Annotated in this window: 56 protein-coding genes, 6 pseudogenes and 1 other annotated feature (1 of these 63 running past the window's edge); of the genes and pseudogenes, 29 read left to right on the forward strand and 33 right to left on the reverse strand. The window is 56.6% G+C overall.

The genetic code is table 11. The features are described from left to right. Positions 1-25: 25 nt before the first annotated feature. From AC5SSZ_RS12335 to AC5SSZ_RS12345, 3 genes are read right to left on the reverse strand one after another with little or no spacing between them, the layout of a single operon-like run. Positions 26-1,435, reverse strand: coding sequence for an exonuclease domain-containing protein (locus tag AC5SSZ_RS12335; RefSeq protein WP_027246201.1), 1,410 nt, complete (start codon positions 1,433-1,435; stop codon positions 26-28). 13 nt (positions 1,436-1,448) lie between these two features. Then, positions 1,449-1,970, reverse strand: a complete 522-nt coding sequence (locus tag AC5SSZ_RS12340; protein ID WP_027246202.1) for an ImmA/IrrE family metallo-endopeptidase — start codon at positions 1,968-1,970, stop codon at positions 1,449-1,451. Then, positions 1,967-2,347, reverse strand: a complete 381-nt coding sequence (locus AC5SSZ_RS12345) for a helix-turn-helix domain-containing protein (RefSeq protein ID WP_200796230.1) — start codon at positions 2,345-2,347, stop codon at positions 1,967-1,969. Before AC5SSZ_RS12345 ends, AC5SSZ_RS12340 begins: the two co-directional genes overlap by 4 nt. A 445-nt stretch (positions 2,348-2,792) precedes the next feature. Here AC5SSZ_RS12345 and AC5SSZ_RS12350 point away from each other — a divergent pair, with 445 nt between their 5' ends. From AC5SSZ_RS12350 to AC5SSZ_RS12365, 4 genes are read left to right on the forward strand one after another with little or no spacing between them, the layout of a single operon-like run. Next, entirely contained in the window at positions 2,793-3,035 is a 243-nt protein-coding gene (locus AC5SSZ_RS12350) for a hypothetical protein (RefSeq protein WP_027246204.1), read from the forward strand. Between the two features lie 60 nt (positions 3,036-3,095). After that, positions 3,096-4,424 carry an SMODS domain-containing nucleotidyltransferase gene (locus AC5SSZ_RS12355; protein WP_495438344.1) on the forward strand — a complete coding sequence of 443 codons (1,329 nt, stop codon included), beginning with the start codon at positions 3,096-3,098 and terminating at the stop codon, positions 4,422-4,424. Next, entirely contained in the window at positions 4,414-5,013 is a 600-nt protein-coding gene (locus AC5SSZ_RS12360) for an SLATT domain-containing protein (RefSeq protein WP_027246206.1), read from the forward strand. The genes AC5SSZ_RS12355 and AC5SSZ_RS12360 overlap by 11 nt, the downstream gene beginning before the upstream one ends. Before the next feature lie 3 nt (positions 5,014-5,016). After that, the gene (locus AC5SSZ_RS12365; RefSeq protein ID WP_495438345.1) at positions 5,017-5,487 is read left to right on the forward strand and encodes a phospholipase effector Tle1 domain-containing protein; all 471 of its coding nucleotides are present in this window, start codon (positions 5,017-5,019) and stop codon (positions 5,485-5,487) included. Here AC5SSZ_RS12365 and AC5SSZ_RS12370 read toward each other — a convergent pair. From AC5SSZ_RS12370 to AC5SSZ_RS12380, 3 genes are all read right to left on the reverse strand, one after another. After that, positions 5,408-6,118 (reverse strand): IS6 family transposase, encoded by a 711-nt coding sequence (locus tag AC5SSZ_RS12370; protein WP_008335478.1) that lies wholly within the window; start codon positions 6,116-6,118, stop codon positions 5,408-5,410. The two genes, AC5SSZ_RS12365 and AC5SSZ_RS12370, sit on opposite strands and share 80 nt — an antisense overlap. 9 nt (positions 6,119-6,127) lie before the next feature. Next, positions 6,128-6,289: an IS3 family transposase gene (locus tag AC5SSZ_RS12375; protein WP_368999755.1), complete on the reverse strand. Its 162-nt coding sequence runs from the start codon at positions 6,287-6,289 to the stop codon at positions 6,128-6,130. A gap of 69 nt (positions 6,290-6,358) precedes the next feature. Continuing rightward, positions 6,359-6,475, reverse strand: a sequence feature (AL1L pseudoknot). Next, a complete protein-coding gene (locus tag AC5SSZ_RS12380) occupies positions 6,430-6,660 on the reverse strand; it encodes a transposase (RefSeq protein ID WP_495438387.1) in 231 nt (76 codons plus the stop codon). Its footprint overlaps the feature before it by 46 nt. A 572-nt stretch (positions 6,661-7,232) precedes the next feature. Here AC5SSZ_RS12380 and AC5SSZ_RS12385 point away from each other — a divergent pair. The 9 genes from AC5SSZ_RS12385 to AC5SSZ_RS12425 all read left to right on the forward strand — a co-directional run bounded on the left by AC5SSZ_RS12385 (position 7,233) and on the right by AC5SSZ_RS12425 (position 15,262). Continuing rightward, a complete protein-coding gene (locus AC5SSZ_RS12385; protein ID WP_368999756.1) occupies positions 7,233-8,231 on the forward strand; it encodes a TAXI family TRAP transporter solute-binding subunit in 999 nt (332 codons plus the stop codon). Positions 8,232-8,302: 71 nt separating this feature from the next. Continuing rightward, positions 8,303-10,249, forward strand: a complete 1,947-nt coding sequence (locus AC5SSZ_RS12390; protein WP_368999757.1) for a TRAP transporter permease — start codon at positions 8,303-8,305, stop codon at positions 10,247-10,249. Then, entirely contained in the window at positions 10,246-11,622 is a 1,377-nt protein-coding gene (locus AC5SSZ_RS12395) for an aromatic ring-hydroxylating oxygenase subunit alpha (protein ID WP_243614859.1), read from the forward strand. Before AC5SSZ_RS12390 ends, AC5SSZ_RS12395 begins: the two co-directional genes overlap by 4 nt. Beyond that, the gene (locus AC5SSZ_RS12400; RefSeq protein WP_368999758.1) at positions 11,619-12,440 is read left to right on the forward strand and encodes an SDR family NAD(P)-dependent oxidoreductase; all 822 of its coding nucleotides are present in this window, start codon (positions 11,619-11,621) and stop codon (positions 12,438-12,440) included. Before AC5SSZ_RS12395 ends, AC5SSZ_RS12400 begins: the two co-directional genes overlap by 4 nt. Continuing rightward, complete coding sequence (locus AC5SSZ_RS12405) at positions 12,433-13,002, forward strand: 3-phenylpropionate/cinnamic acid dioxygenase subunit beta (RefSeq protein ID WP_243614721.1); 570 nt, start codon at positions 12,433-12,435, stop codon at positions 13,000-13,002. Before AC5SSZ_RS12400 ends, AC5SSZ_RS12405 begins: the two co-directional genes overlap by 8 nt. Positions 13,003-13,021: 19 nt before the next feature. Then, on the forward strand, positions 13,022-13,219 hold the full coding sequence (locus tag AC5SSZ_RS12410) for a hypothetical protein (RefSeq protein ID WP_243614722.1): 198 nt from the start codon (positions 13,022-13,024) through the stop codon (positions 13,217-13,219). Positions 13,220-13,238: 19 nt separating this feature from the next. Then, complete coding sequence (locus AC5SSZ_RS12415) at positions 13,239-13,658, forward strand: hypothetical protein (RefSeq protein ID WP_243614723.1); 420 nt, start codon at positions 13,239-13,241, stop codon at positions 13,656-13,658. 5 nt (positions 13,659-13,663) lie between these two features. After that, positions 13,664-14,899, forward strand: a complete 1,236-nt coding sequence (locus AC5SSZ_RS12420) for an NAD(P)/FAD-dependent oxidoreductase (protein ID WP_279391860.1) — start codon at positions 13,664-13,666, stop codon at positions 14,897-14,899. 42 nt (positions 14,900-14,941) lie between these two features. After that, positions 14,942-15,262 (forward strand): 2Fe-2S iron-sulfur cluster-binding protein, encoded by a 321-nt coding sequence (locus AC5SSZ_RS12425; protein ID WP_243614725.1) that lies wholly within the window; start codon positions 14,942-14,944, stop codon positions 15,260-15,262. Here the strand turns inward: AC5SSZ_RS12425 and AC5SSZ_RS12430 are convergent. The 4 genes and pseudogenes from AC5SSZ_RS12430 to AC5SSZ_RS12445 all read right to left on the reverse strand — a co-directional run bounded on the left by AC5SSZ_RS12430 (position 15,259) and on the right by AC5SSZ_RS12445 (position 18,398). After that, positions 15,259-15,735, reverse strand: a complete 477-nt coding sequence (locus AC5SSZ_RS12430; protein WP_243614726.1) for a MarR family transcriptional regulator — start codon at positions 15,733-15,735, stop codon at positions 15,259-15,261. The two genes, AC5SSZ_RS12425 and AC5SSZ_RS12430, sit on opposite strands and share 4 nt — an antisense overlap. Positions 15,736-15,923: 188 nt before the next feature. Continuing rightward, a pseudogene (locus AC5SSZ_RS12435) lies at positions 15,924-17,082 on the reverse strand (IS3 family transposase). Positions 17,083-17,150: 68 nt separating this feature from the next. Beyond that, positions 17,151-17,308: pseudogene (locus AC5SSZ_RS12440) on the reverse strand (integrase core domain-containing protein); the annotation flags it as partial. A 265-nt stretch (positions 17,309-17,573) separates the two neighbouring features. After that, positions 17,574-18,398: a universal stress protein gene (locus AC5SSZ_RS12445; protein WP_008335508.1), complete on the reverse strand. Its 825-nt coding sequence runs from the start codon at positions 18,396-18,398 to the stop codon at positions 17,574-17,576. A 292-nt stretch (positions 18,399-18,690) separates the two neighbouring features. On the opposite strand from AC5SSZ_RS12445, the pseudogene AC5SSZ_RS12450 reads away from it, so the two are divergent. Then, positions 18,691-18,795: pseudogene (locus AC5SSZ_RS12450) on the forward strand (transposase); the annotation flags it as partial. A 34-nt stretch (positions 18,796-18,829) separates the two neighbouring features. Here the strand turns inward: AC5SSZ_RS12450 and AC5SSZ_RS12455 are convergent. From AC5SSZ_RS12455 to AC5SSZ_RS12535, 17 genes and pseudogenes are all read right to left on the reverse strand, one after another. Continuing rightward, positions 18,830-19,930, reverse strand: a pseudogene (locus AC5SSZ_RS12455) (IS3 family transposase). 184 nt (positions 19,931-20,114) lie between these two features. Continuing rightward, complete coding sequence (locus tag AC5SSZ_RS12460) at positions 20,115-21,050, reverse strand: EamA family transporter (protein ID WP_027246166.1); 936 nt, start codon at positions 21,048-21,050, stop codon at positions 20,115-20,117. A 27-nt stretch (positions 21,051-21,077) separates the two neighbouring features. After that, positions 21,078-21,518, reverse strand: coding sequence for a hypothetical protein (locus AC5SSZ_RS12465; RefSeq protein WP_008335528.1), 441 nt, complete (start codon positions 21,516-21,518; stop codon positions 21,078-21,080). A gap of 14 nt (positions 21,519-21,532) precedes the next feature. Then, positions 21,533-22,525 (reverse strand): ABC transporter substrate-binding protein, encoded by a 993-nt coding sequence (locus AC5SSZ_RS12470; protein ID WP_027246167.1) that lies wholly within the window; start codon positions 22,523-22,525, stop codon positions 21,533-21,535. A gap of 11 nt (positions 22,526-22,536) precedes the next feature. Further along, a complete protein-coding gene (locus tag AC5SSZ_RS12475; protein WP_027246168.1) occupies positions 22,537-23,709 on the reverse strand; it encodes a Gfo/Idh/MocA family protein in 1,173 nt (390 codons plus the stop codon). Beyond that, positions 23,699-24,637 carry a PDR/VanB family oxidoreductase gene (locus tag AC5SSZ_RS12480; protein ID WP_027246169.1) on the reverse strand — a complete coding sequence of 313 codons (939 nt, stop codon included), beginning with the start codon at positions 24,635-24,637 and terminating at the stop codon, positions 23,699-23,701. The genes AC5SSZ_RS12475 and AC5SSZ_RS12480 overlap by 11 nt, the downstream gene beginning before the upstream one ends. A gap of 101 nt (positions 24,638-24,738) precedes the next feature. Further along, positions 24,739-25,923, reverse strand: a pseudogene (locus tag AC5SSZ_RS12485) (alpha-hydroxy acid oxidase). A gap of 118 nt (positions 25,924-26,041) precedes the next feature. Next, complete coding sequence (locus AC5SSZ_RS12490) at positions 26,042-27,322, reverse strand: Rieske 2Fe-2S domain-containing protein (RefSeq protein WP_008335543.1); 1,281 nt, start codon at positions 27,320-27,322, stop codon at positions 26,042-26,044. Between the two features lie 482 nt (positions 27,323-27,804). Further along, positions 27,805-29,649 (reverse strand): TRAP transporter permease, encoded by a 1,845-nt coding sequence (locus tag AC5SSZ_RS12495; RefSeq protein WP_008335545.1) that lies wholly within the window; start codon positions 29,647-29,649, stop codon positions 27,805-27,807. A gap of 210 nt (positions 29,650-29,859) precedes the next feature. Further along, positions 29,860-30,849 (reverse strand): TAXI family TRAP transporter solute-binding subunit, encoded by a 990-nt coding sequence (locus AC5SSZ_RS12500; protein ID WP_008335546.1) that lies wholly within the window; start codon positions 30,847-30,849, stop codon positions 29,860-29,862. Positions 30,850-31,176: 327 nt separating this feature from the next. Beyond that, positions 31,177-31,704 carry a MarR family winged helix-turn-helix transcriptional regulator gene (locus AC5SSZ_RS12505; RefSeq protein WP_232237206.1) on the reverse strand — a complete coding sequence of 176 codons (528 nt, stop codon included), beginning with the start codon at positions 31,702-31,704 and terminating at the stop codon, positions 31,177-31,179. Positions 31,705-32,014: 310 nt separating this feature from the next. Next, positions 32,015-32,521 (reverse strand): NAD(P)-dependent oxidoreductase, encoded by a 507-nt coding sequence (locus AC5SSZ_RS12510; protein ID WP_243614727.1) that lies wholly within the window; start codon positions 32,519-32,521, stop codon positions 32,015-32,017. Next, entirely contained in the window at positions 32,487-33,053 is a 567-nt protein-coding gene (locus tag AC5SSZ_RS12515) for a hypothetical protein (RefSeq protein WP_234994837.1), read from the reverse strand. The genes AC5SSZ_RS12510 and AC5SSZ_RS12515 overlap by 35 nt, the downstream gene beginning before the upstream one ends. Beyond that, the gene (locus AC5SSZ_RS12520) at positions 33,023-33,223 is read right to left on the reverse strand and encodes a hypothetical protein (RefSeq protein WP_008335562.1); all 201 of its coding nucleotides are present in this window, start codon (positions 33,221-33,223) and stop codon (positions 33,023-33,025) included. The genes AC5SSZ_RS12515 and AC5SSZ_RS12520 overlap by 31 nt, the downstream gene beginning before the upstream one ends. Before the next feature lie 89 nt (positions 33,224-33,312). Continuing rightward, the gene (locus AC5SSZ_RS12525) at positions 33,313-33,816 is read right to left on the reverse strand and encodes a thiamine pyrophosphate-binding protein (protein ID WP_170848853.1); all 504 of its coding nucleotides are present in this window, start codon (positions 33,814-33,816) and stop codon (positions 33,313-33,315) included. A 238-nt stretch (positions 33,817-34,054) separates the two neighbouring features. Then, positions 34,055-34,906: a carboxylating nicotinate-nucleotide diphosphorylase gene (gene nadC / locus AC5SSZ_RS12530; protein WP_008335572.1), complete on the reverse strand. Its 852-nt coding sequence runs from the start codon at positions 34,904-34,906 to the stop codon at positions 34,055-34,057. Between the two features lie 126 nt (positions 34,907-35,032). Then, positions 35,033-36,499, reverse strand: a pseudogene (locus AC5SSZ_RS12535) (aldehyde dehydrogenase family protein). Between the two features lie 316 nt (positions 36,500-36,815). Here AC5SSZ_RS12535 and AC5SSZ_RS12540 point away from each other — a divergent pair. Continuing rightward, positions 36,816-37,040, forward strand: a complete 225-nt coding sequence (locus AC5SSZ_RS12540) for a hypothetical protein (RefSeq protein ID WP_239368556.1) — start codon at positions 36,816-36,818, stop codon at positions 37,038-37,040. On the opposite strand, the gene AC5SSZ_RS12545 is transcribed toward AC5SSZ_RS12540, so the two are convergent. Beyond that, the gene (locus tag AC5SSZ_RS12545) at positions 37,034-37,612 is read right to left on the reverse strand and encodes a hypothetical protein (protein ID WP_040885919.1); all 579 of its coding nucleotides are present in this window, start codon (positions 37,610-37,612) and stop codon (positions 37,034-37,036) included. The two genes, AC5SSZ_RS12540 and AC5SSZ_RS12545, sit on opposite strands and share 7 nt — an antisense overlap. A 132-nt stretch (positions 37,613-37,744) precedes the next feature. Here AC5SSZ_RS12545 and AC5SSZ_RS12550 point away from each other — a divergent pair, with 132 nt between their 5' ends. The 14 genes from AC5SSZ_RS12550 (at position 37,745) to AC5SSZ_RS12615 (ending at position 49,112) form a co-directional block, all read left to right on the forward strand. Beyond that, positions 37,745-38,059: a hypothetical protein gene (locus AC5SSZ_RS12550; RefSeq protein ID WP_008335576.1), complete on the forward strand. Its 315-nt coding sequence runs from the start codon at positions 37,745-37,747 to the stop codon at positions 38,057-38,059. Further along, on the forward strand, positions 38,019-38,696 hold the full coding sequence (locus AC5SSZ_RS12555; RefSeq protein ID WP_274840878.1) for a lytic transglycosylase domain-containing protein: 678 nt from the start codon (positions 38,019-38,021) through the stop codon (positions 38,694-38,696). Before AC5SSZ_RS12550 ends, AC5SSZ_RS12555 begins: the two co-directional genes overlap by 41 nt. Positions 38,697-38,712: 16 nt before the next feature. Continuing rightward, a complete protein-coding gene (locus AC5SSZ_RS12560) occupies positions 38,713-38,994 on the forward strand; it encodes a TrbC/VirB2 family protein (protein ID WP_036761582.1) in 282 nt (93 codons plus the stop codon). Positions 38,995-39,105: 111 nt separating this feature from the next. Beyond that, entirely contained in the window at positions 39,106-39,384 is a 279-nt protein-coding gene (locus AC5SSZ_RS12565) for a VirB3 family type IV secretion system protein (protein WP_008335580.1), read from the forward strand. Then, entirely contained in the window at positions 39,359-41,752 is a 2,394-nt protein-coding gene (locus tag AC5SSZ_RS12570; protein ID WP_187432416.1) for a VirB4 family type IV secretion/conjugal transfer ATPase, read from the forward strand. Before AC5SSZ_RS12565 ends, AC5SSZ_RS12570 begins: the two co-directional genes overlap by 26 nt. Then, on the forward strand, positions 41,749-41,958 hold the full coding sequence (locus AC5SSZ_RS12575) for a hypothetical protein (protein WP_008335582.1): 210 nt from the start codon (positions 41,749-41,751) through the stop codon (positions 41,956-41,958). The genes AC5SSZ_RS12570 and AC5SSZ_RS12575 overlap by 4 nt, the downstream gene beginning before the upstream one ends. Continuing rightward, entirely contained in the window at positions 41,955-43,067 is a 1,113-nt protein-coding gene (locus AC5SSZ_RS12580) for a lytic transglycosylase domain-containing protein (RefSeq protein WP_495438346.1), read from the forward strand. The genes AC5SSZ_RS12575 and AC5SSZ_RS12580 overlap by 4 nt, the downstream gene beginning before the upstream one ends. Beyond that, on the forward strand, positions 43,064-43,831 hold the full coding sequence (locus AC5SSZ_RS12585; protein ID WP_495438347.1) for a type IV secretion system protein: 768 nt from the start codon (positions 43,064-43,066) through the stop codon (positions 43,829-43,831). Before AC5SSZ_RS12580 ends, AC5SSZ_RS12585 begins: the two co-directional genes overlap by 4 nt. A gap of 8 nt (positions 43,832-43,839) precedes the next feature. Beyond that, positions 43,840-44,265 carry a hypothetical protein gene (locus tag AC5SSZ_RS12590; protein ID WP_103911910.1) on the forward strand — a complete coding sequence of 142 codons (426 nt, stop codon included), beginning with the start codon at positions 43,840-43,842 and terminating at the stop codon, positions 44,263-44,265. Then, entirely contained in the window at positions 44,266-45,279 is a 1,014-nt protein-coding gene (locus AC5SSZ_RS12595; RefSeq protein WP_027246180.1) for a TrbL/VirB6 family protein, read from the forward strand. It begins immediately after the preceding gene. A gap of 17 nt (positions 45,280-45,296) precedes the next feature. Next, the gene (locus tag AC5SSZ_RS12600; protein WP_495438348.1) at positions 45,297-45,977 is read left to right on the forward strand and encodes a VirB8 family type IV secretion system protein; all 681 of its coding nucleotides are present in this window, start codon (positions 45,297-45,299) and stop codon (positions 45,975-45,977) included. A 5-nt stretch (positions 45,978-45,982) separates the two neighbouring features. Beyond that, positions 45,983-46,705 carry a TrbG/VirB9 family P-type conjugative transfer protein gene (locus tag AC5SSZ_RS12605; protein ID WP_495438349.1) on the forward strand — a complete coding sequence of 241 codons (723 nt, stop codon included), beginning with the start codon at positions 45,983-45,985 and terminating at the stop codon, positions 46,703-46,705. 2 nt (positions 46,706-46,707) lie between these two features. Next, entirely contained in the window at positions 46,708-48,132 is a 1,425-nt protein-coding gene (locus AC5SSZ_RS12610) for a TrbI/VirB10 family protein (RefSeq protein ID WP_495438350.1), read from the forward strand. Further along, complete coding sequence (locus tag AC5SSZ_RS12615; RefSeq protein WP_495438351.1) at positions 48,132-49,112, forward strand: ATPase, T2SS/T4P/T4SS family; 981 nt, start codon at positions 48,132-48,134, stop codon at positions 49,110-49,112. Before AC5SSZ_RS12610 ends, AC5SSZ_RS12615 begins: the two co-directional genes overlap by 1 nt. A gap of 228 nt (positions 49,113-49,340) precedes the next feature. Here the strand turns inward: AC5SSZ_RS12615 and AC5SSZ_RS12620 are convergent. The 5 genes from AC5SSZ_RS12620 to AC5SSZ_RS12640 all read right to left on the reverse strand — a co-directional run. Further along, positions 49,341-50,098 (reverse strand): IS5 family transposase gene (locus tag AC5SSZ_RS12620; protein WP_495437918.1). Its coding sequence is split into 2 segments (ribosomal slippage): positions 49,341-49,777 and positions 49,777-50,098, totalling 759 coding nucleotides; the frame shifts between segments, so codons are not numbered across the junction. 366 nt (positions 50,099-50,464) lie between these two features. Then, complete coding sequence (locus AC5SSZ_RS12625; protein ID WP_083783485.1) at positions 50,465-52,354, reverse strand: hypothetical protein; 1,890 nt, start codon at positions 52,352-52,354, stop codon at positions 50,465-50,467. 10 nt (positions 52,355-52,364) lie between these two features. Continuing rightward, positions 52,365-54,362 carry a hypothetical protein gene (locus AC5SSZ_RS12630; RefSeq protein WP_036761585.1) on the reverse strand — a complete coding sequence of 666 codons (1,998 nt, stop codon included), beginning with the start codon at positions 54,360-54,362 and terminating at the stop codon, positions 52,365-52,367. Further along, the gene (locus tag AC5SSZ_RS12635) at positions 54,359-55,054 is read right to left on the reverse strand and encodes a hypothetical protein (RefSeq protein ID WP_175480281.1); all 696 of its coding nucleotides are present in this window, start codon (positions 55,052-55,054) and stop codon (positions 54,359-54,361) included. Before AC5SSZ_RS12635 ends, AC5SSZ_RS12630 begins: the two co-directional genes overlap by 4 nt. 401 nt (positions 55,055-55,455) lie before the next feature. Next, positions 55,456-56,612 carry the 3' portion of a type IV secretory system conjugative DNA transfer family protein gene (locus AC5SSZ_RS12640; RefSeq protein ID WP_027246185.1) on the reverse strand. It continues 757 nt past the right edge of the window, so 1,157 of the gene's 1,914 nt are visible here — the last part of the coding sequence; its start codon lies off the right edge, out of view; its stop codon occupies positions 55,456-55,458.

Below are 56,612 nucleotides of genomic sequence, written 5' to 3' on the forward strand. Positions count from 1 at the left end.
CATCCCAACGAACCGGTACAGCCTCCTATTGCGCCTCAAGAAACCTCATAATTTTTATCCGACGCTCAGAAAGAAAGGCCCCATAGCCTTCCAGCAGCCCGATATCGCTCACTTCACACTCGGAACTCGGGCGCCCCTCTTCGACTTTCTTTAGGGCCCGCTCAACCGACGGAGGCCGAGCGTCGGTAGACATAAGTCGATGCGCGAGATCGACATCCATCGCCTGCACCAACTCGGGTGCGAGTGCAGAACGGCATTCAAAGTGGCAAATGCGCAGCGCTAGTTCTTTGAGTCGGTCATCTTCGAAGGACTGTGCGATTGCGTGCCGTTCGCTCCAAGGAGCGCTGTGGAACCGATCACACAGCGTAGCGTCGTTCCGACTTGAAAACTTGGTGTACAACATCTCTTCAACATGACCTGGCTCAGGATACTGCGCACGGTTTTCTGAGAAGACTCGCTCGATTCGAGTTTTGAGCCCCTCGTCTTCCACAATTCGCGCGGCCCGATCCTCTAATTCTTCGCATGAGGTGCCCACGAAAAATTCCTCGGATGCTTCCCAAAGTGGCATCATTGTCGGACCTGCGTTTGATCGAACTCTCCGGATTGGGCGTGGTGGGCTCAATAACCAGCTTGCCAACTGCTCATCTGACATTGATGCGAGCTCTTCGATTGGCTCGACCAAGCTCAAGCAAAGCATGCCATTTGGTTGGTCGGGTTCATTTGCAACGAAAACTACAGGAGTGTGATATGCTCTGTTTCCATAAAACTCCGTAAGTACGAAGGGTTCGTCCGACGTAACAAAATCGGCAACCGAAGCTTTGTTGGAGAAACGCACAAACCTTCGCCAAAGATCCGGGCTCAGCTTCTTCACAAGACGGCAGAGCTCAAGCGTTGTTTGTGTGTCGAACATTGCATCGTGTGCCTTGAGCACTGCAATTCCGTTGGCCGCTGCAATATCATGCAAGCGGAAGCTTGGATCACCTGAGTCCTTGAGCGGCACGCGTAGGGCGTTGTCACCAGACGCCGAGCAGGACAAAGCGAGTGACATAACGTCATTCCGAGCGTTCCCATGAAGGCTCGTAAGGTAGGGAGGGTGCAATGTTCGATACAACGCATGGCGAAGAAACTCTTCGTCAAATCTTATGGAATTGTATCCTAAAAAAATGGCTGGAGACCAAGACAGCAGCCGCTCATTCAAATCCCGCATCATTTGATAATGGGTGGAAAGATGCTGGTCTGTCAGTGCTTCAATTGACAAACCGTTGGCAAGCATCGCCTGAACGTCCGGAACAACATTCGGATCGATTCTTGATCTCAATTCGAACCGATCGGTTTCGTTGAGGTCATTGTCTGTTCTGACGGCTGCAAATTGAACGATCTGATCGAAACCAGCGTGCAAACCAGTAGTTTCAGTGTCAAAAAATATGAACGACATGTGGCCACCAAAATCACATGAGGTTGGCCAGCCGGTATTTCATTGCAGACACGCTGACCCGAAATTTCTTGGCGAGCTTCTCGACCTTGGCCTCATCATCCAAATCCAAGCCCTCTTTGCCACAAGCATCCAGCAGTAGTTGGTGAGGCATTAGAAGTTCCGACGCGAATGTATTCGCTTCGACCTCCAACGGGTCTGTGCCTTGCGAAGATACTTGATCGCGCCTCAATGCCCGCAACCCCTTGGAAAGGTGAACTTCGCCATGCAGTCTTTCCTCATGCAATACGTGATGAGCCAGCTCATGCGCCGCCGAAAACCTTTGTCGATTGGGATGGTGCAAAGCGTTTACCCCGATCATCGAAACGCCGTCTTGGCTATAGGCCATACCCGATAAGTCCTCATCCAGAGGCGCGTAATCAAGCACTATGTTCCGGCTCTTGATAATGCGCTCTACGGGAACTGGCGCTCGTTGAATATTGTGCTCTTCAAGTATTCTGCGCGCCGCCGTGATTGCTCGTTCTTTGTCCGCACTCATCGTCCGGTACTCTGCTTCGCGCCCTGTTTCAAAGCGTTGCGGATGAGTTGCTCTACACCTGCCTTGCTGGCCTCAGACAGTTTCTCGCTAGTACGCATTTGCGGTTCTTCCTCCCTATTCTGACCAATACTCAGAGGAGGTAGCAGGTCAGATAACGAAGACACTTCGAGTGCGTTGGCTATCGAATAAAGGTGATGGAGGCCAACATTCTGCTGACCGCGCTCTATGTTCGCAATCGACGCACGCGAGAGCCCCGTTTTCTGAGCGAGCTCCAATTGGGTCATGTTGCCTTGCTGCTTCCTTCTGGTCGCCACTGCACGACCGAACGCCCTGTGTATCAGTTCCCTTGACATGCGCTCCGTTACCATTTTTGTCATTGCCGTGTCAATATCTCAAACATCATGTTTGTATTTTAAACATTTCATTCTGTCGTTGTGCTTGTATTGACAACACGCGGTTAACCATCCATCCTAAGTATGACCAACAAGAATCGGGCACTGGAAACGAAAGGGGCAGATCATGGCAAACCAGGGAAAAGGTGGCGGCGGATACCGCAGCGCGAAGTCGGGTCGCTACGTCACGAAGACATACGGGAAATCGCATCCACGGACGACTATCCTAGAGGCGCCCGGAAAGAGTGGGTCCACGGGCGGGAGCTACCGAAGCGCTGTAAGTGGTCGTTTTGTGACGGCGAAGTACGGGAAGGCCAACCCGAAAACTACTGTGCGCGAAAGATAGCAATCTCGCCTTGGAAACCTCCTCGCGGAGTAGATGGGCAGAAGCACATACAGGAGAAGACATGGGAACTAGGGAGTTGAGCAGATGCTAGAATTCAGACGCAACGGGCGCAAAATGTCGAGCCAACAGTTCTTTGACGGCATCAAGAAGGATATGCTTGCCAAGGCCGAAGGCGAGGTGGAGCGACGCCTGCGAACCCTTTGTGATCCCGAAACAGGTCAACCAGTTAAGGTCACCAAGCAGGTTCGAAATGGCAAGGCGACTTGGAATGTCGAAGGTTCGCCAAAAGCCATCGCAGAAGCAAAGAAAATCATGGGCGCAAGCTGAGGCCAAGCCCTGCGATCGGGCGGTCTTGGTGTGTGTTTCCAGAAGAGAAGTTGAGGTCAAATGAGCATTTCCGACGATTTCAAAGCGTTTTTGGAAAACATCCAGGTCGATAACGCCGAAACTATTTCGCTACGGTACGGCGAGGTTACAGCTGCCCTTAACAAGCAGTTCCGAGATACCGAATCCAAGACAGCAAACAGCCTCCAAGTTGGATCCTACGGACGGTGGACCGCCATCAAGGGTGTGTCTGACTTGGACATGATTTACATCATGCCCGCCGGAAAATGGGACGACTATAAGAACAGTGGTCAGACCAAGCTGCTCCAAGACACCAAAGAAGCTATCAAGCGTCGCTATCCGTCTACAACGGTACGTGTGGACCGTTTGGTTGTTCGCGTCCTTTACAAGGACTTCCACATAGAAGTGATGCCAGCGTTCAAGCAGGATGATGGTAGTTACAAATACCCAGATACCGCGAATGGCGGATCGTGGAAGATCACTAAGCCGCAGGCAGAAATTGATGAAATGCGCGAGGCCAACAAGCGCAAGAACCGCAACCTTCGTCGACTTTGTAAAATGGCGAGGGCGTGGAAAAACAAACACGGTGTCGCCATGGGCGGACTATTGATCGATACCTTGGCGTACAATTTCCTAGAATCGACAGACGAATACGACGATCGAAGCTATTACTATTATGACTGGATGTGCCGGGATTTTTTCAAGTTTCTGGCCGATCAACCGAAGCAATCCGAATACGCCGCATTGGGTAGTCGGCAACGAGTGCGGGTCAAGAAGCGCTTCGAGACGAAGGCCAAGAAGGCCTATGACTTGTGCGTTAAGGCAATCGAGGCCAGCGGTGAAAAGAATGAGCGCCAAAAGTGGCGTGACGTATTCGGCAATGCCTATCCGGCACCTGTGACGAAGAGCGCAGCGGGAGAGTCCGCAGCGTATTCCCATGTCTTTAGAGACACTGAACAGTTTGTTGAAGACAGGTTCCGTGTCGATATTCGCCATCATCTTCGAATCAACTGCGAGGTTACTCAGAATGGGTTCCGCCCTACGATGCTCCGTGAGCTACTAGAAGGGTACGGTATCCTCCGACCGCAGAAAGAACTTCGGTTTTTTCTTTCCGACACATCGGACCTGCCAGATGATATTGAGCTGTACTGGAAAGTCCTGAACCGAGGTGACGAAGCCGAGCGCCGCGATATGATCCGGGGTCAGATCGTGCGCGACGACGGACGCGGCGAGCGTCGAGAAACGACAAATTTCCGCGGCGATCACCTCGTCGAGTGCTACGCCGTCAGCCGTGGCGTTGTCATAGCAAGGGACATGATCCGTGTACCGATCCGTGTGCGAGACGCCGAGGACGAAGACTATGCAGCCTGACTACGATGTCGCATTTGAAGACCAAGTCAGGGAATGCTTCGGACGTGTGGTCTATACCCACAAGACCCATGAACGTATGGCCGATCATTGCGCGGCTACTTTGCGCAGATACAAGATGGCCCAGATCGCGCTCTCAGCACTTACCAGTGCCGGCGCAGTCGGGGTCATAGCAAGTGACCAGAAATGGGTAGAGATCGCGACCGTCGTGGTCTCTTTCCTGACGCTGTTCGTAGCCGCTTACCTAAAAAACTTCGACCCAGGCGCCATCGCCCAAAAGCACCGCGACGCAGCTGCAAAGCTCTGGAATGTCCGTGAGTGTTATCTTTCGCTTCTGACGGACCTCGTAAGGCTTGAGCACGAAGCAGCAATCGAGCGTCGTGACGAACTGCAGGCGGCTCTCGCAGCCCTTTATGCAAGCGCACCACAGACTGACGGTAAGGCATACCGGGAAGCGCAACATCGACTGAAAAAGCTAGAAGATATGACCTTTTCCGACGATGAAATCGACTGCTTTCTTCCTTTCTCCCTAAAACGGTCAGGCGGACGTCCCAAGCCAATCGAAATTCGTCCGAGCGAAGGCAAAAGCTAAATCATGGCGAAGAACATATGCATATTCTCGGACGGAACCGGCCAGATGGGTGGCGCCAGGCCGGACCAACGGCTATCGAATGTCTACAAAATGTATCGAGCCATGCGTCCCGGCCCAGATTCACCAATTGGCCCGAAGGACCAAGTGGCCTTTTACGACCCCGGCCTGGGAACGGGAGAGCGGGGCGGATTTTTCGGCCGGATCAAGCCGATTCTTGAAAGCGCCGTCGGAACTGGCATCGACCACAACATCATCGATTGCTACGAGCAGATCATTGCCCATTACGAGCCCGGTGATCGCGTGCTGCTGTTTGGGTTCTCTCGCGGAGCCTATACGGTCAGAGGGCATTGCCAACTTATTTGCACCCGGCTGAATGCGGCCTGCTCCGCGCCCGTCATGCGGTCATCTCGAGTGCGTAGCCGTTCCAAAGATCAAAGGCATCGGATCGGGCGTGGCGGTACGATGTGGCGGTAAGACGATAGCGGCGGGGACGGAAGAACATGTTGATCTGGTCATGTGCGTCCAGAAATCTCTGAGCCTGTCCGGGTGACTTGAACCGCCCCATGAGTTTCTCTCGCTTGCGGGTTGGCCGATGGGATCCTTCGATCCGGTTGTTCAAGCCCTTGTGCGCCCGATGATCAGCATTCGCCACGAGGTTGCGGATCGGCCTGATGTAACTGCGCAGCTTGTCGGTGATCACGACCCGCGGCGCGCCAAACCGGTCGATCAGCCGCTTCAAGAACCGGCTGGCGGCCTTTGCATTACGTTGCTTTTGCACGAGAATGTCGAGCACATTCCCATTCGCGTCGACTGCCCGCCAAAGCCAGAACTTCACGCCATTGATCGGAACAACGACTTCATCCAAGTGCCATTTGTCACTGGCGCCCGGCCTGTCGCGCTTGATGCAATCGGCGAAATGGCGGCCAAACCGGTTCACCCAGTTCCGGACGGTTTCCCGGCTGACCATCACGCCGCGTTCGGCCAGCAGATCCTCGACATCTGCCGTGCTCAGCGCAAACCGATGGTAAGCCCAGACGGCATAGGAGATGATCTCGCGGGGAAAACGAAAGCCCTTCAGGCGTCGAATTGTCGGCACGGTTTTCATGATGACCGCCTATCCCGACGGAACCCCGTGATCAACTTGGCAATGCCGCCACGCTACCGTGCATCTGGCTACATCGAAACCGTCCCGGCGCAGCTGGTGCCAAACCTTTCGAACGCCGTAGACCTTGTAGTTCTGTTCCCGGACACACTCGATCTCGAGCTTCAAGTCCATTTCCCGCTTCGCCCGAGCCGGCAGCAGATCTGCGTTCGGCCTCTTGGCCGTGCGGTCGTAGAACGTGGACTAGGCAATCGGCAGGGGCTTGTAGATCGGCCCGACCCCGATGGTGTCACATTGCTCTTCGATAAAGGCGATCATGTCTTGGACCGGCGGTCGAGCTCCGCCTGTGCAAAATATGCTGACGCCTTCGGCAGGATCTCGTTGACTTGCTTCAGTTCGCGATTCTCGCGTTCCAAGGCCTTCAATTTCACGGCCATTTCGGTCGTGATACCGGCGCGGTCTCCGCGATCAACTTCGGCCTTCTTGACCCGCTCGTTCAGCATCTGGGCTGCGCAACCGATCTTCGAGGAAATCGATAGGATCACCGCCAGCGGCTCTCATGCTGCCCTGCGATGTCCAAAACCATGCGAACAGCGCGTTCGCGTACTTCCGGTGAATATTTGTACGTCGTCTTGCTCATGATGCTCCATCCTACTCAGGACTTGGAGCCTCCGGCAAACCCGGTTCGGTTCAATCCTCAAACATGTGATGTGGCTCCTTAGAGCTGGCTTAAAGGCCAAATCATTGTACACTAAGCTGGCGCAGGGGCCGCCCACAGCATCAGGTCAGTTCGGAGGTTGTGGAGTTGCAAACCGGCCTGTTTGCAATTCCCACTTTAGATGGCCGATCCGAATCGCCCCACAATCCAGCACGTAGTCTCATCTGTGGCTAGAAGCCAACCGATGCTTGGGCTTCTTGATGCACTTACGCTCGACCCACCCGCACCTTCACGTAGCTTTATGTTTTTAAGCTATTTTTGAGACTTTCTCTACGTCGCAGTGCCCGGCCTTCTCAAATTTTTAGTCAACTTGTTGACTACTTGTCCAATAATCGACTAGTCCTCAAAGGGAGGACAATGTTTTGAAAATTTGCTCAAGCATTCTAAGGGAGGAAACGCATGAAAACTCTGAGAAACACCGTGGCAGCACTGTCGCTTCTTGCTTCTATCGCGGCAGCACCTGCAAACGCCGAACTTCGAAGCATCACCATTGGCACCAATCCTGCAGGTTCCACTTTTTTCCTGATCGGGGGCGGTTTCGCCAAGATGTTCCAGGAAGAGCTTGGCATTCGATCAACGGCGCAACCCCAAGTGGGTTCGTCAGTCTACCTGCCATATATCAACAATGGAGAAATGACACTGGGTCTTTCTTCGTCCATGGATGCAGGCTTAGCCTACACGGGCGAGGGGTTCCCGGCTTCAAACCCCAATCTTCGTACACTCGGCCGTATTTGGATTCTGCCCTACGCGTATATTGCGGCTCGAGATTCCGGAATTACGCGAATGGAAGACCTGGCCGGAAAGAGGGTCATGGGAAACATGCCGACCAACGTGGCCCTGACCTTAGTGAACAAGGCCATGCTGGAAAGTGCCGGCCTGACAACGGACGATGTTGTTTTTGCAAATTCCGGTGGATTACTTGATGGTATCAATGCCGTCGTGGAAGGACGCGCTGATGCAGCACCCGTCGCCGTCACGATGCCTGACCTGATTGAAGCCAATAGTGCTGCGAAAGGTGGAATCGTAGTTATCACGAATGGCGCAAAGGCCAGCGAAGGTTTCTATGAACAGCTTGTCCCTGGAACACGTCTGGGCGTCACCAAGCCCGTTCCCGCCCGTCCATTTGTGACCGAAGAAACCAGTATCGTAAATTATGACACGCTGCTTGTCACAAGCACATCATTGTCAGACGAGGACGCCTATACGCTCACTCGCACGCTTCATGAAAACTGGGAGCAATTGAAGAAAGACTACCCGCCCCTCCGAGGCGTTGCCCTGAATGATCTGGCTCTCGCCGAGTCAACCATTCCTTACCATCCCGGTGCGGTTCGATATTATCAAGAAATCGGTTTGTGGACCGACCAACATGATGCGAACCAGGCGCGCGTGTCGCGCTGATTATCCTGAGAAATCACTGAAACCTTTGACCCCGCCGTGACATTGGCGGCGGGGATTTGGAAACGCGCGCGATGAAAAAAATTAACAACCATCTGCTCAACATCTACGTCGCGCTGCTCTGCGTGATAGCGATAGGCTGGGTAATGAACGTGCAGGACTACTTGGGCCTGTCACTTGTCACGCAGCAGGTGATTGCCATAGCTGCAGGACTTGCCATTGGTATCGCCTTTCTTAAACACCCATATTCCAAACGCAGTGCGGGTATCGATTTTACACTTGCCCTGATTTCTAGTGGAAGCTGGCTCTGGTATGCACTGAACTTCGAAAGCTGGATGCTTTTGCTAGCTTATCGCACGCCAGATATGTGGATTCCAGGCATTGTGGCCATAGTACTAATGATGGAGGCTCTACGCAAGTCCGGCGGTATGATTATCGCGTCATTGGTAATCTGTATCGTCGCCTATGGTTTTGTCGGACATTTTCTGCCTGGCGTCCTGCGTGCCGAGGTGTATCCGCCAACTAAGACGGTGCTTTATCTTTATGCGGATAGTAGCGGCATTCCGGGAATTGTGCTGAGAATTATCATCAATCTAGTAATTCCTTTCATTCTATTTGGAAAAATGATGGAAATTGCTGGAGGAATGACTTTCTTCACGAATTCGGCAATGCGAATGCTAGGACGGTGGCGTGGCGGGCCGGCAAAGGGTGCATCGTTTGCATCCGCCGCGTTTGGCATGCTGTCAGGATCGACAGTAGCAAATATCTTGTCCACAGGCATCGTAACCATACCACTTATGAAGAAGACAGGCTTCCGACCTTATCAGGCGGGCGCGATCGAAGCTGTCGCATCAAATGGCGGGCAGATCATGCCACCGGTAATGGGGGCAACCGCTTTCATTATCGCGGAGTTCCTACAACTGCCCTACAGTTCCGTAGTGCTCGCGGCAATTACACCCGCTCTACTCTACTATATTGTCCTGTTCGTGAAGATTGATGCGATTGCCGCTTGTGAAAACATCCGCGGACTATCGTCGGAGGATCTACCGCGTAAAGAGGATGTCTATAACGGTAGCTGGGTTTTCGTTCTGCCGCTACTCCTAATGATCGTGCTGATGTTCGGAATGGGTTATGATCCAGGAAAATCTGCGGTAATTGTTTCTGGGGCCGTGCTGGTCGCATATGCTATTCGCAACCGTTTCCGAATTAAGGCAACTGATCTCTGGGCCGTCATCAAAGGCACAGGAAGCGATTCTATTCCTGTCATCCTTATCGGTGCGGGAGCAGGTGCTGTAATCGGCGTGATGAACTCTTCCGGTTTCGCTTTCCAACTGACTCTCATGCTTACACATTTGGCAGAACAGTATGGTATGTTTGCGATGCTATTGATGGCCGCTCTGGTGTCCATCGTGCTTGGAATGGGAATGCCGACCGTTGCTGTTTATGTAGTACTTGTAACAATCGTGGCACCTTCCGTTATTGAGCTTGGCGTTGACCCTTTGGGAGCACACCTGTTTCTATTTTACTTCGGGTTGATGAGCATGATTACGCCACCCATTGCAATGGGTAGCATCGTGGCGGCGCAAGTAGCGGGCGCAAGCATCTGGACAACCGGGTTCTACGGACTGAGGCTTGGGATCAGCGCCTATTTGTTGCCGTTTCTTTGGATTTACAATCCCGCGCTCCTACTAAACGGCTCTACGATTGAAATCATCATCGTCCTTGCCAACTGTGCCGCTGCGGTAATGCTACTCCGGTCTTCCATGTTGCCGAGTCCATTTAGCAGACTTCCAAACTGGGTGTTCGCGGTGCTTGCGGTTGCACTGGCAATTTTCTGCGGCGGCGCGACGGTTTGGTTTGGATCCACAAGTCTGACTGCGCTTGGAGTTTCCGTCTTCGGCCTTGCGCCACTGCTCCCAGGTCTTCGGCTCTCAGATGTGGCCGACTCCATGAATTCATCAACTCCCGAAACGCTAGACACCCATCGCGGTGCCCGTCTTGAAAAAGAGGATAACCAATGAAACACAATCTCGAAATTTCCGGCCAAACAAACCTCGAAGAGGGAGTAGTTGACCGGGAGGTTTTTGTTAGCGAAGACATCTACCAGCAAGAAATTGAAACGCTTTTCACACGAGCCTGGCTCTTCGTCGGCCATGAAAGCCAAATTCCTAATCCCGGAGATTTCTTTACTTCACGAATGGGTGAAGAATCTGTGATCCTTGTGCGGGACAAGGCTGGCGTGATTCATGTCTTTCTTAACTCCTGCCGCCACAGAGGAATGAAGGTTTGCCGTTATGATCAAGGCAACACCTCTCTTTTCACATGTCCGTATCATGCTTGGACGTATGCAACCGACGGAAAAGTACGCGGTATTCCGCAGTACCAAGAACTTTATGCCGGGGTATTGGATCGAGAAAAATGGTCCTTGATCGAAGTTCCGAGAATGGTCAACTACAAAGGCACAATCTGGGCATCGTGGGATGAAAACGCGCCGGAATTCGAGACCTATCTAGGCGATGCGAAGGTTCATTTGGATCAAGCATTGGATTGCCGTGACGGACGCCCTGGCGGATCAGAAGTCATTGGTGTGCACAAATGGGTGTTCCCTTCGAATTGGAAACTTGCCTCCGAAAATTTCCTTGGCGACTCGTATCATAACCCAAGCCACCGATCGGTTGACCTCATTGGAATTGGACCTTCGGCACGGACGGGAGCAAAGGGTCGACGCGACAACGAGTTAGAGTTGGCTAAGCACGTTTGGATTAGTTTCGCGGCCGGTCACGGTGTTCATTCGGCGGTGCAGGCGGCTGGGGCTGAATATATTGCGCAATTTGCGAATGATCCCGAAATTGAGGAGTACTTCCGGCATTGTCACAACGAACGCAACGCGCGGCTTGGCGATAATGCTCGGTTGTTGCCGTTTACCGGCACGATATTTCCAAACACCTCATATCATGGTCGGCAACCACGGAACCTATGCGTATGGCACCCGCATGGCACCACCGAGACCGAGGGCTGGCGCTTCTTCCTTGTTGATGCAGACGCGCCAGCTAAGGTAAAGGATTTTCTGAGGCGTTTCTACATGCGCTATTCCGGTCCTGCTGGGATGACCGAGCAAGACGATATGGAAAACTGGCTTTACGCAACACGCGCCAGTGTCGGCACGATCGCGCGGCGCTATCCATTCAACTACCAACTGGCGCGGAATCAAGCGGAGCTTCACCCGGAAGTTAATGGGCTGACAGTGCGCGGACGCGTGACGACAAAGATGACCGAACACATGGCGCGTGGTTATTACCGGCGTTGGCGTTCTTATCTGGATGGTGCTGATTGGGACGAGTTACTGGGGCAGAACGATCCTCGCTTCTCGAACGCAAAAGAGGCTGAAGAATGAGTTCTGGCGCGGTTATCGTTTCCGGCGGCACCTTCGGCTTGGGGCGTGAAATCTCGTTGCGCTTGGCCGAGGCGGGCTACCCAGTGACGGCTTTCGGCCTCGAAACGCCGCAGATCTCTAGCATTGCAGGAAATTCCATTCCTGCTCTGCGCAGTGAGGCAGAAAGCCGGGGACTGGACCTGCATGCAGTGGAGGCTGATGTCACTTCCGAGGCAGATGTTGCGCGGATCGTTGAAACCACCATCGCAAGGCACGGAAGGATTCACGGAATAGTCAACAATGCCGCCATAGGACCTTTGGGCACCGTCATGGATACCGACCCAGGAATTTGGGACAAAATCATGGCAGTGAACCTGAGAGGGCCATTCCTGATGTCTCGTGCGGTGATCCCTCATTTCGTTAGCAATGGTGGCGGCTGTATTGTCAATGTTGGATCTGGAGCGGGTTGGGGCAAAGCTAACATGGCAGCTTATGCCACATCTAAAGGCGGCATTATCGCAATGTCCGCGTCAATGGCTCTAGACCATTTTTACGACCGGGTCCGGGTTAACACCGTCATCCCGGGTGGCGGAGGTATCGTTGCTGGAATGAGTCTAGGGCGGGTTGGGGGCGACATATCCCGGCTTGGCCCCGGCGCGGTCGGGACCGTGGCGGGGCGAGTGACGACGGGCACAGATTTGGGCAATGCGATCGCCTGGCTTATGTCGCCGGAAGCTGAAGCCATAAGCGGAACTATCATAGATGTTGGCTGCTTTGCCCATCAAGGATCATCAGTCCCGCTCAAACGCACTAAAATTGAGGAGAAATCCAATGGATAATGTTGCCATTAGCTCGCCAACCCTTGACCGAAACGATGCCTATTTTCGGCTCCGTGGGGAAGTAGAAGAGCTTTTCTATGACGAAGCATCAATGCTTGACGAACGCCGTTTCGATGAATGGTTGGAGCTCATGCATGAAGACGTAGTCTATTTCATGCCGATGCGTCGGAACGTAAAGTTTGGCATGCACGATGAGCGAGAAAATACCCGGGTTGATGAGGGTATCAGTTGGTTCAATGAAGACAAATGGACGCTTCGCAAACGGGTGGAACAGATCTTGACCGGTGTTCATTATGCCGAAGAACCGCTTTCACGGATCGCCCATTTGATCACGAATGTTCAGATTCGATCCACTGTTCCAGAGATCGAAAACGCCTCTGAGATCAGGACGAGTTGTCGTTTTCATGTCTATCAGAATCGAGTCGAGCACGAACACTACAGCTTTGTCGGTCGTCGTTACGATACTTTAGTTCGTGTGAACGGGGCACTGAAGATTCGCGAACGCAAGATCATCCTTGATCAGAACGTACTACTTGCGAAGTGCCTGACAGCGTTCTTCTAATACATAAGGAAACTAATCAATGAGCAATAAAGGCAATGTCGATATCGGGATCGGCGTAAACCTTATGGACGTAACCGAAGCCCAGACACTGCGCTTGAAAGACGGGCGGATTGGCACGGTGACTGAAAACATGGGTGACGGTCAGTGGGTGGAAATGCGTTTTCAAGACGACGATGTTGAGCTCATCCATAGCCAAGAAATAGACGCGATCATATGACGCGCCATAGGATTGAACCATGCTGAGAATGCGTTATATGCCGTGCGATTTTCACCCCTTGTTACTTATCTTGGGGGCCGCTGATGAGTTGCAGAGATTCTCCGAATTGCTGTTACGCTTCGCTGAGAGTGGACAATCCGTAGAACTGACATCTGAAGGCGTATTTTCAGAAGATACGCAGGTTGTTCTACATGAACTCGGCACAGCGAGAAACGAACGGCAAGGTCTATGGGTGGCAGAATTCGGAGTGCGTCCGGTACTCGAGTGGTGCCTAACACGGGAAACCGCAAAGAATTTTGCAAGTGAGGTTTTAAAGACAGCGAACGGGCAAAGCCTGGCTGGGTCATCGACGCTTGAATGCGAGGTTTTGAACGAGATTCGTGTAAAGGTGTCATTTGGAGAGTTTGAGGAGCAATTCCTTCTTGGGGATATTTGGTAACGACAATGCAAAATGATGGATGCGGTAAAAAGGTCGTAATCGTCGGCGCTGGCCAGGCGGGAGTGTCTATGGCATTTCGCCTGCGTCAAAAAGGATATCGCGGCTCTATTACAATGATCGGCGACGAAGTCTGGCCGCCATATCAGCGCCCTCCGCTCTCTAAGAAATATCTAACCGGAGAACTTGCACGTGATCGGCTTTCTCTGAAGCCGGCTGAAACTTATGAAGAGAACGGTATTGAGCTTTTGCTTGATCGACGTGTTGCTAGGGTCGATCGTGCGGCCAGGAGAGTTTTTTTTGACGGGAACGATGACAATAGCCTTGACTATGAAACGTTGATATTTGCCACTGGAGGAAGACCCCGGCAACCTGACGATCTAGGCGATACTTTGCCGGAGAATATATTCACATTGCGGGCTATCAGCGATGCGGACGCAATGCGCGAGCGCCTTGCGCCTGGTAAGCATCTGCTGGTTGTTGGTGGTGGGTATATTGGTCTGGAACTCGCAGCTGTGGCACGGAAGCGTGGGCTGAAGGTGACTTTACTGGAACAAGCGCCGCGTATTTTGGGCCGCGTCGCGTGTTCACAAACAGCTGACTATTTCCGACACTTGCACACTGAAAATGGTGTCACCCTCCGCGAGGGGGTTTCGATTGAAAGCTTCGAAGGACCGGAACAGCGACCATCATTCGTAAAATTGACTGAGGGCGACGAAGTTTCCTTTGATGTTGCCGTGTTCGGTATCGGTTTGCTGCCCAATGATACAATTGCACGTGAAGCAGGCCTTGAGTGTGCCGGTGGTATTATCGTCGACGGTTGGGGACGAACCTCAGATCCCGATATTCGCGCCGCTGGTGATTGTGCCCGGTTACCGTACCGGGGCGACATGATTCGCCTAGAATCCGTTCACAACGCCATCGCTCAAGCCGAACACATTGCTGATGACATCGTGTGCCCTGGTGGGCCCAGCTATGCGCCCGTGCCATGGTTCTGGTCAGATCAATACGACTGCAAGCTCCAGATCGCGGGCCTCAACCTTGGATATACCAAAGTTGTGACTCGACCGGGGACTAAACCTGGAGCTTTCTCCAATTGGTATTTCAAGGGTGAAGAAATGATCGCGTGTGATGCAATAAACGACGCCCGATCCTTTATGATGGCAAAGCGTTGGTTGGCCGTTGCTCACCGTCCCTGCCCCGAGTTGATCTGCGATCCCTCGTGGGACCTCGCCAAATTCTGAGCCTAGCCGGAGGCTAGGAACCTATTCGACCGAGGAGAAAAGATGGTCAAAATTATCTATGTTGAAGCCGATGGAACCGAACGTGCGGTAGATGTGGCTGAGGGGCATTCCGTCATGGAAGGTGCCGTGTCTAATGGTGTCCACGGGATCGTAGCAGAATGCGGAGGGGCCTGTTCCTGTGCGACTTGTCATGCCTACATTGACGTCAGTTGGCTTGAAAAAACAGGTTTGGCCGAAGGTGACGAAGCAGACATGCTTGAATTCGCACACGAACCAAAACCAACCTCTCGCTTGATTTGTCAGATTGAAGTAACTAGCGACTTAGAAGGACTACGAATTGAGATTCCGGATGAACAGGCTTAACGACCATTGTCATTGAGCTGTGAAAGCATGTTCAACAAATGCAGAAGCTGCGTCGCATTCTCTTCGCCAAAGTGCCCAATAATCCCCTGCGCGATCTTTTCAGATTTTGGGCGAAGATTTTCGACAAAATCTTTTCCGGAAGGCGTCAAGCTAGCTTTGAAAGACCGCAAGTCATCTGGATCTTTCTCAGTGTAGATTAGTTCGCGCTCCGTAAGGGCGCGGACTATCCTTGTCATGCTCACTTTATGGATACACGACTTTTGCGATAGTTCGTTCAATGACAAGGGAGCAAAATCCGATATGATGCGTATAACGCGCCACTGCTGCTCTGTCAAACCAGCATCCTTTAGTAGGTCTGTGAAGTGGCTGACAACAGCATGACGTCCCCTAGTACATGCAATTGCCAAGGATCTTTCTGAATATGGAATATCGAAAGGGAATGTTTCTCTTGCCACCGTTTTTGCCTCTGTCACGCCAGTTTCCAACATTATCACCACGAATGATATTTCTCAAACTGAAGATACGAACCGAATACTTTTATCAACACACAAAGTATATGAGGCATCAAGACACACTTGGTGTGACCTTCCCCCTGCTGGTCCTCGTTCATGACGAGAGTCTGTGGGTTTGATTTTTGACCTGCCCCCTGCCGGTCCCTCATTCATAACAAGAGTCTGCAGGTCGGATTTGGGTAAACGGCTTCGCCGTCTGGCGCAAGCGCGCCGGGCGCGGAGCCCTCAAATTGCTCAAGCGTCCGGCGCGCTTGCTGCGGTGTCTGGTTGGCCAGGGACGAGTGTGGTCTGACCGTATTGTAGTCGTAGCGCCAGAGGGCCAGCTTACGCCGCGCATCTTCCAGGGTGTCGAATATTTCCTCGTTCAGCAGCTCGTCCCTGAGGCTGCCGTTAAAGCTTTCGATGAACGCATTCTGCTGCGGCTTGCCCGGATCGATGTAATGCCACGGCACCTCGTTCTGATCTGCCCACTTCAGCATGGCCCGACTGGTGAACTCCGTCCCATTGTCACTGACAATGCAGCCGGGCTTACCGTAGATCCGGATCAGAGCGCTGAGCTCCCGGGCGCCCCGTGCGCCGGACAGGCTCGTGTCTGCTACATGGCACAAACACTCGCGCGTGCAGTCGTCGATCACCGCCAGAATCCGGAACTTCCGCGAGGTGCCGAAGCTGTCGGACACGAAGTCCAGGGACCACCGCGCATTGGGTTGTCCCGCGATCGGCATCGGCGTCCTCGTCCCACGTGCGCGCTTGCGACCGCGCCGCCTTTTCACGGACAGCCCTTCCTCGCGGTAGATGCGATACAGCTCTTGTGGTTCATGGTCATGCCCTTGCGCTCCAGCAGCAAGCCGATCCGGCGGTAACCGAACCTGCGCCGCTTACCGGCGATCTCCTGCATCTCCTTGCGTATCTCGGCATAGTCCGGCGGGCGTTCACGCCGAACTGTTTTGGGATCGACACCGACCAGCCGACACGCCCGGCGCTGCGAGATCTCATGATCCCGCATCACCCGGAGCGCTGCCTCTCACCGCTTGATCAATGTCGTCAGTTCTTTCCCAAAAGATCTTTCAACACGACATTATCCAGCATGGTGTCCGCCAGCAGGCGTTTGAGCTTGGCGTTCTCATCCTCAAGCGCTTTCAGCCTTGCAGCCTCGGACACTTCCATCCCGCCATACTTGGCCTTCAGTTTGTAGAACGTAGCGGTGCTCAGGCCATGCCTGCGGCATACCTCGACCGTCGGCATTCCGGCCTCCTGCTCTTTGATCATCCCAATGATTTGCGCCTCGGTGAAACGGCTCTTTCGCATGTGTCTGCTCCTTCAGAGTTGGCGCAGACTCTACATCACGGTGAGGGATTTCGCGGGGGGCAGGTCATGTCGAATATCTCCTCATTCAGAAGTTCGTCACGCAGGCTGCCGTTGAATGACTTGATGAACGCATTCTGTCGTGGCTTGCCGGGGTCAATGTAGTGCAGGGAATGGCATTGTGGTCGGCCCATCTCAGGATGGCCCGGCTGGTGAACTCCGTTCCGTTACACCTTCGGAATAGCGCTGATTGAAGGCTATGATTGCCTGCGGAGCCCACAGATTGCGCAGTAGGCGATCATAGCCGGGTTTCAGGTCCCTACAGTGGTTTTGCACAAACTACACCGCAAGGCAGACCGACCATGGCCGGTAACAGTATTGCACAGGCCGAGCCCGTTTTGGCGGTGATTGATATTGCCATGCCCCGCCACGAAGTTTTGACAACTATTCCCGGCAGGAAGCGACACCAATCCTCAACATACCTCGCCAGGGTACTAGTGAGACATAAAAACCGGAACTTTACTGGTCCTCGTTACCTCATGCGTGACACCACCAAAAAGGTCTTGAGAGAACTTGCTATGTTCGTACGCCCCCATCACGATTAACTTTGCGTCCAGTTCTCTGGCCGTCTCTTGAATAACCTCGGCGATACCGCCCTTGCTTTTTGGACGGATAACATGCTCTGCGTCGACATTATGACGCTTCAGATGCGTCAAGATATCCGCCCCCTCCGGCATTTTCGGAAAGCTAGACCCAACACTTAGTATTGTCACCCGACGCGGCTTTTCCTCGAGGATCGTCATTGCATCGTTGAGCGCCCGGGCCGCAGAACGCTTTCCGTCCCATGCGACAAGTGCATGCGATGCAAGCTGATCCGTAGAATATCCATTCGGAACCACAAGAACGGGTCGGCCGCTCTGCAATGAGATCATATCCGGGCTGACGACCCGAAACTCATCTGTTGGTAGGTTGGAATGATAGCCGGTAACGACAAAATCGAAATTTCGCGCCAGCTCTGGCAAGTTCATTTTGCCAATCTCATTCGGCATAATAAAGCGGGACCGCTCTGCAAGGCCTGCCTCGGCAGCCGCCTGTTGGAACAGATCACGTGCTGCTGCAATTTTCTCGTTTCTTGCACTGCCAAGCTTGTCGAGAAGATCTTCTGTCAAACCAAGAACATGCTCGAAATACGAGGATGCGTTCCCATAGACACAAGTCAGCCATGCATCGTGCTTTGCGGCGATTTTTGCCGCGTGCTTAACGCTGCTTGGGAAGCCTGCGCTACCGGAATGTGCAATAAGGATGTTCTTGATGCTCATTTTATCCTCACAATTCGAACTTCATAGGCAAACTAGCAATCACAATCTTAGAAGTCTATGATTTTATGAGGAACAGTACACGCCCTGCATCCCGACAAAGAAAAGACTGGGCAAGCAAGCTGCCCAGTCCCCTGGTGATACAAGCCCTACATTCCGCTTCATGAGGAGTGCAGGATGCTTGATCACCCTTTCTTGTTCGCTTCAATCTCGTCGAGGAACGGAATGTCTGACCTGAGACCCGTTTCCTCCTCCGTTTTGAGGTAGAATCCGTCCCAACGAAGGAGACGGAAGAATGAAGCGATCACGGTTCAACGAAGAACAGATCATCGCGATCCTGAAGAAGCAGGAGAGCGACATTTCGAAGGCGGTTGTGTGCCGAGAGCATGGGATCAGTTCATGATCAGCCCCACCTGCGTGGTCCGGTTTGATTGTTAGTGCATGACCGGTCTCGGGTCCATCAGAGCGATGGTTTCCGGGGCGGGTGGGCGATATCAAGGCACTATGTGGTCGTTTGGTATTGTAGTGTTTCCTCCATTGCTCGATCAGGATTTCCGCTTCCCGAAAGCCGTAGAAGACTTCTCCCGTGAGCAGTTCATCGCGGAACCTGGCATTGAAGCTTTCGCAGTAGCCGTTCTCCCAAGGTGACCCGGGCGCGATGTAGGCAGTCTTGGCGTCGGCGGCCCTGATCCAATCCTGAACGGCCTGAGCCACGAACCCCGGGCCGTTGTCAGACCGGATGTAAGACGGCACACCCCGCATGATGAACAGGTCGCTCAAGGCATCGATCACGTCATCCGAGTTCAGCTTGCGCTTCACCTTGATCGCTAGGCATTCCCGGCTATGCTCGTCCAGGATGTTGAGCGTCCGGCAGTGGACAAAGTCATAGCTCCAGACGTGGTTGCGATACTCAGGGCGCAGCCGGACACGGGATCCGTCATTCAGCCAGAGCCGTCCCTTCTTCGGTTGCTTCATTGGCACCTACAGCCCCTCTCGCCGCCATACGCGCTCGACCCGCTTGTCGTTCGCCTCCCAGCCCGCATGTCTCAGAAAAGCGGCGATCCGACGATAGCCGTAGCGGCCATACTGCCGCGCCAGTTCGATCATGTCCGCGACCAGACGCTCCTCATCGGCACGGCCATGCGGCACTTTCCTCTGTGTGGATCGGTGCTGCCCCAGGACACGGCAGGCGCGTCTCTCTGACAGATGGAACCGGGTGCGGACGTGATCGATGCAGGCACGGCAGCGAGCGGGGCTCAGAAGTTTTCCTTTGGCGCCTCCGCCAGGATCAGCTTGTCCAACGTCAGATCCGAGACGGGTTTTCTCAACCGTTCGTTCTCTTTCTGGAGGCGCTTCAGTTCCCTGAGCCGGTCGGTTCCCATACCCCCGTACTGCTTGCGCCAGCGATAATAAGTCTGCTCTGTAATGCGAACCTTGCGGATCGCATCCACCCGGGACATGCCTTGCCCGACAAGCACTTCAACCTGCCGCAGCTTCGTGACATTCTCTTCCGGCTTGTGTCTCTTCGTAGCCATTCTGATCCTCCATTTTCCTAAACATAACGGCGGACCACTTCAGTGTGCGAGGATCAATGCAGGCGGCCCGCCTTGCAACAAATCAAGCATCCCAGGGATTTGACGAAGACGAACTTACCGTCTTCTTTGCGGCGATGGACAAGCTGATCAGCAACCTTTCACATAGCTGACCGTCCCTCGGCGTTCACTCAAGCGTCGGAGCAATCGCAAGGATGATGACCCCCGTCGCAGCCAGAGCAGCCGCAATGTAGAACCTGGGGCCAGGCCGTCTTTCGGTTTTGAAGATATGCCCAGCAAGCCAGGCTGCAAAGAACATCTCGATAGATGACATGATGGCAACGACGGTCACACTGGTGAACATCAACGAGAAAAACAGTGCGACTTGTCCGATTGTCATCGCACCACCAGCCAGCAATTGCCACCCGCTTGGCTTATGCAACCTCCATGAAAGCCCTACCCGGCCACGCAATCGAAAAAGCCCCCACCCAACGAACCATACCAATCCCGTCAACGCACCAATGAACACCCCGGCCAGCGGATCAGGCAAGGTCTGCATCGCGAGTTTGCGCGCTACGAAGGAGCCACCATAACCCGCAGCAGAGCCAAGCGCCAAAACCCGACCCTTGGTCCTGTCCTGTGGCGAAGGTTCCGTAGAGACCAGGGTCGATACCGCCTTGGCGGACTTGCGAGTCATCATGATCAACACGCCACCTGTCACCAGAATAAACGCAATCACAATAGAAGTCGTAATCACCTCTCCAAGCAGGAGAAATGCGAAAATCGCTGCAAAAACAGGAATCAGACGCCGGATGAAGCCTGTCTCGATCGCGCCAGCCAGCTCCACCGACCGAAACAACGTCAGGCGGCCAACCACATTCCCCAGAACACCCGCCAGCACAAAATAGGCCACCCCGATCAGTACGGGCTGGCTAACAGAAGGCAGCTCTGGCCCCCAAACCAGCCAAAGGGCACCGGAAACGAAACCTGTCATCAACACTGACAGCAGAACATCATTCCCGCGCCCTTGGGCGGATTGAGAGCTTTTGGCAATTGCGACCGAGCTAAGCGCATAACAAAACGCACCAAACGCGGCCATCAGACCACCAAAGCCAGCAGTCATTGGTCTAATCGGGCAACAAGAGCGGCGCTATTCATCCGCGACAAGCTGATCCAGGAAGCGTTCTGCCGACATGATTTCACGCATGGGCAGCTTTTCCTGCTGCTGCATAAGCTCTGTCGTGTATGTCAGCCCCTTGCCATCCCAGAACCACCAGTAAATGATCTCGCCCTTCTTATCCCGAATGGGCATTCTGAAAATTGGGAACTCCCTTTCAGCACGGGGAATTTCAACCGTACCCACCCGGGCGTGTTTCAGCCCGAGCTTTTTCAGAACACCACTCAAAGGCACCATCGCGATGGGCGAGGCCTCGCGTGCCAGAACGGTTACAGCTTCGGGCCGTTTCTGGAATGGGCCTTTCAAGAACTTCACGACCGGGGGATAGCTGGGATGCGTATGCGTAAGCTGCACATAAGCCAAACCAGCAGATGTTTCGATCTCAACAATGTCGCCAGGTTGATAATCTTCCATTCTCGGCATTCCTCTTACAGGCTATAGGCTTCCAGGGTCGACGGATGGAACAGCTCTTCGATCTCCACACGGCGCGGCGACAAGCCCTGGCTTACGTGGTAGTCCAAAAACTTGTTGAGCACATGCGCATTTCCACTGACGCCATAGCTCCAAGGGTCATCCCCCATCAGCGCGTGGACACGGTTGAGATTGTCCTCCACGAAGGGCATCGTCACCTTGGTGGCAGATGTGTCCGAAAGGGCCTCTTCGGCCAACCGTTTTGACTGCGTAAATGCCTTGAGCAATGCCGCGGGCAAGAACGGGTATTCTTCTGCCAGGCTCCGGCGTACGCCCAGTACGTGCATGATCGGGAAGATTTTGGTTTTCTCGAAGTAATATTCCGCCGCTGTAATGCTGTCTGCGAACAGTCGCCCAACATGCGGATGACGTTCAGCAAAGCAACGCGGCCAGCGCGGCCCGATAAAGCCATCAATTTCACCCGCTTCAAGCATGCTGTTCAGCGTGCTACCTTCTGGGGCTTCCTCCATACGAATGTCATCGGGCAACTGAACCTTGATTTTTTCAGGCCGGCCGGGTGTGTCCATGCCGCCGCGCACCCAGATGATATCCGAGGGCTTAACGCCATATTCCTCTTCCAGGATACCACGCACCCAAACGTTAGCTGAAAGCTGATATTCGGCGATACCGATACGTTTGCCCTTCAGGTCTTCTGGTTTGTTAATCCCTTTGTCCGTGCGGATATAGACAGAGGTGTGACGGAACGCACGGCTCAGGAAGACCGGGATTGCCACATAATGCGGATTCCCTCGGGCAACCGAAATCGAATAGGACGACAGCGAGATCTCGCTGATATCGAAAGCCTCGTGGCGGAACGCGCGAAAGAACATTTCTTCCGGCGACAACAGCATCGGAACCGGGTCTACTCCGTCGATCTGAACACGCCCATCCACGATTGCCCGTGTGCGGTCATAGTTACCCATTGCAAGGGAAAGTTTGAGATTGCTCATCCTGTCGGCTCCTAGTGATTTGTTTTACATTGCCGCTGAAGATCGACCGCTTGTCCGGTCTCTGCGGATTGCAAGATCGCGTGGCAAACCTCCAGGCTTGCCAGCCCCCATTCCCCTGTTTGGTCGGGGGCCTTGTTATGACGCACGGCATCCACCAGCGCATCCAGAACGGTTCTGCGTGGTGCCGGTCCGAATTTGGCTTCGATAAAGCCGCGTTCGGTGTCACCGAACACTTCTATCCCATCCGGGGTCAGTCGCAGATCGGCACGGTCACAAAGCGCGATCACCGGACCGAAATGTTCGTTATGTTCAGCCTCAATCGTCGTGCCGCTGCCGAATGTTCGTGTAGTTTTCAGCCGGACCTCGTCATCAGGGTTGAGATCCAGCAAAGCACGCCTTGCTCCACCGTAAGCCCCTTCTGATTTACGCTGTCCAAGCTCTCCGACATTGTTCATCCAGATATCACTGTCGAAATGCGCATAGCCCGAGTACGTCATGTTCGCGACACACCCCCCGGCAAAATTCATCAGTGCAGTGAATGCGCCCTCGGTCGGGCGCTTGGGATCCCATGCGCCCGTCATGGCATAAATTTTTTCGGCCATGCCGCCGGCAAGCCTGCGAACCACATCAATCTGGTGGATCGCCTGACTGAACAGCACGCCCCCACCCTCTTCGGTTCGCAGCTCTTCCGGGCGACGCGGACGATAGAGGAAGTCCGTATAGTTAAAGGCCTGGATCATGCGCAACTGACCGAACTTTCCGCTGGAAATAAGTTGCGTGGCCAATTCAACCGGCGGGTCGAAACTGTGACTCGGCCCAACTATCAAATGCACCCCAGCCTCCTTGGCTGCGGACACCATTACTTCGGCATCCTCCATCGAAACGGCCAACGGCTTTTCGACAAGGATATGTTTGCCCGCGCGCGCCGCAGCTAACACATGATCCACATGCATCTGGTGCGGCGTCGCAATGTAAATGGCCTCAACGTCAGGGTCTGCGCACAATTCCTCGACGGTGGCATACCCTGTGCCACCGTACTCTTTTTCGAATGCGTCGCGGCTTTCCTCCCTTGGGGCGGCGGCAGCCGTCAGCTTCACACGGGTGTCGGCATCAAACGAAGGCACCATGAGCATGAAAGCACGCCCAAGCCCCGCCACGCCAAGACGAACGGGATCAGAGGTCAAGAACCAGCCTCCCGGATTTGGCGCGCGAAACGCAAATCATGATCTGGCTGCCTTTTTCTTCTTCCATCAGCACCATATCACGATGATCTGCCTCGCCTTCCAGTAGGCGGGTTTTACAAGTACCGCACGTGCCACTTTCGCAAGAACTGCTTGTTGCGAAGCCAGCATCACGCAGTGCTTCGAGGATAGAACGATCCTCAGGAACAGTAACCGTTTGGCCGCTTTTCTTCAGCTCGACTTCGAAAGCAACGTCATCCTGACGAACCACATCAACAGGCTTGAAATCCTCGAAGTGGACACGGCCTTCGGGCCAGTGACCCGAGAAAGCTTTGATTTCTTCCATCAGCGGTTTGGGTCCGCAGCAGAAGACATGGGTCGCGCGCGGCGTCACCAGATCGTCCCAGAAATCATAGACAGCGTTCGGATCGCCGTCATCGTGGTGCACGATGATCCGGCCTTCGAAATCTTTCATCAGCTCATCAAGATAGGCCGATTCTTCCGCGCTCCGGCTTACGTAAATGATCCGAAGCATCTTACCTTTCTTATCCAGATAACGCGCCATCGAATAGATTGGCGTGATACCGATACCGCCGGCAATCAAGAGGTATTTCTGCACATCCGTCAGCGGGAAATCGTTTTCCGGGTGCTCGATATTCAACTCTGTCCCGACAACAGCTTGCTCATGCATGGAGGCAGACCCCCCGCGCGACTGCGGCTCTCGCTTGATGGCGACCACATATTCTTTTGGGTCGCTCCCATCATTTACCAGAGAGTATCGGCGCATAGCACCCGATGGTGTCTCGATCGTGATATGTGCACCTGGGTTGAACTCTGGCAGGGACTCGCCGCCAACCGGAGCCAAAGTGAATTCTGCAATAGTAGGTGTCAGATCGCGCCGTTTTTCGACGCGCATTTTGATCTGCTCCATGGGGTCCTCCCGTCCGTTCGCTTCCGAAATATAATTAGATAGCTAAGTTCAAGATGTCAACTGGACGCACCGCCCAGCCACGCGCTAATTGTGTCTAGAAATCACATATTTGGCCCTAAACGGTCTTCTCGTCCGCCAATATCCTTGGCCGACATGACAACCCCTGCTTCAGACAGGTCCGAAACGCCATGACATCCCGTAAAAATCATGGTCCTGCGCATCTCGTCTTCGAGAATCGAAAGCGCGCTGGAAACCCCCGCACGCCCCCGCGCCGCCAGGCCGTAAAGAGGTGCCCTGCCCAGCAGCACAGCGTCCGCCCCCAACGCAAGCGCCTTGACGATATCACTGCCGCGCCGAACACCACCATCAAGCAAAACTGTCATATGTTGGTCCAAGACGGACACAATCTCTGAAAGAATTTCAATCGTCGCCGGAGCTCCATCAAGCTGCCTGCCACCGTGGTTGGAAACAACCACCCCATCAGCGCCTTCGCGTTGTGCGGCCATTGCATCCTCAGCACACATGATCCCCTTAATCACAAGTGGCTCCTGCCACAGCTTCCGAAGACGCCTTACATCGTCCCAGGAAAAATTCGGGTTTCGTTGCGCCCGCGTAAATTCGGCAAGCGCCTTGTCGCTGACATCATCCCCCTAAAAGGCCGCCAGATTTTGCAGTCGCGGCCTATGTTGGCTCAGCCATACGGATTTGAACCATCTCGGATGCAACAATCCGTCCAATACGACAGAGGGGCTCATGCGGATTTCATGCGCGAAACCATGCCGCAAATCCCTCTCTCTTTTGCCACCCACCAACGAGTCGACAGTGATTACAAGAACACTGTAGCCCGCAGCCGACGCCCGTTCGATCAATGCATTGGAAAATGCTTCTTTGCCCCATGGGTACAGCTGAAACCAAAGTGGCCAATTATTTTTCTACGCGATTTCTTCCATAGTCGTGTTTGACGCTGTCGAAACCGTAAATGCGACCCCGGCCTGCTTTGCTGCGGCTGCAAGGTGCAAGTCCCCTTCTGGCCAATAAAGCCCGTTCAGGCCGGTTGGTCCGATTTGGAAAGGCGCCGCATACTTCTGACCGAACAGCGTGACAGAGAGATCGACATCCCCACCCTTGAGAATACGTGGCTTGAGTCGGATATCATCAAATGCGCTACGGTTCCTGTGCAGCGTGATTTCGCTCTCGGCACCACCATCCAGAAAATCAAATACCACACGGGGCAAACTCCGCCTGGCTCGGGTGCGAAAATCTTCGATGTTTACTTCTTGCCGCATCCGGCCTCCTGCCTCCTGCCAATTTCAACATGGCCACCAACCATGCTCAGGGCCAGAATCAAAATCCGCCCAAGGTCTATGCGGCCCCGGGCGGATCTGTTTGCAAACGTCGGACCGGTTATTCAGCTGCGGCTGTTTTGCCCGAAGTATTCAGCAAGGTGCGCCAATCCACATCTTTCGGATAAACGCCTTCATGAGAGTTGATCATGCTTTGCGGGATTTCATAATCGGTGCCGATTGCTTTGCCACCCTCTGCCACTTTCTTGGCGGCATCCGCCATCAAGCGACGGAACTCGACGATAGCCAGGTCCGAAGCACCAAGCACATCGGTATGGCGCTGAACGCGCGCGCCCATCGACACCCACATGGCGATATCTTGGTTCGGAATACCTTTGATCCCAGTGAAGTTACCTTCTTTCATGGCATCACGGTCTTGCAAGAAGTCGTTCTCGACAGTCCGCAGGCAGCGCCACTTGTCGTCAACATCCACTCCTGGAACAGCATGGGTAAACTTGCGCCATTCTTCGGTCGACGGCACATTCGGGCCATCCCAAGCGATGAAGTGGAACGCGGTCTCTTCATCATTGATCGGCACGATAACGGCCGCCACACGATAGTTGTTGTTCGGTGGGATCAACGAATAGTAGGGCGCAACAAATTCGGTCACACGGATATAGTTATGGGTCGCCGCGTTTTTGATCGGCGTACGGATTGCAGCATAGTGGAACCCGTAGCTGGTTGTCTCTGTCTGCATACGCGGAGACTTGTCCGTCGAGGGACGGTACCAGGATTTTTCATCGGCAGCAGCACCTTCCACGCGGGCCGGAACCATGTCCGACGAGTGCAGCGAGGACGAGTGGGCACTGTCGATCTGACCTTCGTGGATCTGCGCCCAGTTTGCGGGAATGCGGATTTTAAGGATAGCGATCGCCGAATCCTCGCGCGGGGCAAACGCCGGCGGCTGGAATTCAGGCATATCTTCTTTGTCACCCAGCCAGGCCCAAACGAAACCACCCCATTCTTTCACAGGATAAGAGCGATGCTTCACCTTATCCATAAGGGGGCTACCTTCGGGTTCGGAAGACATGGCAACGACATTGCCATCAACATCCATTTTCCACCCGTGATACAGACACCGCAGCCCGCATTCTTCGTTCCGGCCATAGACCAGCGATGCCTTGCGGTGCGGGCAAAGTTCATCAAGCAGGCCAAGACGCCCTTTGGTGTCGCGGAACGCTACATAGCTTTCCCCGAGCACCTCAACACGAAGCGGCTTGCCGTCGGGCTCTTCCACTTCTTCAATCAGGCATACAGGGGTCCAGTGCTGACGCATAAGACGTGCCATCGGTGCATCACCGGTCACGCGCGTCAGCAGTTCATTTTCTTCAGGTGTAAGCATTGAATCTCCTCCACAGGTCGCCGCATCAGAATTTGCGAAATTTTATTGGGAAACGCCATTATTCTTAGCTCTCTAAGTTTAGTCTGTCAATGGTCAGAGCGATATTCCCTTCACCTCACAAGTAAGAAAAACCCACGTAAATAAAACTACTTATGGGTTTGCGAGCAATTGGTATTATTCCGCGCATGATCGGGCCTTGTGTTCATACAGATCTGCTCTGCCGGTTCCTCTCTGGTTGTTCTATGGCCTCGGGATTCGTACACCCCGCTTGCGCAGCTCCCTGCATCGATCAGAATCACCGAAGTGTATTTTGATCAATAACCTCTTGGGCAAAAAAGCCCGCAGACAGTCATCCGAACAGACCGCGATTGGAACCAAAGACGCGGCCTGAAACTTTTCCGTCTCTCAGTCAAAACGGCAAGTAGCCGCCAAACCTGGCGGCCACTTTGGATTCGCATTCAGCACATTACACGTGGCTGACGTTACCCGCTTGCGGGGACTTCTTCCTTCAACAAGGCCTGTCGTCCAACCAGAGCGATGATAAGCAAGGTACACACAATTGAGACCGCGAAGTACGGGCTAACCGCGCCAATTGCAAAAATCGTCAGGAGACCTCGCTCCAACGAGCTGAGCTGGGTTTTGATAAAGCCTTCCATTGACGCCGAGACTGCAAGAGCACCAGCAACGGCACCAATAACAGCAAGCGTATTTGCCAACGGACCAAGCTCAAGAACGATGCCGGGGTTCCAGACAAAAGCGAACGGCAGAAGGAAGCCAACAATTGCAAGCCGCACAGCCGAGAATGCGATCTTGAATGGATCGTCATCAGCAATCGCAGACGCTGCGATTGCAGCCACAGCGATTGGCGGCGTCAGAGCAGACAGGATTGCATAGTAGAGCAGGAACATCTGGCTCGGCAGCAGAGGGAAACCCAGCTTGGAAAGAGCGGGGCCGACAAGCACAGCCGCCAGAATATACGCACTCGGAGTCGGCATACCCAAGCCCAGCACAATGGTCACCACAGCAGCAATCACTAGCGTCAACAGCGGCTGCGCATTACTGACCGTCAGGATCACGTTAGCCGATTTCATCCCCAATCCTGTCATAGACAGGCCACCAATAACCAGACCAGCAGCAGCACATGCCCCAGCGACAGGCAAAATTTGCAGGGTGGTTGTGCCAAGGCCTTCCACCATTGCCCACAACGACATCCGCGTTTGCTTGAGGATCATCGACGCAAGGATTGTCACCAGAACACCGACACCTGCGGTGAAGGTCGGCGAATAGCCAAGTATCAGCGCCACAATGATCCCGATAATGGGCAGCAAGAAAACCCAGCCGGTTCTGAACGTTTCCTTCGTCGTCGGGATTTCATCCTGAGAAGGCCGCAGATCGTATTTCACTGCGCGGAAGTGCACCTGGGTAAACACGCCCATATAGTACAGCAACGCAGGAATAAGCGCGGCAAGCACGATCGCATTGTACGAGATACCCGAATACTCTGCCATGATGAAGGCAGCCGAACCCATAATCGGCGGCATGGCACTGCCCCCCGTGGACGCCGCAACTTCAACCGCACCCGCAAACCGGGCCTTATAGCCCAAGCGCTTCATCACCGGGATCGTGATGGACCCCGTGGCCACAACATCCGAGGTTGGGCTACCAGACATGGTTCCATACAGACCCGACGAAATGATGGCGATCTTTGCAGGGCCGCCTCGTGCGCCCCCGGTGACCAGAGCCGCCAGGTTGAAAAAGAAGTCCCCTCCCCCAGCCTTGGCAAGGAAAGTCCCGAACATCACGAACAGGAAGACGTAACTTGCCACAACCTGAAGCGGGACACCGAACAACCCATCTGTGGTGAAGATCAGAATATCGAGCAGATAGCTGAACTCGCTGACGCGATGCCCGAACGGCGGCGGCAGAAGATAGCCAAAAAGGTTGTAAATCAGGAACAGCATCACAACGCCTGTCAGCCCCAAGCCAGTTGTCCGGCGCGTGGCTTCGATGGTCAGGAACAGCAGTGACGACCCAAAGAACAACTGATCCGTCGTGAACTGGTCCAGCAGGCTGATACGGTCCGAAATCTCGCCAGAGCTTACATAGAAGTAAATCCCGCAGGCCAAGCTGAGCGCAGACAACATCCAGTCATAAAATGGAATGCTATCTGGCGCTTTCGCGGTTGCACCAATCGCCAAGAAGAGAATCGTGAAAATCCCGGATACGAACAGGATCCCCTGAATGAGCGGGTCTGCGATAATGAACAGATTAGAGTGAATCACCCATGCCGCGAACGCCGCGGCCAGAACCATGACGACGGTCCGCATGGGTGGCTCTAGCTTCCGACGGCGTCCAGTTTCGGTAAGAGAAGGGAAATTCATGCTGGCACCATTTCCATGTTTGTGAGGTTTGGTCAGCTTTGAGTGCGCAAAATCATCCTACTGCCCGTGATCAGCACGGCCAGAGCACGACAGAGGCACTCTTGCAAACGAATCCGGTGCGCTTTGGTCAGCGCACCGGCATTGTTTTCCGAAGGCTTACTTGAGAAGCCCCAGCTCCATGTAGGCGCGCTTCGCGCCCGGGTGGAACGGCAGCGTTCTCTGCGAAACCAGCAACTCAGTTGAGAGCTGTTTCATTGCGTTATGAACGCCGCGGATTTCATCAATGTTCGAGGCAATGCTCTTGGCCAGCATGTAACCGGTTTCTTCGGGCAAGGCATCAGAGGTGATTACCATCGCGCCAAGTGCCAGCGTGATAACATCGGAAGTCTGGTTCTTATAGTTTCCGGCGGGAATGACGTAGGTCCCGGTGCCAAAACGCTCATTGGTCTTTTCGATGATATCCTGAGGCACGCTCAGCAGAACAACGTCGTTGCCTTCATCAACCTTGCGGAACGACGAGTGCCCAACGAAGATACCGTTGATCACCATATCCGTACGGCCATCGCTGATCAGGTCTGCCTGCTGGGACGAACCGCCACGCACCAGAACGCCGCCATTCGCTTCAATCGTTCCTTCGTCATAGCCTGCTTCTTCCAGCATGAAAGTGGCAATATTGGCCACGATGTTACCTGCGTTGTTGTTCGCCACACGGATTGCAGCGCCCGACTTCGCCAAGTCGTCGATGCTGTCGATGTTATACTCTTCGGCAAGAGACTTCTTGATGAAGAAATGCATCGGGGCCCAGTTGTACATGTACCCGATTGCCTGAAGGTTCTCGATGGGCGCCTTGAACGGCTCATCACCCGCTAGCGCCAGCTTGATTTCTGCATCATGGGCCAGACCCAGATCGGTCCGGTTTGCACCCAGCAGACCGATATTTGCGAAACCGCCACCAGTGGCCTGGTAGGTCACGACACCGCTTGCATCGTCAACCTTCACAGCCCGGTCGATCCCTGCGCCCAGCAGCGACCAAAGACCTGACGGACTCCCCCCGGACAACGTGACGTTGACGCTGTCCGCCATGACGCCGGTCCCGATAACGGAGATGCTCAGCGCCGCAACGGCAGCCTTGATTTGCTTTTTCATGGTTTCCTCCCTGTCATATTATCATAGATTTCTAAATTTAGATATCTATCTTATAGATCATTATTAAAAACCGAACTTTGCGTCAACCATGATCGAAACCGAGACACCGTCCAAAAATTTAGGTTAAGAACTGCGAATGGCTTGAACGCTCTCGCAGAGCATCCAAACCCCTACTCACATAAGGTTGCAGCACGCCCAAGGCCTAGCACAAGACTATTCCGAACTCTCTCAGAGCTTCCCCAAAACCATACATCTCAGCGGAAGTAGCCCAACGGAATCACCCGAGCCTAAAAGGCCCGGCTATCGCAGATGAAGCTAAAGAGACCTTCAGGATCCAAGGTTACTTCTGGTCGGTGGGACGCGGACACCGCTCAAAGCAGCTTTTTCCTCATCATCTTCGAGGTTTCGAATCATTACAGCAAGGGCCTTGCGCAATGTTTTCTCTTCGGCACCACTCAGGCCTCTGATGGCGGCGTTATTCACTTCGTGTGCCAAAGGCTCCAGGAGCTCCCGCAACTCCCAACCTTTTTCCGTGAGGAAAGCATGCTGACGACGACGGTTCCCAGCCACATTGCGGCGTTCAATATATCCAAGCTCTTCCATTCGGCTGAGTGCAGTATGCGCAGTAGGCTCTGTCAGATGTGCTCTTTCGCTTAACTCTCGTTGCGACAAACCATCTTCCTGCCAAAGGATTCGAAGGAATATCCACTGCCCGAAAGTCACATTTTGCGTCTGTAACCGCAGCTGCAACGCACGGTTAAACCCTCTTGCCGCAAGACGTACCAAGCGAGCAATGCGCTCGTTATATTGGGTCAAACCGTCGTCTTTCAACGCGGAATCAGATTTTTCGTTCATGTATGCTCAGACCACAAACATCTATTGCCCAAAATCAGTTCTGGGCTTCTACAGGTCCGAGACTATCCCTGTCATCTTACGAAGATGCAAGCCTCAACAATGTCACTACTTTTACAGCTAGTGACATGCGGTGCGCGCAAACCGACGTAAATCTTGCAGCAAACCCTGCTTACAACTTTTCGATTTTTTCTCTCCATATTTTTCGATTTGGGGGTTTCTGCGCGCTTGATGCGTGTTGCGTTTTCGACGAAGATGTCGGGCAAGACGGTGTAGAGCTCAATGGTGTGTCCCGGGATATGCGGGGGGAGGATCACCCGGTCGAAGCCGCGCAGCGGGCGGGCAGCGGTTCGGTTTCCGTCACGCCTAGCCTAGCACCGGCTAGGTGTCCTGCTGTCATCACCCGCACCCGCGCATCCTCATCAATGAAACCCCGCGCGAGGTGTTGATTAACACCGCATCCGGCTTCATCATGCGCAGTTCGGCCTCGCAGATCATTCCTCGTGTCAGCGCGTTCAACGGCACATGGAGGCTCACCAACATCACACATGGCCAGAAGCTCAGCGCGTTTCACCAGCCCCACGCCCGTAGGTGCGGTGTCCGGTATCAGGAACGGATCGTGCACCAGTATCTGTGCCGGATCTGTGCCGGCTCGAACGCCAACTGTCGCTCGATCACCCGGTCCTATCCGCCCCGAATCGATCAATCCGATCGCCCGGCCTCGCACCATCCGCGCAAATATCTGTTGCGGTCGGCCCGCATTCTCGCGCAGCAGGCGCTCGGATTCATGCAGCCGGTACAGCAGCACCAGCATCAGCATCCCTATCGCTTCGGGCATCCCCAAAAAGTTCTCGGGCGTTACACCATTCGTCACGATCAGACCGCGCGCGGCACAGGCCTCCCAGATCTCCCGCACCCACCCCGATCGTTGGAAGTACTAGCGCCCGCAGCCGTGGCGAGGCGTCCAGATCCGCGTCGCTCAGCCCCGACCGCGAACTGACCACGATGATAGCAACGTCCGACAGCAGCGCCTGCCGCTGTTCCTCCGTCAGCCGCAGCGGAACACCTAGGGTGATCTGGGGGCCGCGAACGACCTCCCAGCCTTCGGTCCGCAGACGATCCGAACCCTCGAAGTCCAGTGGGTGACGGAAGTGCCACGCCTCGCCCGCCCAGCCCAACGGCAAACACACAAAGCTGGCACAGACACCTTCCAGACCTTCGCCAAGCGCCCCGGCCTGCGTCATGATATCAAGCTCAACCTCTGCATCGGGGGCGTTCAGCGCAGGTTTGATCGGTAAATCACCGGGCATCTCGCCCGCCCCTACACCCAGAGCATCGGCAATCGCATGCATCGCAACATCCGGACCGCAGGCAGCGCTTGATGCTCCATCCCCCAGCCATTGTGCAGCTGATAATCCAGCGACGCCTGGATCACCTGCGCCTTCACATCGCCCGCCAGTTTCAGCGTGCCCGCGACATCCAGCCAGTCCAGGCTCAGGATCACATCCGCCTCGCGCAGCACCGCGCCCGCCGCATCGTCAATGAAGAAGGCCGGTTTGCCGCGATGCTGCGGGTGATCCGTCGGGAAGGACGCCCCGTTCCGGATATCCGTCAGAACCTTCGCCCCAGCGCCTTGGCGTTCTTCGGCAGATCTGCCGCCCGCGCCACTCCTTCGGCCGAGGGTGCCGCCGGAGGCGACGGCTGGTAACGCGCAAAATCTGGCAACTCCGGTGCCTTCTCGTGCTGCTTTTCCTGGATCGACACGTCGAAGTTCACATAGGTCGGGCCTTTCGGTTCGCTCCACGCGATTACATCCGCACGCAACATCGATTCCAGCGCCGCATCAACCGGCCCCGTCGCCCCATAAATCAGAACCGGCACACGGTCGCAGCACACGTTGAAGATCGCCATCGTACCATGCATCAGACCCACGTTGCTGTGCAGGATCACCGCCAATGGCTCCCCCGCCACCTTCGCATAGCCATGCGCAATCGCAACCGCATGCTCTTCGTGCAGACACAACAGCATCTGCGGATCTTCATTGCCAAGGTGGTTCACAAGGCTGTCGTGCAAACCCCGAAAGCTCGACCCCGGGTTCAGTGCAACATACTTCACTCACCCCCAAACCTCGCAATATATCCGCAAATACATCGCTACCCCACACCCCCAAACTATCCGACGATACTGGGCGCTCAACCTGATACAGCCTGTGGTCTGTCATGTGTCTTGACCTTTCCTTATGAAGTGTTGATGCAACAGCGCCCCATTTTGAAAGGCGTACGCAATAGGTATCCATTGCCCGCCGAAAGGGCGGGCATTTTGCATTTCAGACGGTCTGGAGCGGCTCAGAGGATCAGAAATCCAAACCGAAATCGACGGTTCCCGCCGAATGGGTCAAAGCACCGGAGGAAATATAATCCACATTTGCCGATGCGATTTCGCGCAAACGGCCAAGGGTCACATTCCCGCTGGCTTCGGTCTTCGCCCGCCCGTCAATGCGCTTTACAGCTTCGGCCATGTCTTCGGTCGACATATTGTCGAACATGATGACATCTGCGCCCCCGGTCTGAAGCACCTCGTCCAACTGATGCAAACCGTCGATCTCGATCTCTACCACGACCATGTGACCCACATTTCGTTGAACGGCTTCCAGCACCTGTTTGATGCCACCAGCCGCTGCGATATGGTTGTCCTTGATCAGGATCGCATCGGACAGGGAAAACCGATGATTGTGGCCGCCGCCATGCAAAATGGCGAGCTTTTCGACAAGTTTCAGCCCCGGTGTGGTTTTGCGTGTACAGGTGATACGTGTCTTGGTACCCGCAAGCTCCTGAACATAGGACGCTGTCAAGGTTGCCGTCCCAGACAACCGTCCGGCAAAGTTCAGGGCAACACGCTCTGCGGCAAGGATCGACGCCGCCGATCCCTCTATACGCATCAACGTATCGCCCGCTTTGCAGGCCGTACCATCCGCCACGACAGTCTCGACCACAAGATTGGGATCAATCAGCCGAAACGCGAGAGAGGCCACCTGCATCCCAGAAACAACCGCGTCCTGCCGTGCACGCATTTGCGCCTTGTAGCGCGTGCCTTCAGGCAGAACGGAACGGGTTGTCACGTCGCCTGCGGCACCCAGGTCCTCCATAATAGCGTTCCGAACCATGGGTTCGAGGATGATATCGGGGACGTTCGCAACATTGCTCATTATTTTTTAGATCCTTATCGGTTTGCAAAAGGGGCAGGAAGGGATGGCCTCATCCCGGCCAAAGCAATCAATACAGAAAAAGCTTTTGGATCCCAGACCCCGTTCGCACATTACCTACGCACCGGGTCACTGACCCGACAGATTGATATGCACATTCTTTTCATGGGTGAAGGAAATCAGTTCGCCAATACCTACTTCGCGCCCGATACCCGATTGCTTGACCCCACCGAACGGGGCACCAAGGAAATGCCGACCGACTTCGTTAACCCAAACAAACCCGGCCTCGACGCGTGCAGCCGTACGATGAGCCATCACCAGATCCCGAGTCCAAATTGCACAGGGCAGCCCAAGCTCAAGTGCATTGACCTCGTTCAGCATGGAATCTTCGTCCGACCATTTGCGAACCGCAAGAACTGGCCCGAAAATCTCTTCACGGGCGATACGCATCTGCGGCGTTACATCCGCAAAAATCGTCGGCGCGATAAAGCTGCCTTTCGCCAGCGGACTATCCGTGACCGCATAACCGCCAGTAACGGCGCGCGCACCCTCACTTTTGGCAGAGTCAATGAAACCCATGACCCGGTCGAACTGCGCACGGCTGACAATCGTGCCTATCGTGGTTTCAGGATCCGTCGGAACGCCCGGCTTATATCTTTCAACAGACTCGGCCAGATAGGAAATGACTTCGTCGTGGATATCCTCGTACAGGAATGCGCGACTTATCGAGCCACAGGACTGGCCGCACCAGCCAAAGTTCATTCTAGCGACAATCGCGTCCGCAATCTTTTTCGGATCACTGTCGGGATAGGCAATCAGCGCGTTCTTGCCACCCAGTTCCAGCAGTACAGGTTTGCCCGTAGCGCTGGCGCTTCGCATCACAGCCCGGCCAGCCGACACAGAGCCAATAAGCGTGACCTTTGCAGCGCCAAGGTGCTCGGCCAGGCCAGCACCTGCCTCTAGATCACCCGGCAACACGTTGAATGTGCCTTTGGGCATCAGGCCATAAACAATCTCTGCCAGGCGCTATGCAGACAAAGGCGCCTGTACCTGCGGCTTGATGATGACAGCGTTCCCTGCCGCCAAAGGCGCCGCCACTTTACCGCCACAAAACATGAACGGATGATTGAACGCCAGGATACGTGCCACAACACTAAGCGGCTGGCGCAGGGTCATATTCACCCGATCCGGCCCCAAAGGGATCGTGTCGCCCTTCATTTCAGTCACAAGACCGGCGAAAAACTCCATCTGGGCCGCCGCGATGGCCGCGTCGCCGCGCACCTCGGTATATGGGTTGCCGCAATTGGCCGCGTCCATCATCGCAAGCTCATCTCCGCGCTTGTGCAAGAGAGCCGCGATTTCCTGCAGAATACTGGCACGCTCAAGAGGAGCAACATCACGCCATTCCTTCAAACACGCAGGCGCTACGTCCACCTCGGCCCGGGTCGCCGCAGCCACTAATCCGATCAGCTGACCTGTGCCCGGGTTAAAAGTCTCCTCGTAATTTCCTGCGCTTGGCGGAACCCATGCGCCCCCACAATACAGCTGCTCCTTACCAGAGAGAGCATGGTTTGCATCCATATTCACCATGCGCATATGACGTTTCCTCCCGCGATTGCCCTTGATTACTTAGATTACTAATATATTCAACCAATGAACCCCATCGCCTGCCAAGTGAAATCGTTGCGCGTATGAAAGGTTTTCGCCGGGCGGCACGCAGGTTAGCTGCCCTGTCAGGCACCCCCCACCGGGTGCCGCTGATCGCTAGCGCATCGGCTGGGGTGACTAATGCCTTCCAAGCTACCAACATTCAAGTGAAATATTGGACCCTCCACTAGCAAGCAAATTACCGCCATACGCTCACTATCTGCTATATTAGATCACTAATTATTCGCGTAAATACTCTCTTGGATTGAATTATTTTCTGGGCATTCAATTGATTAAGAAAAAGACAGCCTGGCCCTTTCAGGAAGGGTTTATCATCAACGGAACGGCGGAAACCCATGTGTTTACCGACTACCGCTGGAATGATGGAAGCGTGAGCCGCCGCCAGTTTGTGGATCCAAACAGTTACGACCACACGCGTATCACAGTACGGCCGATTTCACTAAAGCTGCCAAGCAGCCAGGATCAGTAGGAGAACCACTCCGAGTGACCCACCGTGCCCTCGTAGTCTCCGTATTCGACCATGATGCTGCGCAAATAGAAGTACGAGGAACTTCCGCCGCTCGGAAAGGCAATCTCCTGCCCGCTTTCCGAGATGAATGTCACGGGCCAGGGCGTGTGGGATCGGTAGACCCGCTGGATGTACCGGCAGGTGCGGTTCTCTCGGTCGCAGGAACGAAGCGACCAGTCCCAATACCGATCACCTCCCCTTTCTCTATAGGCTTGACCGGTGAACCAGATCACATGGGTCCGGTTCAGCCATTCGTATTCAGGCAAGTTGGTGTCGAGCTCGCCCTCGCCGCCGGGTCCGCCCAGTTCGGCCGGCACATGGGCAAAGGTGCAGACCCCGAAGGGCGGCAGGCTCGGCCAGGGTGTGATGCGGCGGATCATGGTGCGATAGGCGCGCGCGCAGACCGCGCTCGGGGGGAAGCCTCCCGCCATGCAGAGCATGATGGCGCAGTCGACGTCATAGGCCCGCGCTTTCTCCGGGGCTCCGAACACCGCCATCACTCCCATTGCAGCTGCCATCATCTGTCGCTTCATGTCGCTCTCCCGCAAAAGTTGCGCAGACTATCGCGCAATATGTGTTTATCTGCAATATGTCGTATTGACTCCATATGACTTTATGGCCTTAGTGTCGTGAAGTAGAAGGGCTCTCGTGGGGAGAGTCCGAACATGCCGATAGCGCGCAACCAGATCCTGATCACCATCGATGGTGTCAAAGACCTGTCCGAGAAGGGCATAGCGTTCCGCTGCCGGTATGAACTCGTGGGGTTCACGGACGATGGCAAGCCGCGCTACCAGTGCATCTACCTGCGCGAGGGCGAGCCGGAAGCCATTCTGGTCTCGACCCGGATCACCCCGCACGGGCCAGAGCCGCGGTATTTCAACATATGGCCGGGACTCTTCAAACATCATCTCGAGTTCGGTGACGGGCGCGATCTGCGCTTTGGTCCTGACTACAGCATTACCCTCGAGGAGCGCGGCTGACGTCATCGCCTTCGGCCGCGACGGGACAGCCCGGACCTCGGGCTGGACCTTTCATGGCGAACGACCTGCCTGGGCGGGGCTGGGTGATAGCGCTGAGGCCGGGGTGGTTCTTGCCTCGCTGGATGCCACACCGCCGTCCGGACGCGACGACATCCTCTCCCTGATCCGCACGACTGCTGACCGGTACCAGGGGAACCGCGCCCTGCGGCAAGTCGGCCTCGATGAGGACGACTGGCTGGTCCTTTTCCAAGCCCTGGTCGAGGCCGAAAGCAGCTACAATCCGACTGCCGTGAGCCCCAAGGGTGCCTATGGTCTTGGCCAGCTGATGCCGGATACTGCCCGTGCGCTCGGCGTCGATCCGCGCGATCCCTCACAGAACCTCGACGGCGCCGCACGCTATCTGCTCGCGCAGCTGGCCACATTCAAGGACATCAACCTGGCGCTCGCAGCCTATAATGCCGGGCCGCACCGCGTGGTCGAGTATTCCGGCACCCCGCCTTTCACCGAGACTCGCGACTACATCGCGCGCATCCATCGGATCCGGTCCCGGCTGGCGGGTGCGCCTTTTTCCGCGCCGGATATCCGTGTCGCGACCCGCGTGCCTGCCCGCGCGCCGGTCCTTATCGAACTTCAGTAAAACAAGGGAACTTCGCATGCTTCGACATCGCCTCAGCCGCCTCTTGCCTGCCGCCACAACCCTGGCGGCTTTCGCAACGCCCGTCCTCGCGCAAGACTTGTCACCGATCCAGACCATGCTGGAAACCGTCGAGGCCGCGCTGACCGGTCCCATCGGGATCGCGGTCGCCACGCTCGCGGTCATCGGCACCGGTTTCATGTGCATGATGGGACGGCTGAACTGGGGCTGGTTCGCCTCGGTCATCATCGGGATCGTGCTGATCTTCTCGGCCGGCACCATCGTCGACGGCTTCTCGTGACATTCCGGCAAAATAGCGTCCTACGAGCGACCCGAACGCGTTGTGCTACGCAAACGCTGCCTCGGGCCCCTCTCCGGACACACATTTCCTTCTAAGCCGGAATATCACCCAATGGCAGAACGATCTCCCCTCTTTCTGGGCCTCGCCCGTCCGCCCAAGTATCTGGGTCTCCCTGTCGGATACCTCGTGGTTCTGGCGACCGGGGTCGTTCTGCCGTTCATCTGGACGAAGTCGATGGTGTTCTTCCTGATCGGGATTGTCGCCTATCCGATCCTCTGGTTCGTCGCCGACCGCGAGCCGCATTTCTTCGAGGTCCTGCGCGTCTCCTACGGCTCTGTGCGCGCGACGAAGAACCGGGCCCTGCATGGAGGCGACAGCTTTGGCGCGTGATGCGGGCACCCTTTCTTCCTTCGGGACCGCCTTGCATCACGCCGGCGGCGGCGAGTTCGCGCGGGAGAGCTATCTGGCCGAGCACCTGCCGTATTTCGCGCTCACGGATGACGATGTCATGGTGCTGCGAGAAGGCGATCTCCTCGCAACCATGCGCCTCGATGGTCTCAATCCGATGACCACTGAGGACGCCCGGCTCGACGCGCTCAAGCGCGCGGTTGCCGCCATCGTCGCCCAGACCGGCAATGCCTTCGGTTTCTACATACACCGGATCTCCGTGCCGCAAAATCTCGGGATGCGCCCCATCGAGGGCGACAGCTTCGCCGCCGCGATCGATGCGCGGTGGCAGTCCCATGTGAAAAACCTGCGCCCCGCCAAGCGCCAGCTTTATCTCAGCGTCATCCGGCGGCCCGACATCTCGGCGCGCATTCCGCTCCTTCGGGCACTGGCCCGCAAGGCCTGGGTCAAGGACCGCGCGACACGGATGCAGGAGTTGAACGAGGTCATGGGCTTCTTCGAGGTGGCGCTTGCGTCGGCCAATCCGGTCAGACTCACGAAAGCTGGCGGCGAATGGCTGGGCTATCTCAATACGCTGAACGCCGGCAGCTTCTCCCCCATCGCCTTCGGGCAAAGTGCCTTGCCCCTCTCGCACACCCTGAGCAATTGCCGCGCGACCTTTGATGGCGACGTGGCCACCCTGACCGATGCAGTGACTGGGCGGGTCAAATACGGCGCGCTCTTCTCAATGAAGACCTATCCCGCACTGACCGACGTCACGCTGCTCGACGCGCTCGACCTGCCCCTCGACATCGTGCTCACGAACTCCTTCAGCCCGATCCCGAACAACATCATGGCCGAACGCATCCAGCGGATCATTCGTCAGATGCACGCCTCAGACGATGCCGCCGTGTCCCTGCGCGAACAGCTGGGACAAGCCGCCGATGATCAGGAGGCAGGACGCATCGCCTTTGGCGACCACCACCTCTCCATCGCGGTCTATGCGCCCGACCGCGACACGCTCGAACGGGCCGCCGCCCAGATCAAACGCGTGGGCCAGGAAATCATGTCGGTGATCGTCCGCGAAAACATGGCGCTGAAGGCGACGTATTTCGCGCAGTCGCCCGGCAACTTCGGCTACCGCGCCCGCAAGACACCAATCTCCTCGATTAATTTCGCTGACTTCGCGGCCCTGCATGGCAGCGTCGAGGGGCGCAGCCCGGACCAGTCGCCATGGGGTCAAACCATCACGGTCCTGCCCACGGTCGGCACTTCTGGCTATCGCTTCAACTTCCACGAGGCGGGAGCCCCAAGCAAGGAACCCACGGTCGGCCATACGCTCGTTCTGGGGCGCACCGGCACCGGCAAGACACTGACCACCGCTTTCCTCGCAGCCCAAGCGCAACGGGTCGGCGCGCGGCTTTTCTTCTTCGACAAGGACCGCGGCCTCGAAATGGCGGTCCGCGCCCTTGGCGGGCGCTATAACGAAATCCGGGCTGGCGTACCCACGGGCCTCAACCCGCTTGCCACCGAGACCGACGAGCGCGGCCGCGCCTGGCTCTCGGACTGGCTCGCGACACTTCTCACGCGCAATGGCACGCTCTCCGGCGAACAATCCCGCCACATCCAGAGTGCCGTCGGCCAGAACGCCGATGCGGGCGCGGCGCTGCAGCGCTTCGCCAGTTTCGAGACCCTGTTTCAGTCGCTCGATGACGACGGCGAGCTGCAATCCCGCGTTGCCGAATGGGCGCCAGGCGGACGCTATGGCTGGGTCTTCGACGAGCCCGAGCGCGGCGCGGGTCTCAAGCTCACGGGCGACATCGTGGGCTTCGACATGACCGAAATCCTCGACATGACCACCGAGCGCATGGCGGTGCTCTCCTACATCTTCCGCCAGATCGAACGCGTGGTCGAAGACCGCCGCCCCACCATCATCGTGCTCGACGAAGCCTGGAAGCTCTTGGACGACCCGTATTTCGGGGCGCGGCTGGAAAACTGGCTGGTCACGCTTCGGAAGATGAACTGCGTCGTGATCATGATGACGCAATATCCAAGCCAGCTGCGCGACAGCCGCGTTGGCAAGACCATCGTCGAAACAGTCCCGACCCAGATCCTCTTCCCGAACGATCGTGCCACTGTCTCCGACTACGACTTCCTCCGCGTCAACGCCAAGGAGGCGGCCCTTCTCGTGCAGCCCACCATCGGCCAGCGCATCGCGCTCGTTCGCTCGGCGGGCGACAGCGTCTTCGTCGATGCCGATCTCTCTGCGCTCGGAGAGTTGCTGCCCATCCTTGGCGGCGGCGCCACCGGCGAAGCCCGCGTGCCTGCCGATTGGCGCGCCAATCCCGATTTCTGGAGACATGTGATATGAGTTCGCAACCCCTTCTCGCGCTTTGCGCCGCCGCAAGCCTTCTGTCGGCTTGCGAAAAATACACTGAGAAAACCTCGCCATGCTTCGGACGCAAGGGCGAGCCGCAGGTGACCCGGTCCGCACTTTCCTTCTCGACCATGGGCGCACCGGTTCAGGAGACAGCCAAACCCGACTGCACCTTCGAGCCCCTGCCCCGTCCGGAATGAGCCGTGCCGCAATCATATCCGCCGGGCTCTGCCTCGGCCTCGGGACCCTGCCCGCGCTCGCCCAGGGCGTGCCGACGCAGGACAATTCCGCGATCGGGCGTGCCATCGCGCGGGTGACGGCGCTCGCCGAGGATCTGGCCGTCCAGCAGGACAAGGACCGCACCGAATCCACCCTGGCCGATGTCCAGGCCGACCAGTTGCGCGTCCTCGAGGAGATGACGGCTGCCATCACCGGTCCCGGCTTCGATATCCGCGCGCTCGAGGGCAATGCGGATTTCGGGGTCGCGGCCGTCTATCCCAATACCGATGCGAGCCCGATGAACAGCCGCCTCTTCGGCGAAGGCCGTGAGACCGTAGAGATGATGATCGTCGAGGTCTCTAGCGAGTTTGCGAGTGCCCCCGGTGTAGCCCGCGCGGGTCTCTCGGCCACCCAGTGGCGCTGCCTTTTCCAGGCCCTGATCAAGCAGGAGAGCCGCTTCAACGTCGCCGCTGAAAGCCCGGTCGGAGCCTATGGCCTGACCCAGCTCATGCCCGGCACCGCCTCCGATCTTGGAGTCGACCGGTACGATGTGAAAGACAACCTCCGCGGCGGCGCGCGCTATATCACGACCCAGCTCAATCGCTTCGGCAACATCCCCCATGCGCTCGCGGCCTATAACGCAGGGCCGGGCCGGGTCATCGAGTACGGTGGCGTGCCGCCCTTTGCCGAGACCCAAGGCTACGTGCGCAACATCTCCAAATTCTACAACGAATACCTGGCTGTCGTGGGCGGTGCCGATGCACTCGGCACGCTTTCGCCCTCGGACTTTGCGCTCGCCGAATATGCCAGCATCTCCGAGGCGGGCGTCTATTACGCGGCTGACAGTTCGGCGACCACCGAGCAGGTGATCAATCGCCTGCGCGCGATCATCCTCCAGATCGATGCCCAGCCCAATGCCAAGGCGGCCTGGGAGCTCAACACCTACGCCAAGGCCGAGATCGGTCGTATTCTCAACCTCCGCGTCCGGCTGATGTCCGCCAACCAGCAACGCGAGGCGGCCTACGCGCAGCACCTCGTCGCTGATCGGCTCGCCGAGCGCGACTTCATGCAGATGGGAGTTCCTGAATGAGACGATTTTTTCTGGTGACCACCGCGGTCGTCGCGCTTGGACTCTCCGAGCCCGCCTCGGCTCAAGGCGTTCCGACTTTCGATGGATCGCAGCTTGGTCAGCTCGTGGCCCAGCTCGAACACATGGCCGAGGACCTGAATGTCCAGATGCAACAGCTCGCCACCATGCGGCTGGAGCTTGAGACCCAACTGTCACAGTTGACGAACCTCGAGGCGCAACTGACCTCACTCATCGAGGGCAGCGGGCTCGGAGAACTCTTCGCCACCGTCGAAGAGTTCCGCGCGCTCCGCGGCAAGCTGGTCGCGCCCCTCAACACCGCGCAGTCTTTGGCCAGTGGTGATTTCCTGAGCGGCTTCAATCCCGGCGCGGAACTCTCGGCCTCGGTCGAGCGGGTTTTGTCTGGCAGCGGTTTCACCTCGGAGCGCCTGAGCACGCTCTCCGGATCCGATCAGCCCGCCGACAACCGCATCGCCAATTCGGCCGGGGCCAGCGCCATGTTGTCGGTCGCCGCGCAAGAAAGCCATGAAGAAGCTGGACAGAGCCTCGAGCGGCTCGAGACCATGGTCGGGCTGATCGATGATCAGGACGGGCTGAAAGCTGCGGTCGATCTCAACACCCGCGTCACCGCCGAGCTCGGCATCATCCTGACCCAGATCTGGCGGCTTGAAGCGGCGCAAGGCGTCAGCGCAGGCCAGTTGGGCGTCGTCGATGCCGCGACCCTCGCGGACGAGCGCAAGTTCCGCTCGATGGCGGTGGATCCATGAGGCAAAATGTGAACCACGGCTTGGCAGCAATTCGGTCTCTTTGTCTCGCCGCACTTGTCGTGAGTGCCTTGCCCTGTGCCGTGCTGGCCCAGACCCCGACCACGGACCCGTCCGGCGACACGCCCTTCAATTCGATGGCCATCGCGCGGGACGAAGCCGACGAATGTCGTGCTCCGAAACCCCCCGCCGATCTGGCCGAGACCGCCTATCTGCGCAACGGCTACCGCGCGATCCTGCGCATCCTGATCGCCGAAGAGGCGCTCGCCTCGGAAACCTGCACCTGTCTGCTGGATCAGTTCACCTGGGATCAGGCCTTGGGCGCGCTGCCCCGGTTCCAGACCTCGGACAACCCGCGTCTGCCCTTCAAGGTGCTCGAGCTCTACGCCAAGGCGGACGCGCTCGAGGCGCAAGTTGTGGAGGCCTGCGTAGAGTAGATGGGCGTTATTCGCGACATCCTGAGCCAGGTCGACGCCGCGGTGGATACCGTGGCACAGGACGGCTTTGTCTCTTCGGCAGGCGTTGTCGGCGACGTGATCTCCGCCGGGGCCGCGCTCCTCGTCGTGCTCCTCGGGATCAACGCGGTCATGCAACTCCGCCCCCTGCCCTTTGGCACCGGGTTTGCCTTCGGCATGAAGGTCGCACTTGTGGGGATCTTCGCGCAGAGTTGGGATAATTTCAGCGTCATCTATGACATCGTCACGCAGGTGCCCGACTCCGTCGGCGCCTCGATCCTCGCGCTCACCGGCTCGGGCGACGAGGCCGGGGTCTATGAAAGCCTCGACAACATGGTCGCCCGCATCACCGCCTATGGCGACACGATCGGCGACCGCGCAGGCTGGGTCTTTGGCGCGGTCCTGGGCGCGATCTTCTTTGTCCTCTCGGCGGTCTTCGCCGCCGTCACCGCCGGGATCATCGCCTTCGCCCGCATCGTCTTCGCGCTGATGATCGTCATCGCCCCCTTCATGATCGTGACCTCGCTCTTCAAGCCGACCCAATCCCTTTTCGAGGCCTGGACCCGCGCCACCATCGGCTATGCGCTCATGCCGGTCGCCGCCGCAGGCGCGGCGGGCATCATCGTCGCCATCGCCGAGGCCATAGGGGACGCCTCCGCCGATCCGGGCGATGTCGAGACCGTCAGCCTGATCCTGCCCTTCCTCGTCATTCTGATCCTCAGCGCCGGGATCATGGCCTCGGTCCCCTACATCGCCTCCAACCTGACCGGCGTCGTTGGCATTGCCTCCAATGCCGTGGGCCTGACCGGCCTCGCGCGTCAGGGCTTCGTGAACACGCGGGAATACGGCACGGGTGCCGCCTCGCGCCTCGTCACCGGCAAGTCTCCGCACGAGCTGAACCAGATGGCCAATGCGGGCGTGGTGAAAACCGGCGAGTTGATCCGGCAAAGCCCCGGCGCGCTCCTCTCCGCCGCCAAGGCTTTCCGCAAACCCTGATTTGAAAGACGACGACTTTGAAGAAGACTGTAGCCAGTTCCTCCGCGCCTGACCGCGACGCGTTTGAAGCGGATTTCATCTACGGGCCACGGCGGCGCGAGCGTTTCGCCTGGTTTGTCGCCGCTGCGGGCGTGTTAGTTGGTGTCGCCGGCATGGTCGCGGGCGCAAGCCTCTTTCCCCTCAAGACGACCGAAACCTTCGTGGTCGTGGTCGACAAGGAAACCGGCGAGATGGACCGGGTCGCCGCCGTCCAGGCCCTGACGCTGTCGGAAAGCGATGCCATCATCCAGGCCAATCTCGTGGCCTACGTCGATGACCGCGAAACCTATGACCTGACCGATGGAGAGCAACGCATCAACTCGGTGCTGGACCGCTCGGATGGAGATGCCGCCCGTACGCTGCGTGATCTCTGGTCTTCGACCAATGAAGACTACCCGATCACGATCTACGGACGCGACGCCAAGATCGAGGTGGTGATCAAGTCGGTGAACCAGATCGAGCGCGGCGTGGCCCAGGTCCGCTTCACCCGCACGCTGCGCCGCCCCCGCGACACCCGCACCGTGACCCGGTCTTACGTCGCTACCGTTGGTTATGACTTCCAACCCGAAACCCGCCAGCGCCTTCAGGACGTCTGGGCCAACCCCTTGGGCTTCGTGGTGACCTCCTACCGCGTCGACGCCGAGACCCTGGAGAACTGATCAAGATGAAATCCCTCCCCGCACTTCTCCTGGCGCTTGCCCTGCCTGTTACAGCCCTCGCCGAAGCCACGCCACAAGGCGGCCCGCTCGATATTCGCATCCGCACTGCCGTCTACAATGAAAACCAGGTCTACCGGATCGAAACTGACTTGCGGCATTCGACCACGATTCATTTCGGGGCCGGGGAGAGGTTCGAGGCGGTGATCGTCGGCGACACCGAGAGCTTCCAGGTCGACCCAATCCCCGAGCTCGGCAACGTACTGACGATCAAACCGCATGTGGCGAATGCCTCGACCAACATGACGGTGATCACCAACCGACGCACCTATTCCTTCCACCTGCGCGAAGGTTCGATTCCGAACCGCACCGGCATGTTCTTCGAAGTCCGCTTCCGTTACCCCGACGAAGAACGCCGCGCGGCGGGTGCGACCCAGCCCAAGGGGTTCGAGGCCCCGCGCAACTACAACTACCGCGTCTCGGGCGAGGGCGACTTCCGTCCCAGCCATATCTATGACGACGGGCGCTATACGTATTTCGTGTTTCCGGAAAACGCCCGTCAGCCCGCCCTCTTCAAGGCCGACGACCAGGGCCGTGAGCGCACGGTGAACTGGACCCAACAAGGCAATACCGTACGCGTGCTCGGGGTGAACACCTACTGGACTCTGCGCATCGGCGACGAGGCGATCTGCGCCGCCCGCGACGAGAGCGCGATCTACGTGAGCAACTGACCATGGCCGATCAAACCCCTCCCGACCTGCAGGACCGCCTCGACCAATTCAGCCAGCGCGGCAAATCCAAACGCCGTGGCAACAGCTTCGGGGTCGGCGCGCTCGCCGCTGCCCTCGCCCTTGGCGGCGCCGGCGTCGCGTATTTCCTGGCGACCAGTCTGCAAGAGGGGGACAGCGCGCTTGAGACTTCCGATGTCGAGACCTTTCAGGACCGCCGCCCCGGCACCGGCGGGCGGCTGGAGTTTCCTCCTGACGAGACCGAGCAGCGGGTCAATGACGCGCTGATCGCTGTCGAGGAGGCGCTTGATGTGCCCGCGGCCCCTGCCCCGGAGGCAAGCGCCGAGGTGCTGGCCGAGATCGCCAAGCTGCGCGAGGCCCTCGCCGCCAGCCAGGCCGCCCGCAACTCGGAAATCCAGTCCGCCGTCGCAGACCTGCGCGAAGCTTTCGATGAGCAGAAGGCGGCCTTGGAAGCACTTATAGCGGAAAAGGAAACCGAGCTGGCCAACCTGCAGCGCCAGACCGAGACCCGTATCAAGGGGCTGCAGGCCATGCTCGATGCCGAACGAGCACAACGCGAGGGGCTCGAGGCCGAACTCGACCGCGAAGGGCTGATCGCCGATCAGCGCCTTCTCGAAGAACGCCGGCGTCAAGAAGAGGAACAGCGCCAGCGCGAGGCCGAGCGGGTCGCCGAGGAGCTTCTGACCGCGCAGATTAAATCCCCCGCAGTGGTCTATGCAGACGGTCCGCGTGGCGGCCAAAGTGGCGCGGCGGTGGCCGATCCTGCTGCCGCTGGAACCGGGGGGCCGGTGGTCTCGGGCAATGAGGCTTTCCTGCAGAGTGCGCGGCCGCTCGAAGTGCAGGAGGCTGCTCGTCTCACCCATCCCGAACGCACGTTGACCCAAGGATCTGTCATCCAGGCCGCGCTCCAGACCGCCATCAACAGCGATCTGCCGGGTTCCGTTGTCGCGATTGTTTCCGAGCCGGTCCCGCCGTTTTCCGGGGATCGGATCCTGATCCCCCGGGGCTCCCGCCTTTTTGGCCAATATCGCTCCGGGATCGAGATGCACCAGAAGCGCATCCTGATCCTCTGGACCCGAGTCCTGACACCGGACGGCACCTCGATGGAAATCGCCGCCGTGGGCGGGGACCAGCTCGGTCGCTCGGGGCTCACCGGTCTTGTCGACACCAAGTTTGCCGAGCGCTTCGGCGGGGCGGCGCTGATTTCCGTGATCGGGGCGGCGCCAGCTGTTGCGGCAGAAAGCGCCAACAACGAGACGACCAGCATTGTTCTGGGCGATGTCGGCAGCGATCTTCAGGACGCGGTCGGATCCGTCATCGCCGACCAGGTCTCGATCGCGCCGACGATCTATGTCGATCAGGGGGCCTCGGTCACGGTGCTCGTAGACCGGGATGTGGTGATTTACTGATGAAGCAGGCGTCACCAGCCTCATACCTCGAACGCTATTTCGATCCGTTCCGCGACCTTCTACGACGCGATGACGTGGTCGAGATCGCGATAAACCCGGATGGCAAGGTCTGGCTCGAGGTCGCGGGCGACGCTACCATGCGCCACGAAGGCCAAACCGTGGATCGCACCACCGCCCTCAACATGGCCCACACCATCGTCGGCGACGCCAAGGCCCGCGTCTCTGAAAAGAACCCCCTTGTCTCTGGCAAGGTGGAATATGCAGGCCGCCCGCTCCGAGTTCAGGTTGCCGTACCGCCCGCCATCGATCGCGGTGCCTCGATCACGATCCGTCTCTTCGCCTCCGGCAGCGTCAGGGATTACGCACCCACCTATCTCTTCGGCAAGGCCGTCTCGCTCGATGCGCTCCGCGCCGAGAAGATGAAGAACATCGCCACACTCGCCGAAGTGAACCTCGAGGCCGCGCTGCAGACCCTGGTCGAGGCACGGCTCAACGTCCTGATCAGTGGCGGCACCTCGACCGGCAAGACCACTTTCGCCCGCCATCTCCTGACCCATGTCAGTGAACACGAGCGGCTGATCACCATCGAGGATGCCTTCGAGCTCTTCCCCGGCCAGCCGAACACCGTCGCCCTCCTGGCCGACCGTGGTTCCGGCTTGCAACGCAGCGCCAATGCCCTCCTTCAGGCCTCCCTCCGTATGCGACCCGACCGGATCATCGTCGGCGAGCTGCGCGGGGCCGAGGCCCTGACCTATCTCGAGGCCATTAACACAGGCCATGGCGGATCGGTCTCCACCATCCACGCCGAAACCGCCGAACTCGCCATCGATCGACTGGCGATCATGGTGCTGCAGGCAGGGACGCCGCTGACATTCGCCGAGGTCCGGCAATACATCCGCAAGTCCATCGATGTGATCGTTCAGCTCGGGCGAGCCGAGGGGAAGCGGGGGATTACGGAGTTCTATCTGCCGGGGTCGTGAGACGTTCCGACACAGCAGGCGTCGAGCAAAATAACGTGCTTAGGCTACGAATGGCAGCAGCGCGCGAGCGCTGCTGTTCGCTTTGTATTCGTCAATAGCCGCTATTGGGCCGAGGCAAGCTGTCTTTTGGTGTCGGCCGAAAAAGCAACGTAGAATTACTTTCTCGACAATCGGACGCGTGATAATAAGGCATTTAAGGGAAAGAACTTACGCTACTAGGGTCAGGACTCATAGCCAGTAAATGACGAGCGCTGCGAGTGCGATGGCTGACAGGAAGACCTTTGGGCACCTGTCGTAGCGGGTTGCGACACGTCGCCAATCCTTGAGCCTTCCGAACATGATCTCGATCCGGTTTCGGCGTTTATAGCGACGCTTGTCGTACTTTACCGTTTTCTTCCGCTGTTTTCGGCCAGGGATGCAGGCGCGTATCCCTTTGTCTTTCAACGCTTCCCGAAACCAATCAGCGTCATAGCCACGATCTCCAAGCAGCCAGTCCACCTTGGGCAAACTGCTCACCATGGCGCGGGCACCGATGTAATCGCTGACCTGTCCTGCGGTCACGAACAGGTTCAGTGGGCGTCCTTGGCTGTCGCAAATGGCGTGCAATTTGGTATTCATGCCGCCCTTCGTCCGACCAATCAGGCGTCCACGCCCCCCTTTTTGACGCCCAAACTGGTCGCTGTCCGGTGTGCTTTGAGGTAGGTCGCATCGATCATCACAGTCTTCTCTTCGCCGTGTTCGGCAGCCAGACCCACCATCATCCGGGCGAAGATGCCCTTGTCACTCCACCGCTTCCAGCGGTTGTAGAGCGTCTTGTGCGGGCCATAGGCCGCAGGGGCATCGCGCCAACGCAACCCATTGCGATTAATGAAGATAATACCGCTCAACACACGTCGATCATCGACGCGTGGCTTGCCATGGGACTTGGGAAAGAAGGGCTCAAGACGCGCCATCTGCGCGTCCGTAAGCCAGAATAGATCAGACATGTTACCGCTCGATTTTCGAACCGTGAATCACGCCGCTGGACGGAAATCAATGGGTCCTGACCCTAGGGCACAGTCGGCGGCGGTGCCACGCGTCCGGCGAGCTTCTGCCACTGTTTGTTGTCGATAAGGGTGGAACGGTAGATCCGCAGATTACCGCATCCCGGAAGTGACTTCAGCGTCTTTTTGACTGGATCAACCAACGCCGGTGCCAACCACGGACTAAAGGTTTGCTCAGACATTGCGCCATTGTCCTCATTTTCAATTCAGATATTGGTAGGCGGTTGAAAGGAAGATCGAAATCTGCGACGCCACAGACCCAAAAATCGGTTTGATGGAGTAACCTGGAGCAACTTTCATGATGCCGTATTACTTGAGGTCGTGCGGCGTCTTCCGGAGGGCTTGAACTCGGGCTACGACGATAAGGTATTCGGTATCAGATCCAACGGGCGTTTTACGCTCTATGGTTATCCGCTCCGAAATGTGTTGCTGGTGTCCGTTCCTATCTGTCAGATCGAGGACCAACAGAAATCCAAAGCGGACGCCTGTAGTGAGATATCCTGTCGCTTGTCCGGCGTAGCGCTTGGCCAAGGTAGCGTTGTCCGGTACGTTGTCATCCTTCTTAACCTCGATAATCGAACTTACACCGCGAAACTGGACGTCGATGTCGGCTCTCCCACCACCACGATCACGCGCCTCTGCTTGGAAGGTTGGCGCTCCCCCGGTCTGCAAGAATTTCAGAAAATCCAGCTGCAGATCATGTTCTACCGGTAGCTTTCCACTTCGCCGGAACAAATAGGAGGCGACAGGATCGGTGCTAACACCGACGTTTGACCGGGCAGCCAAAAACTTCAGTAATAGGCCGACAAGAGACTCCACGAGCATCCGCGCGTCGGGGAAACGTGAATAGTCTGGCTGAGTTGCAAACTGTTCGATTACCTGTTGCCAAAGCTGAGCAACCATAACATTGGCGTCCCCATGCATGCGGAGTTCCGAAACACCCATTTTGGCCGCGGCTTCGCTGAAGCCGGCATCTTCTAGTACCTCAACCAGCCGGCTAGTGGTCGTGGCGTCGAAAGGGCGGCGATTAAGCGAGTCCTCCATCGACCGCTTGAGCGTTTCGCGCAGCTCCGCTACAGCCCCGGCTTTTCCATGGTCAATGTTGACCTGTAGCCACTCCTCCAGCGCTTGAAGGTAGTACCTGCGTTCGCGCATTCCACGGATGGTAGCATCCTGCATTGACGCATCGAGGCCGGGCGTAGATGGCAGACCAAAAACTTCGCTTCCAGGGTAGAAAATTGACAGAAGCTCATCCTCAATCACAATTGCAACGTTCAACCAAATTTCTTTGCCTAGGGAGTGGGCCAGAGCAGCTAATTTTGTTGCCATTGACAACCAATGAAAGCGTTCCCTCGAGGAAACAGCCAGCCATGAGTGAGACGCGTGGCGCGCCTGTGAAAACGCAGTATACTCGATGGCAGCAATTTCCAATTCAGGTAAACGATCTTTCAAATCTGCTCGGAGCCCGTCTTCCCGTACTGACAGCAGGAAGGTCGTGCAAAGCAAATAGAGTTTTGCATCCGGACGACGCTCGCTGTTCTCGAGGGATCGCTCGAACCATTTTTTTGCGGACGCAAGCGCCGACCAAAGGGCTTCCTCGGTGGGTGCGGCCAGTCCTTCGCGAAGCTTAGCTAACCCAATTTCCATGCACGCTTCGTCTGCGACAGTATCCAGCGTCGCCAATTGTTCGAGAAGCAACATAAAGTCTGTATCCGGATATCGACGTAGAATAGCGCCAACCACCTTGGCGACGTGACGCAGGAATTGTGGATCGTCCTCTGTCGAAACGTCGAGGATGCTGGCCTGTAGCCTACGCACGAGAACCGCGTTCTCTTGCGAGAGCAGCATCGCACCTCTCAGTGCATGGGAACGCCCCCATGAATGATTGCTTTCATCTTCGAAATGGGAACAAAGACTTGTCCACGCTGGCTTGGCGAACCCGGCTGGTATCTCGATCCGCTCCAGACAATCGACCATCTCGGCCAGTGCTGGAGCGTCGTCAGTCCACGCCAGCATTTCCAACAATACGGATTGGACAGAGGTCTCGGATATCCATCGGGTCAGCCAGCAAAAGCCATCGGCTCGGTCTGAACCGGGCGCGAGTTTTTGTACTGCAGAAAGCAATCGCTCCGCTGAAACGGAGCCCGGATCACTGGATCCGTCAGCATCGGCGCGTAACAACTCGATAAGATATTCCATGACTCACCGCTTAGAAAACGTAGTCGTCGCCTTTGGCATGGAGACGATGCTCGATTGGCACAACGGCTTCAACGGAAGGACGCGCTGTCGTGCCGATGATTATCTGCACACCGCCTATCTCCGAGGCCGCGGTTGCAACGCTATCGAGCATCGCCTCGAAATCCTTGTCCACGACCTCTTCGGACGCCGGCGAGTCGATCACCATCAAACCGGGGTGGCGGCCGTGACCCCGTTCCCTTGCGACTTCGACCGCAGCGAGCGCCACGGCAATCTTGATGCGCAGCCGTTCACCCATGGTCAAGTTGCTAAACCATTCGATAGCTCCACCTTGTTTGACTTTGAGCCGACCTCCGTTGTCCAGTTGCATCTCAGTGGCGTTGGGCATGCCAAACTTCCGGGAAAGGAGCATCACCGATTGCGATATCTGCTTCAGAATCTCAGATTGCATATCAACCATAAGTTCTTTGGTGACGTCAGTGGCTGCCCTGAGAACCTTATCCGCAGCATCGGTATTGGCGTCCGAGCTTGTAGATGTCGCTCCATCACCCATGAGGTCGCGAAGTTGAGCTGCCTGGGCTTCCAGCTGGACGATCTCCAGCTCTGTATCAGGGACCTTGGCAGCAAGGTCGACCTGCAACGCGGAAACCCGATCCTTTGCTTTTCGAAGTTCGATTGCAGCGTTGTTTGCAGATTTTTCCGCGGCTTTTTGCTTCTCCCTAGCTAATTTCAATGACGCGTCGAGGGCGTCGACTTCATCTTTCGCAAGCTGAATGTGATCTTCTTCAAAATCCTCTGTGCCCTGGGGAATATCGTTCTTGCAAAGCAGACAGGTGCTTCCATCGCCAGTTGACCCAGGCGCCGCCACGACCTCTTTGTATTTGGCTTCGCAGGCTGGGCAGCAGGATGGGCTAAGCTTGCGGAACGAATAGCCGGCTGACTTCTCGTCCTCCAGTTGCTGTACCCTTTGACGGGCTTTCTCGAAGCTCTCCGCAATCTTCTGCAGCGAGACATCAGCCACTTCGAAAGCAGCCCGCGTGGAATCCGCAACTTCGCGCAGAGTGACCATCTGTTGGTCCAAATCGTTCAACTCGACCCGTTTCCTTGAGCGATCGTCAACCTTCTTCACGCTTTCCCTTGCTGTCTCCAGCTTGGCGTTGACCGTCTCCAACCTTTTCGCAAGGCCCTTGTACAGCGCAGACTGGTCTGGACGAGCGGCGCGGGATTCCTCGACCTCCTTCTGCGCTGTGAGGGCCGCGCTATACGTCGAGACCCACGGCAAACCGATGAATAGTTGCAGTAGGCGTAACGGGATACCATCGATCGTGACGTCGCCGAAAAGTGCCTTGGCGTTCGTCGAACTCGACAAGAAGAGTGCCGATGAAATCAGTGGCCAGCCATGAGCATGACCACCGGTTTTGGAATTGTGTGCATATATCGGCGAGAAGGTTAGTTCAGCCATCATTAGCTGTTCCGTTTGCGACTTCAGCCCTTCGCCGCCATCACCGTCGTATAATGGCACCCAGCTCCCGTCGCTGCCCGAACGGCTGACGCGGGCTTTCGCTTTCGCCGGATCCTCCTCTCCGACATCTTTCCGCAATTCAGTACGGTGGAGAATGCCGTCGATCTCATAAGTCACATCGACGATTTCCAGCCATTTCCAGACGTCCGCCTTAACCCTTCCCCGGAACTCGCCCCTGATGACAGCGTATAGCAGATTTAGGATAGAAGACTTGCCGCGGAGGTTGCGGTCCGACATTACCGCAAACAATCCAGCGCCGAGGTTGGCCCAAGTCTTATCAAACGGCCCGTCACAGTCGGACTCTGCACGGGCACCTGCAACTCTTATGCTTTTGAACCGCAATGACTTCGCTCGAGGAGGTGTAGGCTGCGGCTGGATGTTGTATTTCTGTAGCACAGACTTGGCTGTGCTTTCCTCAGTGCCTGAACGTTCCGCAATGGCGCGGAGCCAGCCACTCTCGGTGGATTGAATTGGCGCAGACTTTCTCATTTCAGATTCTCCGAAATCGCGCGTAGGCGCTTCTCGACTTCCACACGAATGCTCGGGATGAGATCGCCATGAAGTGTCTTGCCATAGGTGGGATGCTCGTATTGCCAGTCCTTAAGCTTCGAACCGCTTTTACCGGAAGCTACCCGCATCACTAGCGTCATCCGGTCCCGGTACCACACCAAGTCCGGATGATCGGCTACACACTGGTCCAAGAAAGCCATTGCCTTCGATGATATCTGGTATTCATAGCGACGCACCTTGCCATCTTCGCCTTTAAGCTGCATCGATCGGACGAGTCCGTAGTAGCTTAGCAAGGCAAGTGCATCCGCGATGTTCTCGTAAGCTCCTCGCTTCCACCTGACCATGCGCACTAGCCTGACAGAAGGTTCATCAGCATCAAAAATGCCTTCGACCTTCTTAAGCAGGTCGAGATCACCCTCGGCTTCGACCACGTCCAGTAACGCGTCAGCCAGATAGTCTGGATAGCGCACCAAGAAATCCATAGCCATTAGCCGTTTTTCGGCCCTGAAGACTTTCACGCATTCTTCAGCAGGATCGTCAGCAGGATCGGAACCGGCCGCTAGAATGAAGAGAAGCCGCAAGGCGTCACGATATCTAACCCCAACGGCAGAAACTGGGTCAGTTGAAGTCGCGCTCCCAGTTTCGCCCGCTATATCGTCAAGTAAGCCCATGCCTGCCGACAACTCCCCCATAAATCTATGATTGTATTATTTCGAATAAGATCGCGTATCGTCGCTTGCAAAGCAACCCATTGAGAATCTGGACGAACTGCCTGTCAAACACATATGAACACAAGTCTAGCAAGGTGTTGCTCGGCAAGCTGGCGGAGCAATCTGAAAACACAACCGGCTTGATTGAACGCTGATTGATTTGGGTTTCGGCTCTGTACCCTTACGCCAAAGGCCGCACGGGAGACCTTCTGGTTGCTGAAAAACGCTGGCGAACAGCAGCAGTGGAGACGTCAAGAGTACGCATGCTTTACGATGGCAGTCTGACTGGCAGAGGCTACAAACAGTCATCCTCCGCGCACAACACAGAAGATTAACAAGGGACAGTCGCGCGAAGACCGCGCTCACCCTCCCAATAGCTCTTCAATGAAGTCCTCCTGCCGGTCGAGCGCCGCCTCCCATTCCTTCGGCAAGTCCGCTTCCCGCTCGAGCATCTCCGGCTCTGGTTGCCCGCGCCCGGCTTCCATCGTCCTCACGCTCATCGCGCGCGCTTCGCGGCGCTGCGAGCGATCCCGGACTGGCGCGCGTTCGGCCGGTTTCGCCTGCTCGTCTGCGCCGGCCTCATCGCCACCTTCGCTGCCCCAAGGCCCAACACCCTGCACGCTCGGCGGATAGGGAAAGGGCTTACCTTCTTGGCGGGCCAGCATCTGCTTGAAGAAGGGATCGTCGTAATACTTGATCCGGCTCGCCTTGATCGGGTGCTGGGGCGAGGCGAGGATGATCACCTCGTCGGGGTCCATCAGGCGCGCTTCGGTCTCGGAAAGCAGCGGCCGTTCTTCCAGCCGCGCCGAAGTCGAGGTCGCGCCGAGGATACCTTTGTTGCGGCCATACATCTTGGTCACCGCCTCGCGGGTGGTGCTGCCGACGGCGGCCGAGACTTCCTTCACCGTGCGCTGGTCGCGCGGGGTGATGTAGAGCTTGAGCCCTGCCCCGTTCTCGAGGCTTTCGCGGCCCTCGGGCCCGTAGATCCGGTCGAGCGAAGCCAGAGACTGCGCGATCATCGCGACGCGGCCGCCATAGCTTGCCAAGGAATGGATAGCGCGTTCGAGATAGGGCATTGCACCCATCTGCTGGAATTCGTCGATCATCATCATGACCGGCCAGGGTTCGTCGGGGCCCGGTTCATTCAGGCGGATCGAGGCGATGAGATCGGCGAACATCAGGCGCAGGAGTGGGGCGAGGGTTGCGATGTGATCTTCGGAGACGGCGATATAGAGCGACTGCGGTTGATTCCGAAAAGTCGAGAAATCGAAGTCGCTGGCTTGCGTGGCCGAGCGCACTGCCGGGTTGTCCCACTGCTTGAGGCCCGCGGTCATCAGCGCCTGGATGTTTGAGGTCAGCAGCCGCGACGAGGCAGAGGCCGCGTTGGTCCAGAGCTCGCGCAGGATGTCTTCTTCGGCTTCATCGGCATAGGTCTTGTACTGGGCGTTCTTGTACTCGCCCCCGGCGACGATCTTGTTCACCTCGCCAAGGTTCGGCGTTCCGCGCTGGATCGCCAGCA

The organism is Phaeobacter sp. CC-HEC084 (assembly GCF_059429255.1).

Coding starts and splice junctions, on each gene's coding strand:
- AC5SSZ_RS12335 (WP_027246201.1), bottom strand. CDS start 1,435: ATGTCGTTCATATTTTTTGACACTGAAACTACTGGTTTGCACGCTGGT.
- AC5SSZ_RS12340 (WP_027246202.1), bottom strand. CDS start 1,970: ATGAGTGCGGACAAAGAACGAGCAATCACGGCGGCGCGCAGAATACTT.
- AC5SSZ_RS12345 (WP_200796230.1), bottom strand. CDS start 2,347: ATGACAAAAATGGTAACGGAGCGCATGTCAAGGGAACTGATACACAGG.
- AC5SSZ_RS12350 (WP_027246204.1), top strand. CDS start 2,793: ATGCTAGAATTCAGACGCAACGGGCGCAAAATGTCGAGCCAACAGTTC.
- AC5SSZ_RS12355 (WP_495438344.1), top strand. CDS start 3,096: ATGAGCATTTCCGACGATTTCAAAGCGTTTTTGGAAAACATCCAGGTC.
- AC5SSZ_RS12360 (WP_027246206.1), top strand. CDS start 4,414: ATGCAGCCTGACTACGATGTCGCATTTGAAGACCAAGTCAGGGAATGC.
- AC5SSZ_RS12365 (WP_495438345.1), top strand. CDS start 5,017: ATGGCGAAGAACATATGCATATTCTCGGACGGAACCGGCCAGATGGGT.
- AC5SSZ_RS12370 (WP_008335478.1), bottom strand. CDS start 6,118: ATGAAAACCGTGCCGACAATTCGACGCCTGAAGGGCTTTCGTTTTCCC.
- AC5SSZ_RS12375 (WP_368999755.1), bottom strand. CDS start 6,289: ATGGACTTGAAGCTCGAGATCGAGTGTGTCCGGGAACAGAACTACAAG.
- AC5SSZ_RS12385 (WP_368999756.1), top strand. CDS start 7,233: ATGAAAACTCTGAGAAACACCGTGGCAGCACTGTCGCTTCTTGCTTCT.
- AC5SSZ_RS12390 (WP_368999757.1), top strand. CDS start 8,303: ATGAAAAAAATTAACAACCATCTGCTCAACATCTACGTCGCGCTGCTC.
- AC5SSZ_RS12395 (WP_243614859.1), top strand. CDS start 10,246: ATGAAACACAATCTCGAAATTTCCGGCCAAACAAACCTCGAAGAGGGA.
- AC5SSZ_RS12400 (WP_368999758.1), top strand. CDS start 11,619: ATGAGTTCTGGCGCGGTTATCGTTTCCGGCGGCACCTTCGGCTTGGGG.
- AC5SSZ_RS12405 (WP_243614721.1), top strand. CDS start 12,433: ATGGATAATGTTGCCATTAGCTCGCCAACCCTTGACCGAAACGATGCC.
- AC5SSZ_RS12410 (WP_243614722.1), top strand. CDS start 13,022: ATGAGCAATAAAGGCAATGTCGATATCGGGATCGGCGTAAACCTTATG.
- AC5SSZ_RS12415 (WP_243614723.1), top strand. CDS start 13,239: ATGCTGAGAATGCGTTATATGCCGTGCGATTTTCACCCCTTGTTACTT.
- AC5SSZ_RS12420 (WP_279391860.1), top strand. CDS start 13,664: ATGCAAAATGATGGATGCGGTAAAAAGGTCGTAATCGTCGGCGCTGGC.
- AC5SSZ_RS12425 (WP_243614725.1), top strand. CDS start 14,942: ATGGTCAAAATTATCTATGTTGAAGCCGATGGAACCGAACGTGCGGTA.
- AC5SSZ_RS12445 (WP_008335508.1), bottom strand. CDS start 18,398: ATGAGCATCAAGAACATCCTTATTGCACATTCCGGTAGCGCAGGCTTC.
- AC5SSZ_RS12460 (WP_027246166.1), bottom strand. CDS start 21,050: ATGACTGCTGGCTTTGGTGGTCTGATGGCCGCGTTTGGTGCGTTTTGT.
- AC5SSZ_RS12465 (WP_008335528.1), bottom strand. CDS start 21,518: ATGGAAGATTATCAACCTGGCGACATTGTTGAGATCGAAACATCTGCT.
- AC5SSZ_RS12470 (WP_027246167.1), bottom strand. CDS start 22,525: ATGAGCAATCTCAAACTTTCCCTTGCAATGGGTAACTATGACCGCACA.
- AC5SSZ_RS12480 (WP_027246169.1), bottom strand. CDS start 24,637: ATGGAGCAGATCAAAATGCGCGTCGAAAAACGGCGCGATCTGACACCT.
- AC5SSZ_RS12490 (WP_008335543.1), bottom strand. CDS start 27,322: ATGCTTACACCTGAAGAAAATGAACTGCTGACGCGCGTGACCGGTGAT.
- AC5SSZ_RS12495 (WP_008335545.1), bottom strand. CDS start 29,649: ATGCGGACCGTCGTCATGGTTCTGGCCGCGGCGTTCGCGGCATGGGTG.
- AC5SSZ_RS12500 (WP_008335546.1), bottom strand. CDS start 30,849: ATGAAAAAGCAAATCAAGGCTGCCGTTGCGGCGCTGAGCATCTCCGTT.
- AC5SSZ_RS12505 (WP_232237206.1), bottom strand. CDS start 31,704: ATGAACGAAAAATCTGATTCCGCGTTGAAAGACGACGGTTTGACCCAA.
- AC5SSZ_RS12510 (WP_243614727.1), bottom strand. CDS start 32,521: ATGCTGATGCTGGTGCTGCTGTACCGGCTGCATGAATCCGAGCGCCTG.
- AC5SSZ_RS12515 (WP_234994837.1), bottom strand. CDS start 33,053: ATGCATGCGATTGCCGATGCTCTGGGTGTAGGGGCGGGCGAGATGCCC.
- nadC (WP_008335572.1), bottom strand. CDS start 34,906: ATGAGCAATGTTGCGAACGTCCCCGATATCATCCTCGAACCCATGGTT.
- AC5SSZ_RS12545 (WP_040885919.1), bottom strand. CDS start 37,612: ATGAAGCGACAGATGATGGCAGCTGCAATGGGAGTGATGGCGGTGTTC.
- AC5SSZ_RS12550 (WP_008335576.1), top strand. CDS start 37,745: ATGCCGATAGCGCGCAACCAGATCCTGATCACCATCGATGGTGTCAAA.
- AC5SSZ_RS12560 (WP_036761582.1), top strand. CDS start 38,713: ATGCTTCGACATCGCCTCAGCCGCCTCTTGCCTGCCGCCACAACCCTG.
- AC5SSZ_RS12565 (WP_008335580.1), top strand. CDS start 39,106: ATGGCAGAACGATCTCCCCTCTTTCTGGGCCTCGCCCGTCCGCCCAAG.
- AC5SSZ_RS12570 (WP_187432416.1), top strand. CDS start 39,359: ATGGAGGCGACAGCTTTGGCGCGTGATGCGGGCACCCTTTCTTCCTTC.
- AC5SSZ_RS12575 (WP_008335582.1), top strand. CDS start 41,749: ATGAGTTCGCAACCCCTTCTCGCGCTTTGCGCCGCCGCAAGCCTTCTG.
- AC5SSZ_RS12580 (WP_495438346.1), top strand. CDS start 41,955: ATGAGCCGTGCCGCAATCATATCCGCCGGGCTCTGCCTCGGCCTCGGG.
- AC5SSZ_RS12585 (WP_495438347.1), top strand. CDS start 43,064: ATGAGACGATTTTTTCTGGTGACCACCGCGGTCGTCGCGCTTGGACTC.
- AC5SSZ_RS12595 (WP_027246180.1), top strand. CDS start 44,266: ATGGGCGTTATTCGCGACATCCTGAGCCAGGTCGACGCCGCGGTGGAT.
- AC5SSZ_RS12605 (WP_495438349.1), top strand. CDS start 45,983: ATGAAATCCCTCCCCGCACTTCTCCTGGCGCTTGCCCTGCCTGTTACA.
- AC5SSZ_RS12610 (WP_495438350.1), top strand. CDS start 46,708: ATGGCCGATCAAACCCCTCCCGACCTGCAGGACCGCCTCGACCAATTC.
- AC5SSZ_RS12615 (WP_495438351.1), top strand. CDS start 48,132: ATGAAGCAGGCGTCACCAGCCTCATACCTCGAACGCTATTTCGATCCG.
- AC5SSZ_RS12625 (WP_083783485.1), bottom strand. CDS start 52,354: ATGGAATATCTTATCGAGTTGTTACGCGCCGATGCTGACGGATCCAGT.
- AC5SSZ_RS12630 (WP_036761585.1), bottom strand. CDS start 54,362: ATGAGAAAGTCTGCGCCAATTCAATCCACCGAGAGTGGCTGGCTCCGC.
- AC5SSZ_RS12635 (WP_175480281.1), bottom strand. CDS start 55,054: ATGGGCTTACTTGACGATATAGCGGGCGAAACTGGGAGCGCGACTTCA.